Annotated in this window: 53 protein-coding genes (2 of these 53 cut by a window edge); 18 read left to right on the forward strand and 35 right to left on the reverse strand. The window is 50.2% G+C overall.

The genetic code is table 11. The annotated features are described in order from the left end of the window. From fabA to IVG45_RS08200, 13 genes are all read left to right on the forward strand, one after another. Window positions 1-6 carry the final stretch of a 3-hydroxyacyl-[acyl-carrier-protein] dehydratase FabA gene (gene fabA / locus IVG45_RS08140; protein ID WP_196437330.1) on the forward strand. The gene continues 510 nt to the left of window position 1, outside the view, so only the last 6 of its 516 coding nucleotides appear in the window; the start codon falls outside the window, past its left edge; the stop codon is at window positions 4-6. Window positions 7-16: 10 nt separating this feature from the next. After that, window positions 17-1237: a beta-ketoacyl-ACP synthase I gene (fabB, locus tag IVG45_RS08145; RefSeq protein ID WP_196437331.1), complete on the forward strand. Its 1221-nt coding sequence runs from the start codon at window positions 17-19 to the stop codon at window positions 1235-1237. Window positions 1238-1286: 49 nt separating this feature from the next. Continuing rightward, window positions 1287-2144, forward strand: a complete 858-nt coding sequence (gene ttcA, locus IVG45_RS08150; RefSeq protein ID WP_196437332.1) for a tRNA 2-thiocytidine(32) synthetase TtcA — start codon at window positions 1287-1289, stop codon at window positions 2142-2144. A 17-nt stretch (window positions 2145-2161) separates the two neighbouring features. Continuing rightward, window positions 2162-3208 (forward strand): UDP-glucose 4-epimerase GalE, encoded by a 1047-nt coding sequence (gene galE / locus IVG45_RS08155; RefSeq protein WP_196437333.1) that lies wholly within the window; start codon window positions 2162-2164, stop codon window positions 3206-3208. A gap of 137 nt (window positions 3209-3345) precedes the next feature. Continuing rightward, window positions 3346-4062, forward strand: coding sequence for a Crp/Fnr family transcriptional regulator (locus IVG45_RS08160; RefSeq protein ID WP_196437334.1), 717 nt, complete (start codon window positions 3346-3348; stop codon window positions 4060-4062). 286 nt (window positions 4063-4348) lie between these two features. Next, window positions 4349-5203: a hypothetical protein gene (locus IVG45_RS08165; protein ID WP_196437335.1), complete on the forward strand. Its 855-nt coding sequence runs from the start codon at window positions 4349-4351 to the stop codon at window positions 5201-5203. Window positions 5204-5539: 336 nt separating this feature from the next. Then, a complete protein-coding gene (locus IVG45_RS08170) occupies window positions 5540-6226 on the forward strand; it encodes a hypothetical protein (RefSeq protein ID WP_196437336.1) in 687 nt (228 codons plus the stop codon). A gap of 80 nt (window positions 6227-6306) precedes the next feature. Further along, a complete protein-coding gene (locus IVG45_RS08175; protein ID WP_196437337.1) occupies window positions 6307-6516 on the forward strand; it encodes a hypothetical protein in 210 nt (69 codons plus the stop codon). A gap of 232 nt (window positions 6517-6748) precedes the next feature. Then, complete coding sequence (locus IVG45_RS08180; protein ID WP_196437338.1) at window positions 6749-11710, forward strand: PAS domain S-box protein; 4962 nt, start codon at window positions 6749-6751, stop codon at window positions 11708-11710. Further along, window positions 11695-12333: a response regulator transcription factor gene (locus IVG45_RS08185; protein WP_196437339.1), complete on the forward strand. Its 639-nt coding sequence runs from the start codon at window positions 11695-11697 to the stop codon at window positions 12331-12333. Before IVG45_RS08180 ends, IVG45_RS08185 begins: the two co-directional genes overlap by 16 nt. A gap of 53 nt (window positions 12334-12386) precedes the next feature. After that, window positions 12387-13031 carry a response regulator gene (locus IVG45_RS08190; protein ID WP_196437340.1) on the forward strand — a complete coding sequence of 215 codons (645 nt, stop codon included), beginning with the start codon at window positions 12387-12389 and terminating at the stop codon, window positions 13029-13031. A 708-nt stretch (window positions 13032-13739) separates the two neighbouring features. Next, window positions 13740-16034, forward strand: coding sequence for a putative bifunctional diguanylate cyclase/phosphodiesterase (locus IVG45_RS08195; RefSeq protein WP_196437341.1), 2295 nt, complete (start codon window positions 13740-13742; stop codon window positions 16032-16034). 80 nt (window positions 16035-16114) lie between these two features. After that, on the forward strand, window positions 16115-18460 hold the full coding sequence (locus tag IVG45_RS08200) for an EAL domain-containing protein (RefSeq protein WP_196437342.1): 2346 nt from the start codon (window positions 16115-16117) through the stop codon (window positions 18458-18460). Between the two features lie 9 nt (window positions 18461-18469). Here IVG45_RS08200 and IVG45_RS08205 read toward each other — a convergent pair whose 3' ends face one another. After that, a complete protein-coding gene (locus IVG45_RS08205) occupies window positions 18470-20908 on the reverse strand; it encodes an SAM-dependent methyltransferase (RefSeq protein ID WP_196437343.1) in 2439 nt (812 codons plus the stop codon). A 3-nt stretch (window positions 20909-20911) separates the two neighbouring features. Then, window positions 20912-21658, reverse strand: a complete 747-nt coding sequence (locus IVG45_RS08210; RefSeq protein ID WP_196437344.1) for a protein-L-isoaspartate(D-aspartate) O-methyltransferase — start codon at window positions 21656-21658, stop codon at window positions 20912-20914. 182 nt (window positions 21659-21840) lie between these two features. On the opposite strand from IVG45_RS08210, the gene IVG45_RS08215 reads away from it, so the two are divergent. After that, on the forward strand, window positions 21841-22401 hold the full coding sequence (locus tag IVG45_RS08215; RefSeq protein WP_230874807.1) for a YbhB/YbcL family Raf kinase inhibitor-like protein: 561 nt from the start codon (window positions 21841-21843) through the stop codon (window positions 22399-22401). Between the two features lie 257 nt (window positions 22402-22658). Here the strand turns inward: IVG45_RS08215 and IVG45_RS08220 are convergent, their stop codons facing one another. The 5 genes from IVG45_RS08220 to IVG45_RS08240 form a co-directional block, all read right to left on the reverse strand. Next, window positions 22659-23783 carry a sensor domain-containing diguanylate cyclase gene (locus IVG45_RS08220; RefSeq protein WP_196437345.1) on the reverse strand — a complete coding sequence of 375 codons (1125 nt, stop codon included), beginning with the start codon at window positions 23781-23783 and terminating at the stop codon, window positions 22659-22661. A 98-nt stretch (window positions 23784-23881) separates the two neighbouring features. After that, the gene (gene acnB, locus IVG45_RS08225) at window positions 23882-26440 is read right to left on the reverse strand and encodes a bifunctional aconitate hydratase 2/2-methylisocitrate dehydratase (RefSeq protein WP_196437346.1); all 2559 of its coding nucleotides are present in this window, start codon (window positions 26438-26440) and stop codon (window positions 23882-23884) included. Window positions 26441-26452: 12 nt separating this feature from the next. Continuing rightward, a complete protein-coding gene (locus IVG45_RS08230; RefSeq protein ID WP_196437347.1) occupies window positions 26453-27085 on the reverse strand; it encodes a Uma2 family endonuclease in 633 nt (210 codons plus the stop codon). Between the two features lie 21 nt (window positions 27086-27106). Further along, complete coding sequence (locus IVG45_RS08235) at window positions 27107-28117, reverse strand: isocitrate/isopropylmalate dehydrogenase family protein (RefSeq protein ID WP_196437348.1); 1011 nt, start codon at window positions 28115-28117, stop codon at window positions 27107-27109. A gap of 375 nt (window positions 28118-28492) precedes the next feature. Then, complete coding sequence (locus IVG45_RS08240; protein ID WP_196437349.1) at window positions 28493-29026, reverse strand: SRPBCC family protein; 534 nt, start codon at window positions 29024-29026, stop codon at window positions 28493-28495. 255 nt (window positions 29027-29281) lie between these two features. Between IVG45_RS08240 and IVG45_RS08245 the strand changes: the two genes are divergently transcribed. Next, complete coding sequence (locus tag IVG45_RS08245) at window positions 29282-29545, forward strand: RNA recognition motif domain-containing protein (RefSeq protein ID WP_196437350.1); 264 nt, start codon at window positions 29282-29284, stop codon at window positions 29543-29545. A gap of 164 nt (window positions 29546-29709) precedes the next feature. Here the strand turns inward: IVG45_RS08245 and IVG45_RS08250 are convergent, their stop codons facing one another. From IVG45_RS08250 to rfbA, 21 genes are all read right to left on the reverse strand, one after another. Continuing rightward, complete coding sequence (locus IVG45_RS08250; RefSeq protein WP_196437351.1) at window positions 29710-30834, reverse strand: glycosyltransferase family 4 protein; 1125 nt, start codon at window positions 30832-30834, stop codon at window positions 29710-29712. Continuing rightward, window positions 30831-31721, reverse strand: coding sequence for a glycosyltransferase family 2 protein (locus IVG45_RS08255; protein WP_196437352.1), 891 nt, complete (start codon window positions 31719-31721; stop codon window positions 30831-30833). The genes IVG45_RS08250 and IVG45_RS08255 overlap by 4 nt, the downstream gene beginning before the upstream one ends. 188 nt (window positions 31722-31909) lie before the next feature. Next, complete coding sequence (locus IVG45_RS08260) at window positions 31910-32848, reverse strand: NAD-dependent epimerase/dehydratase family protein (protein ID WP_196437353.1); 939 nt, start codon at window positions 32846-32848, stop codon at window positions 31910-31912. Then, window positions 32845-34410: a glycosyltransferase family 4 protein gene (locus tag IVG45_RS08265; protein WP_196437354.1), complete on the reverse strand. Its 1566-nt coding sequence runs from the start codon at window positions 34408-34410 to the stop codon at window positions 32845-32847. Before IVG45_RS08265 ends, IVG45_RS08260 begins: the two co-directional genes overlap by 4 nt. Window positions 34411-34424: 14 nt before the next feature. After that, window positions 34425-35411, reverse strand: a complete 987-nt coding sequence (locus tag IVG45_RS08270; RefSeq protein WP_196437355.1) for a glycosyltransferase family 2 protein — start codon at window positions 35409-35411, stop codon at window positions 34425-34427. Then, complete coding sequence (locus tag IVG45_RS08275; RefSeq protein ID WP_196437356.1) at window positions 35408-36238, reverse strand: alpha-1,2-fucosyltransferase; 831 nt, start codon at window positions 36236-36238, stop codon at window positions 35408-35410. Before IVG45_RS08275 ends, IVG45_RS08270 begins: the two co-directional genes overlap by 4 nt. 35 nt (window positions 36239-36273) lie before the next feature. Further along, on the reverse strand, window positions 36274-37239 hold the full coding sequence (locus IVG45_RS08280) for a glycosyltransferase family 2 protein (protein WP_196437357.1): 966 nt from the start codon (window positions 37237-37239) through the stop codon (window positions 36274-36276). Then, window positions 37232-38200 (reverse strand): glycosyltransferase family 2 protein, encoded by a 969-nt coding sequence (locus IVG45_RS08285; RefSeq protein WP_196437358.1) that lies wholly within the window; start codon window positions 38198-38200, stop codon window positions 37232-37234. The genes IVG45_RS08280 and IVG45_RS08285 overlap by 8 nt, the downstream gene beginning before the upstream one ends. Before the next feature lie 244 nt (window positions 38201-38444). Next, the gene (locus IVG45_RS08290) at window positions 38445-39215 is read right to left on the reverse strand and encodes a cephalosporin hydroxylase family protein (RefSeq protein ID WP_196437359.1); all 771 of its coding nucleotides are present in this window, start codon (window positions 39213-39215) and stop codon (window positions 38445-38447) included. Then, the gene (locus IVG45_RS08295) at window positions 39208-40275 is read right to left on the reverse strand and encodes a class I SAM-dependent methyltransferase (RefSeq protein WP_196437360.1); all 1068 of its coding nucleotides are present in this window, start codon (window positions 40273-40275) and stop codon (window positions 39208-39210) included. Before IVG45_RS08295 ends, IVG45_RS08290 begins: the two co-directional genes overlap by 8 nt. 5 nt (window positions 40276-40280) lie before the next feature. Beyond that, entirely contained in the window at window positions 40281-41108 is an 828-nt protein-coding gene (locus tag IVG45_RS08300) for an NAD-dependent epimerase/dehydratase family protein (protein ID WP_196437361.1), read from the reverse strand. Window positions 41109-41565: 457 nt separating this feature from the next. Beyond that, window positions 41566-41847, reverse strand: a complete 282-nt coding sequence (locus IVG45_RS08310) for a DUF2442 domain-containing protein (protein ID WP_196437363.1) — start codon at window positions 41845-41847, stop codon at window positions 41566-41568. Beyond that, window positions 41844-42149, reverse strand: coding sequence for a DUF4160 domain-containing protein (locus IVG45_RS08315; protein WP_196437364.1), 306 nt, complete (start codon window positions 42147-42149; stop codon window positions 41844-41846). Before IVG45_RS08315 ends, IVG45_RS08310 begins: the two co-directional genes overlap by 4 nt. Window positions 42150-42156: 7 nt before the next feature. Continuing rightward, window positions 42157-43380 carry a class I SAM-dependent methyltransferase gene (locus tag IVG45_RS08320; protein ID WP_196437365.1) on the reverse strand — a complete coding sequence of 408 codons (1224 nt, stop codon included), beginning with the start codon at window positions 43378-43380 and terminating at the stop codon, window positions 42157-42159. Then, complete coding sequence (locus IVG45_RS08325; protein ID WP_196437366.1) at window positions 43377-43928, reverse strand: dTDP-4-dehydrorhamnose 3,5-epimerase family protein; 552 nt, start codon at window positions 43926-43928, stop codon at window positions 43377-43379. The genes IVG45_RS08320 and IVG45_RS08325 overlap by 4 nt, the downstream gene beginning before the upstream one ends. After that, on the reverse strand, window positions 43925-45040 hold the full coding sequence (gene rfbG, locus IVG45_RS08330) for a CDP-glucose 4,6-dehydratase (protein WP_196437367.1): 1116 nt from the start codon (window positions 45038-45040) through the stop codon (window positions 43925-43927). Before rfbG ends, IVG45_RS08325 begins: the two co-directional genes overlap by 4 nt. Continuing rightward, window positions 45007-45771 carry a glucose-1-phosphate cytidylyltransferase gene (gene rfbF / locus IVG45_RS08335; protein WP_196437368.1) on the reverse strand — a complete coding sequence of 255 codons (765 nt, stop codon included), beginning with the start codon at window positions 45769-45771 and terminating at the stop codon, window positions 45007-45009. The genes rfbG and rfbF overlap by 34 nt, the downstream gene beginning before the upstream one ends. Beyond that, entirely contained in the window at window positions 45768-47117 is a 1350-nt protein-coding gene (locus tag IVG45_RS08340) for an ABC transporter ATP-binding protein (RefSeq protein ID WP_196437369.1), read from the reverse strand. Before IVG45_RS08340 ends, rfbF begins: the two co-directional genes overlap by 4 nt. Before the next feature lie 2 nt (window positions 47118-47119). After that, entirely contained in the window at window positions 47120-47980 is an 861-nt protein-coding gene (locus IVG45_RS08345) for an ABC transporter permease (protein ID WP_196437370.1), read from the reverse strand. Window positions 47981-48069: 89 nt separating this feature from the next. Beyond that, on the reverse strand, window positions 48070-48618 hold the full coding sequence (gene rfbC, locus IVG45_RS08350) for a dTDP-4-dehydrorhamnose 3,5-epimerase (RefSeq protein ID WP_196437371.1): 549 nt from the start codon (window positions 48616-48618) through the stop codon (window positions 48070-48072). Further along, entirely contained in the window at window positions 48618-49514 is an 897-nt protein-coding gene (gene rfbA / locus IVG45_RS08355; protein WP_196437372.1) for a glucose-1-phosphate thymidylyltransferase RfbA, read from the reverse strand. The genes rfbC and rfbA overlap by 1 nt, the downstream gene beginning before the upstream one ends. Window positions 49515-49914: 400 nt before the next feature. Between rfbA and IVG45_RS08360 the strand changes: the two genes are divergently transcribed. From IVG45_RS08360 to IVG45_RS08370, 3 genes are all read left to right on the forward strand, one after another. After that, complete coding sequence (locus IVG45_RS08360) at window positions 49915-50562, forward strand: hypothetical protein (RefSeq protein WP_196437373.1); 648 nt, start codon at window positions 49915-49917, stop codon at window positions 50560-50562. A 265-nt stretch (window positions 50563-50827) separates the two neighbouring features. Next, window positions 50828-51433: a 5'-deoxynucleotidase gene (gene yfbR, locus IVG45_RS08365; RefSeq protein ID WP_196437374.1), complete on the forward strand. Its 606-nt coding sequence runs from the start codon at window positions 50828-50830 to the stop codon at window positions 51431-51433. Between the two features lie 134 nt (window positions 51434-51567). Continuing rightward, complete coding sequence (locus IVG45_RS08370; RefSeq protein WP_196437375.1) at window positions 51568-51915, forward strand: glycine zipper 2TM domain-containing protein; 348 nt, start codon at window positions 51568-51570, stop codon at window positions 51913-51915. A gap of 359 nt (window positions 51916-52274) precedes the next feature. On the opposite strand, the gene IVG45_RS08375 is transcribed toward IVG45_RS08370, so the two are convergent. The 7 genes from IVG45_RS08375 to nifD all read right to left on the reverse strand — a co-directional run. Beyond that, the gene (locus tag IVG45_RS08375) at window positions 52275-53237 is read right to left on the reverse strand and encodes a hypothetical protein (RefSeq protein ID WP_196437376.1); all 963 of its coding nucleotides are present in this window, start codon (window positions 53235-53237) and stop codon (window positions 52275-52277) included. Then, the gene (locus IVG45_RS08380) at window positions 53230-53994 is read right to left on the reverse strand and encodes a 4Fe4S-binding leucine-rich repeat protein (RefSeq protein ID WP_196437377.1); all 765 of its coding nucleotides are present in this window, start codon (window positions 53992-53994) and stop codon (window positions 53230-53232) included. The genes IVG45_RS08375 and IVG45_RS08380 overlap by 8 nt, the downstream gene beginning before the upstream one ends. A gap of 9 nt (window positions 53995-54003) precedes the next feature. After that, the gene (locus tag IVG45_RS08385; protein WP_196437378.1) at window positions 54004-54270 is read right to left on the reverse strand and encodes a DUF6129 family protein; all 267 of its coding nucleotides are present in this window, start codon (window positions 54268-54270) and stop codon (window positions 54004-54006) included. A gap of 119 nt (window positions 54271-54389) precedes the next feature. After that, window positions 54390-54590, reverse strand: a complete 201-nt coding sequence (locus IVG45_RS08390; RefSeq protein ID WP_196437379.1) for a 4Fe-4S binding protein — start codon at window positions 54588-54590, stop codon at window positions 54390-54392. Window positions 54591-54602: 12 nt separating this feature from the next. After that, window positions 54603-54815, reverse strand: a complete 213-nt coding sequence (gene nifT, locus IVG45_RS08395; RefSeq protein ID WP_196437380.1) for a putative nitrogen fixation protein NifT — start codon at window positions 54813-54815, stop codon at window positions 54603-54605. A gap of 58 nt (window positions 54816-54873) precedes the next feature. Next, the gene (gene nifK, locus IVG45_RS08400) at window positions 54874-56445 is read right to left on the reverse strand and encodes a nitrogenase molybdenum-iron protein subunit beta (protein ID WP_196437381.1); all 1572 of its coding nucleotides are present in this window, start codon (window positions 56443-56445) and stop codon (window positions 54874-54876) included. A 192-nt stretch (window positions 56446-56637) separates the two neighbouring features. Further along, window positions 56638-57671: the 3' portion of a nitrogenase molybdenum-iron protein alpha chain gene (gene nifD, locus IVG45_RS08405; RefSeq protein WP_196437382.1), read on the reverse strand. The gene runs 448 nt beyond the window's last position; 1034 of the gene's 1482 nt are visible here — the last part of the coding sequence; its start codon lies off the right edge, out of view; its stop codon occupies window positions 56638-56640.

Genomic DNA, 57671 nt, shown 5'->3' on the forward strand with positions numbered 1-57671 from the left:
TTCTAAGGAAGCCATCATGAGACGCGCGGTTGTAACAGGTTTAGGGATTGTTTCCAGCATCGGCAATAATCGAGACGAAGTGGTCGAATCGCTCAGAGCCGGCCGCTCCGGCATCGTGCATGCCGACGTTTATCAGGAAATGGGCTTTAGGAGCCATGTCCACGCTCCGGTCAACATCGATCTGGACGAAGCCATTGACCGTAAAATCAAACGCTTCATGGGCGATGGCGCCGCTTACAATTACCTAGCCATGCAACAAGCCATCGCCGACGCCGGACTGGAAGACGATCAAATCTCGAATTTCCGCACCGGCCTGGTGATGGGCTCCGGCGGCCCCTCGACTTCCAACGTGGTTGAAGCCGCGGACATTCTGCGTTCCAAAGGCGTCAAAAAAGTCGGCCCCTACATGGTGCCTCGGGCAATGTCCAGCACCAACACAGCCTGCCTGGCCACTCCGTTTAAAATCAAGGGCGTCAATTACAGTATCAGCTCGGCCTGCGCCACCAGCGCGCACTGCATCGGCCATGCGATGGAACTGATACAACTGAATAAGCAAGATATAGTATTCGCCGGCGGCGGCGAAGAACTGCACTGGACCATGTCGGTATTGTTCGACGCCATGGGCGCCTTGTCGTCCAAATATAACGACACCCCGGCAACCGCATCCAGGCCTTACGACGCTACTCGCGACGGCTTCGTGATTTCCGGCGGCGGCGGCGTATTGGTGATCGAAGAACTGGAACACGCCAAGGCCCGCGGCGCGAAAATCTACGCGGAACTGGTCGGTTACGGCGCCACCTCGGACGGTTACGACATGGTGCAACCTTCCGGCGAAGGCGCGGTGCGTTGCATGCAACAGGCCATGGCCACCGTCGACGGCCGGATAGACTACATCAATGCCCACGGCACCAGCACGCCGGTCGGCGATACCCGCGAACTGGAAGCACTGCGCAACGTGTTCGGCAATGATGGCGTACCGGCGGTCAGTTCCACCAAATCCCTGACCGGCCATGCGCTGGGCGCGGCCGGCGTCAACGAAGCGATTTATTCATTACTGATGATGCAGGAAAACTTCCTCAGCGCTTCGGCCAATATCAGCGAACTCGACCCCGAAGCCGCCGGCATCCCCATCGTGCGCGAATACCGGGACAACGTGACATTGAACACCATCATGTCCAACAGTTTCGGCTTTGGCGGCACCAATGCCACCTTGATTTTCCAACGCTATAACGGCTAACCGTTTGCGGTCAAAGCCTAACCCGCTTTGACCGCCCTCTCCCGAACTTATGTCCAACCTAGAACAAAAATCCAGAACCCAGTTCAATAAGCTGCAAAAGCGTTTGCGGCGTTGCGTCGGCGAAGCCATTGCCGATTACAACATGATAGAACACGGCGACAGGGTGATGGTCTGCCTGTCCGGCGGCAAGGATTCCTACACCATGCTGGATATTCTGCTGAATTTGCAGAAAACCGCGCCGGTCGATTTCGAAATCATTGCCGTCAATCTGGATCAAAAACAACCGGGTTTCCCCGAGCATGTGTTACCGGCCTACCTACAATCGATAGGCGTACCGTTCCACATCATCGAACACGACACCTACAGCATCGTCAAACGCATTATCCCGGAAGGCCAGACCACTTGCAGCCTGTGCTCCAGACTGCGGCGCGGCACTTTGTACGGCTTCGCCAAGGAACACAACATCACCAAGATCGCCCTGGGCCATCACCGCGACGACATTATCGAGACCTTCTTCCTGAACATGTTTTACGCCGGCAAACTGAAAGCCATGCCGCCGAAACTGCTCAGCGACGACAAACAAAATATCGTAATTCGTCCGTTGGCCTATTGCCGCGAAAAAGACATCAACCGCTTCGCCGCCTTCAAAAAGTTTCCCATCATCCCTTGCAACTTGTGCGGCTCGCAGGAAAATTTGCAGCGCCAAGCCATGAAACAAATGCTGACGGGCTGGGACAAACAATTTCCCGGACGGATCGAAACCATTTTCGCCAGCCTGCAAAACATCGCCCCCTCGCAAATGCTCGATCCCGGTTTATTCGACTTTGCCGGCTTGCAACGCGACCCAGACTCGGCAATACCACGCATCGCATCCGATGAGCCCGGATTGGACATCCTTGAACGCTAAACAAATGGAATATAACCATGAAAAACACTATTTTGGTGACGGGCGGTGCCGGCTACATCGGTAGCCATACCTGCGTTGAACTGTTAAACAACGGTTTCGAGGTCATCATCGTCGACAACCTCAGCAACAGCAAAATCGAATCCGTCCGCAGAATCGAACAAATCACAGGGCAATCCGTCAAGTTCTATCAAGCCGACATCAACGATCAAGCCGCCCTTACCCGCATTTTTCAAAATCATAACGTCGATGCGGTCATCCATTTCGCCGGACTCAAGGCCGTCGGCGAATCCTGCCAGAAACCGCTCAATTACTACCAAAACAATATCAGCGGCACCCTGGTGTTGCTGGAGGCCATGGCCGAACAGGGCGTCAAAAGCCTGGTGTTCAGTTCATCCGCCACCGTCTACGGCGATCCGCACACGGTACCTATCACCGAAAGTTTCCCGTTACAGGCCACCAATCCTTATGGCCGCACCAAACTGTTCATCGAGGAAATCCTGCGCGACGCCAACGCCGCCGATGCTTTAAACCGAGACCAACATCCCTGGAAAATCGCCATACTGCGCTATTTCAATCCGATAGGCGCCCACCATAGCGGCCTGATCGGCGAGGATCCCAACGGCATACCCAACAACCTGATGCCCTACCTGTCGCAAGTCGCTATCGGCAAGCTGCCGATTCTGTCGGTATTCGGCAACGACTACCCCACTCATGACGGAACCGGAGTGCGTGACTATATTCATGTGGTGGATTTGGCTCGCGGCCATATCAAGGCCTTGCAATACCTGATGAAACAAAGCAATGACGCGCCCATTTGTGACGCATTCAATCTCGGTACCGGTAACGGTTACAGTGTGTTGGATATGATTAACACCTTCAGCCATGTCACCGGCCAGCCGGTACCCTATCAAATTACCCCTCGACGCTCGGGAGATGTTGCGGCTTGTTACGCCGACCCTACCCTAGCGCTGGAAAAACTGGATTGGAAAGCCGAGAAAGATCTGCAACAAATGATGGTCGATGTCTGGCGCTGGCAGAACAATAATCCGGATGGTTATAACTAAGACATCATTTGGTTGGAAATAATTTTCCTGAATTCATACAAGGGGCGATTTTAATCGCCCTTACAGGATATTCGAATAGCGGAAACTTGTTTTTTGACCGCTCGATCATGTGTTTGCATAATGTTGCAGGAGGCAGCATGAATGATGCGGATTACCTATCCCCCATTCTTCGGCGGTGCCATGAATGCGGAAAAAAAAGCTTATGCCTTGCCGACGACCTGGTCGGCAATCGGATCGACATAAACGACCGCAATCTGATTCGAGATAGGATCCATGAAAAAGGCAATTGCATTTTTTACCAAGGAGATGGGGTAAAAAGCCTGTTTTTTGTCAAATCGGGGTCGGTGAAAAGCATTTATACCAGCGGGAATGGCGATCAGCAGATCATTAATTTCCATTTTCCCGGAGAAGTGATTGAACTGCTTCCGCTAAACCATTCTTGTCATTCATCATCCGCAATTACGCTGGAAAAATCGGTCATTTGCGCGTTTTCCTTACATTTTATATTGGCTTATTGCGAAAAACTCCCAAGCCTGCTGAATAATATTCAGACCCGCGTCAATGTCGAAATCGAGCATCAACACGAGGTGCTGCTGAGCAGTAACCACCGCATAGCCAACAAACGATTAGGTATTTTTTTATTGGATATGGTTTATCGACAACATCTTAAGCAAGCCAATTCCGCCCGATTACAGCTGACGATGTCTAGGGCGGACATGGCCAACTACTTGGGACTAGCGCCGGAAACAGTCAGCAGGGTTTTAGCGGATTACGAGAAACAAGGGCTTATCCTAGCGAACAAGAAAAAAATTCAGATCCCCGATCTAAACAGACTAATCAAATTCATCAGCTGACCTTCTTCAAACCAGTCTTGTCCTTAACGGCTAGCTCATTAGCCAAAATAAGCTAATACAATGAAATAACGGTGAAAAGTCGACTAATCCAGTCGAATATCGACTTTCGCGCGCCGCTGACAAAATTCTCACTCTCCAAGTCGACTGAGCTTTAGTGTTTTGAATTGACATTTATCACTGCCATAAAAATAGATTTTGATAATTTGACCACCGGAAGCAAAAGAGGCTCCCGCCAGTCTAACTTACTCAAAACGAGTGTTGCCAATTGATATATGGAGATCCCGACATGACACTAATCAATAACGCCCAACGAATCCTATCCGTAATCATCATTGCGGGCGGCTCAAATGCACAAGCGGCTGTCCAAACCATTAATTTTGACAGCGATCCCTTGGGAAACGCCATTTCCGCCCCCTCATTATTTTCAGCGGCCACGCCATTAACCGATCTTTACACCGGGCAAGGCGTAACATTCACCGCGCTTAACCGTACGACGCAAACAATAACCCGCCCCAAGGACGGTATCGATACCGTTCAGTCGGTTAATGTCATAAACGCTGCAAACACGGGCATGGGCGCGATATTAAACGAATCGGCCAATTTTGGTCATAATGCCAAAAGCGGCGATAACTTTCTGGCTTTTAACAATCAATCCAGCTCTTCGGCTAATTTCTGGCGTATCAGTTTTGCCGATCCTATCGGCTATTTCGGCATCAGTTACAGCAACGGCAGTTCATCCACTTATCAATACCTGAATTTTGAGGCCTATGACGTCAATGGCAATTTAATCGGTTCCAGAAACAACAACTATCTGGGTAATTACGACTATTATCAATCGAACTTCTTCACCAATGCCTTCAAAAGCGAAACTGAAATCAGTTACATAGACATCGGCCAGGGATTGGAATGCTGTGGCAATAACTTAACCTCCAACCTTAGAACAGGAACCTGGTCACTGAGTTTTGACGACCTGGATTATGGCGACTTCATCGATGCGCCCTACTATACCTACAGCCTCACCAACAACGGTGGCGGCCCTTATGTACCGCTGCCAAGCTCAGTTTGGCTAATGCTATCCGCCCTGCTGGGTTTCTTTCGCTTGAACCCCCGCCAGGCAAAACCAAGCGTTGTTCCCGCCTGACATTCAACTTATCTCGGATTTCCCTTTATCCCGGCATCAGTTGAGGTTTGAAAGCTACGAGGCATATACGATTCAAACCCGGTAAAACTTAAGCCGGGTTTGCTTCAACATAATTTCGTAGGCCGCTCACGTTTCACCCTATTCTCAAAATCGCGCGGCGGAATAGCTAATAATTTTCAGAAAACCGTTACAACCACGATTTTTGTAGTCATCCGCAGACAACAAGCCGTAATAGCATAAGAAAAGTCCCTTTGAAAAAAAGGTTAGTCTGATTGTGGTTTTATCATGATCCGCATAGCATGCTCTCTAAACAAACTACCGATTTTAGGGGGAATAATGAATCGAGATCATTTAGAAGGAAGAGTTGGTTTACTGGCTGGAATGGAGCTTATTACCCAAACGGCGTATCATGAAGCAGGTCATGCCGCCGCGATTTACCTTAGGAATCGCCATCATAATCTGCCCCAGATCGGTTTTCGGATTTTCTTGCAAGGTTTGAAACATTCAATACACCTGGATAATAGCCACATGCCGGCTGGTAATCGAGCCTATCTTGCAAAACTGGATGGGGGCTTGCTGGTGGAGAATCAGGCATTAAGCGCAAAACCCCATGCTTCATCACAAGCCATATTGGCTTACCAGCAAGCTTGCGAGGCCGATATGGTCAATTTACTGGCCGGCCCCCTGGCGGAAGCAAAATATGTCGCGCAGCGGGACGGTGAGAATTTCAATCAGTACTTAGTCGATTATGAGGCACTGAAAAATTACGGCGGTAAATCAGATCAGGAAAAAATCGAGGAATATATTGCCGGCCTTGGCATGCCGCCGCTGAAAAAAACCCAAACGCTGAAGGAATTGCACCGAGCCTCATTTGATTTTATCAATCAGGCCCATCATTGGCGGGCGATCTCACGTCTGGCGAATTATATTGTGGATAGTGGAAAGGAAATAATCGACTGCGAAGAAGCGATTGCCATTTTGGAAGGCGCTATCGAAACAAACTATTGCCTTAGCCGTTGCTAAACCGCACCCGATCTAGGCTAATCTCGTCCCAATTACCCGCTAACCCAGTTGGAATAATTTAGCGAAATAAGGAGTTTGACATGAGCAATGAAATGGAACGCCGTGCCCGCGCCGCCGCGCAAATAGCCAACTACGGCTTGCATCTCGGCCTACTGCCTTATCAAATCGATGAAGCCGTGCGTATTGGAGTAAGACAATTAGAGAACGGGAAAAGCGGTGCCAGAGCGTATCAGGCCGGTCGAAAAGTGGTCGATCAGTTCGCGTATCACCCATTCCGGCTTCAAGCCTGAAAGCATCCCAATAGCGGCTTGGAAATGGGTTCCAAACGATGAGGTTGAACCCAGCCATTTAGGTCGATAAGCATTATCAGGAACAATAAAAACGCCTCTCGGCTCGGTATTGGCAGCCATTAGTATAAAATTGCCCTAATTTTTTCATATCTTATGGTGCCGATTGATGTCTTGTTTCAAGGTAACCCTTTGTTCTCAGCCAATGTTGGCTTGTTATCCGGGCGGTTGAAGCATGACTGACATTCATCAGCCCCCTCCCCGCTCTCCCGAGATAATGCTAATCAGTGAAGATCCGTCCATCCACGGCATCCTACTCGGCAGTCTTAAACATCGGGGTATTGCGGTTAATTGGGTGCGAGATGTTGGCTTGTTGAGGCAAAACTTAACGGCCGTAAAGTCCGACTTGATTTTACTGGATTTCAATTTGCCGGCAACGGACGGCATAACGGTCTGCGAGCAACTGAAAGCTGGCGACCATCCACTGGACATCTCCGTCGTTTTGATGTTCGCACGGGATGATCTCGATAACCGCGCCCAGGGCTTTCAGGCCGGCGCGGTGGATTATCTGATCAAGCCCCTGGTGCTGGAAGAAGCCATGGCCAAAGTGGCTATTCATGCCAGACCACCAACGCTAGCCCCACAATCAACGTCGCAAAATACTTCGTCTTCAAGACAACGCCAAAAAAGCCGAAACTTTGAAGAACTCCCATACCAAGCGCCAAACTGCCAGGTCTGCACGGAACTGCCCTTGCAACAAAGGTACTTTCGCGACATTTTCCACAACCTTTCCGATAGCGTTTATCTGGTGGAAATCACCAAGGATAGCCGATTCCGCTACCTAGAAACCAACCGGGCCTTCGAGGCCAGCGCGGGCGTGCCGGAGGACGGTCTGCGCGGAAGCTATGTGGGCGACTTGCTCGGATCGGCGGAAGACGAGGCACCGGTCGAACATGCGACCGCTAAATTTCTCCGTTGCCTAGAGACAGGCAACGTCATCGACGAGGAAATTGTGCTGGATTTACAAACCGGCCGGCGTATCTGTCGTTCCACGTTGACGCCCCTATTCGACGACAGCGGGCGCCTGGATCGCATCCTCGGCATTTCCCGCGACATCACCGAGCGCAAGCGCATGGAGGCCGAGGTTCGGAACCATTTGCATTTCTTCGAAAACATGGACAGGGTCAACCGCGCTATCCAGGGTTCCAACGATCTCGAAACCGTGATGAACGACGTGCTGGATGAGGTACTCTCGATTTTCGACTGCGACCGGGCCTTTCTGAGCACGCCGAACGATCCTGATGTCGATTCGTGGCGAGTGCCAATGGAGCGTACCCGGCCGGAATATCCTGGCGCCCATGCCTTAGGACTTGTGATTGCCATGGATGAAAGTGCCTCGTTGGCGTTTCGTATCCTGCTCGACGCTGACGGTCCGGTGACATTTGGTCCTGGTAATGAATATCCGTTACCAGGGGCATTGTCGGAGACATTCGGCTTCAAGTCTTTCATGGCCATGGTCCTCTATCCCAAGGGCGGCAAACCTTGGCGATTCGGCATCCATCAATGTTCTCGAGCCAGAGTCTGGACAGTCGACGAAGTGAAGCTACTTCGGGAGATAGGCCGGCGTTTGGCCGATGGCCTGACCAGTTTACTAGCTTACGATACACTGCAAATCAGCGAGCGGGAGTACCGGACGCTGGCGGAAAATGCGCCATTCGGTATCGCCCGCTACGACTTGCGGGCCCGTATCACCTATTTCAATCCGCCGTTGGAAAAGATCCTGCATATCACAACGGCCGAAGCCCGTGGCAAGCGGCCAACCGAATGTTTTCCCAAGGATATTTACCAGGATTATGAACAGGCATTGTTGCGGGTGGCGGCGAACGGCGGGCAGATCGAGTTTGAGTTGAATTATCCGGGCGACGATGGCCTGGAAACAGCCATGATCACCATGCTGGCCGAACACGACCAAGCCGGGAGCATCAGCGGCATGCTGGCTATCGGTCGAAATGTTACCGCGCAAAGGCGAGCGGAAATTGCCTTGCAACGCAGCGAAGCGCTCTACCGGTCGATGGTTTCGGCGATGCTTGAAGGCGTGGTGGTCATGGGCCACGATGGCGAAATCGTTTCCATCAATCCCACCGCCGCAAAAATCCTGGGGATAGCGTTGGATCAAGCCCCCCCAAAGCGCCCGCTGGATTCGATTAAACAGGCGCTGACATTGGACGGTGAACCGTTTCCCGCCGATCAATTCCCGTCCAGGCTGTGTTTGAGAACCGGCCAGCCGCAGCACCGGGTCGAAATGGGCCTGTGCCGGACCGATGGCGAGGTGGTCTGGATTATAGTCAATTCCCAGCCCTTGTTCATGGAAGGGGAATCCAAGCCTTATGCGGTGGTTTCTACTTTCCACGATATTAGCGAACGCAAAAGGGCCGAAGCCGACAAACTGAAAGCTATCGCCATATTGAAGCAGAACGAAGCGCTACTGACCGAGCGTCTACTACTTGAGCGGCGTTTTTCAAGGATGGCGAACCATGTTCCCGGCTTCTTGTACACCCTTAAGATCGACGTTAACGGCCAAGCCAGTTTTCCCTATGTCAGTTCCGGCATCCACGATATTTATGGCTTACGGCCCGAGGACGTGGTGGCGGAAATAGCGCCGTTACACAACATGGCGCATCCGGACGACAAGCCGGGCCTGGATGCGGCGATCGCCGAAGCGATGCAAAACGTCGCGTTGTTTAATTATGAGTTTCGCATCCGTCACCCGGCCAAGGGCATCATCTGGCTCGAAGCCAAGGCGATGCCGACGCTCAAGGACGACGGCAGCATCGTGTTTCACGGCTTCATGCAGGATATTACCGAGCGCAAAAGGATAGAAAATACACTGAAATTTATTGCCCAGTCCGGCTGGCAGGAAAACCGCGAAACCTTTCTGGTTTCCTTGGCCGGTTTCATCGGACAAATTCTGGCAATCGATTATGTGTTGATCGGCAAATTGACCGCGGATCCGGATTATGCCGAAACGCTGGTAATTTATTACAGAGGCGAAATCCTAGCCAATATGCGTTTTCCCTTGGCCGGTACCCCTTGCGATAACGTCATGGAAGGTCGATTATGCTGTTATCCCGAGAAGGTACAACAACAATTTCCGCAAGATACACTGCTCAATGACTTCAGGGTGGAAAGTTATGCAGGCCTACCGCTCCGGGATTCGGCCGGTAATACCATGGGCCTTGTCTCGGTGATGGACGGCAAGCCAATGACAGGTAGCCAGCAGGTGGTATCCATTCTACAACTGGTAGCGATTCGCGTCGCGGCGGAATTGGAACGGGATAGGTTTGAGCGGGCATTGGCCGGCTCTAGGCAGTTTTTGAGCCGAGTGATCGATACCATCGCCGAGCCCGTATTCGTCAAGGATAGGCGGCACCGCTGGATTTTAGTCAATCAGGCGTTTAGCAAAATGCTCGGCCATTCCCAGCAGGACTTAATCGGGAAATCGGATTACCACTTTTTCCCCAGGGGCGAAGCCGATGAATTCTGGCGCAGAGACGAGGCGGTGTTCCGTGCTGGCGAGGAAGACGTCAACGAGGAGAATTTCACCGACCGTAACGGCATCACCCATAGCATTATCACCAAAAAAAACCGCTATATCGATGATAGCGGAAATGCGATGTTGGTGGGTATCATGCTGGATATTACCGAGCGCAAACGGATGGAAAAATCGTTGATCGCGCGCGAACAGGAGTTGCGTACTCTAGCCGAAACCGCGCCGGGCATGATGGGCAGCTTTTATCTAAAGCCGGACGGCTCGGTTTGCATGCCCTATACATCGCCGAATATTCGAGAATTTTGCGGCTTGAATCCGGAGGATGTGGTCGATGATGCCGGACCTCTGTTGGCATTAAATCATCCGGATGATGCACAGCGCGTACTCGACTCCATCATGGAGTCGGCGCGAACCCTGTCGGTATGGCATGCGGAGTATCGGATGTTGCATCCCACTCGCGGGGAGCGGTGGATGGAAGGCAATACCAAGCCGGTTCCTCATCCGGACGGCGGTATCATTTGGTATGGCTATGTTCACGACATCACCGAGCGCAAGCAGATGGAAGCGATGATACGCAAGCGCGAGGAGGAGTTTCGCACCTTGGCCGAAAATCTGCCGGATATCATCGTTCGTTACGACAAGTCCCTGCGACGGACTTATATCAACAAAGTCTATAGCAAAATGCTGGAGCCACTTGGCGTGGATCTTTTGGGTAAAACCCCGCGAGAGTATTGGAAGGTGATCGAGCCCGATGCCGATCAGTTTACCCGCATACTTCTACGGGTCATGGCGACCGGCAATCCAGAGACGACATTGATACGATCGGAAACCCGTGCCGGTAGGATGATTTATTGGACCATGAATTTGGTACCGGAACTCGATCAAGACGGAACAGTGACTGGTGTGTTGACTTGTGCCACCGATATTACCGAACTTAAGGAATACCAACGCGCGCTGGAAGCGTCCCGCGTGCAACTCAGGGCGCTGGCGGCTCGTAGCGAAAATTTACGCGAGGACGAGCGCAAGCATATCGCCCGTGAATTACACGATGATTTGGGGCAACGTTTAACCGCGTTAAAACTGGATCTTGCCCGTTTGATTTTACGATTCGGACAAAATAATCCGGAGTTGCTGCAACAGGTCGAGGAAATGGAGCTGGACATGGCCGCCACCATCGGATTAGTCCGGGACGTGGCCACCCAATTACGCCCATCGGCTTTGGAAATGGGCATCGTTTCCGCGTTGAAATGGCTGGCCCAGGAATTTCGTAAACGTAGCAATGTCCCATGCCGGCTGCGGATTCCCAAACAACAACTTGCGTTGAACGAATGCCAGGCCACCGCGTTATTCCGTATCGTACAGGAGTCGCTGACTAACATCATGCGTTATGCCATGGCATCCAATGTCGAGATCGTCTTGGTATGCGACGGCCAAAATTTTGTATTGGAAATTAGTGATGACGGCGTCGGCTTTGATGCCGGCAACATGCGCAAGGCGGGTACCTTTGGCTTAATCGGCATTGAGGAACGAGCCCTGAGTCTGGGAGGCGATATGCGAATCGAAACCGCGCCGAACCAAGGTTTGAAATTGACGGTGCGTATCCCGGTTTTACTACCCAATGAGGAGGAATTATGCTCAGAGTGCTGATAGCCGATGATCACGCCATTATGCGCAAGGGCATAAAACAGTTGCTGACCCTGACCGACGATATTCATGTCGCCGCGGAGGCCGCCAATGGGCAACAAGTATTGGATTGGCTCAAGCGGGAGCAATTCGATCTTCTGTTGTTGGATCTGACGATGCCCGATACCAATGGGGTCGAGCTAATTGAAAAAATTCATCATCAGAACAGCCGCTTACCCATATTGGTACTGAGCATGCATGAAGAAGCGCAAATCGCCATCATGGCCATGCAGGCAGGGGCATCGGGTTATTTGACCAAGGATAGCGATCCCACCCAATTGCCGGCGGCCATACGCAAAGTGGCCGATGGTGGGCGCTGCATAGATGCTAAACTGGCGATGAAGGTGACATTTGATGAGCCGGTATCCGAGCTTGACGCCGCTAAACCAGTCAGCAACAAGCCGCTTTCCGAAAGGGAACTGGAAATCATGAAGTTACTTGCCAAGGGTGATAGTCTGAAAGATATTGCCGATTTACTTGCCATCGAAAGAGGTACCGTGAGCACATACAAGACTCGGATCATGCGAAAAATGGGTTTTCGCAATAATGCCGAATTGATGCGCTACGCGGTTAAGCAAGGATGGTAGTAGAGTTCGGCGCCTAAACCCTATTTGAGCTATTTAGAAAACAAAAACAAGCAATGCACAAAGTAAAACGAATCTTGGTGGCGGATGATCATTTGCTGTTACGCGAAGGTTTAAGACAACTGTTCGAGTATGTTGACGATATTCAAATCGGCGCCGAGGCCGCCACGGGCGATGAGGTCTTAAAAGCATTGGCGCTTGACAGTTTCGATCTTTTATTACTCGACATTAGTCTGCCGGGTATCCACGGCGAGGAACTGATAGGAAAAATCCGGCGGAATTATTCGAACCTGCCGATTTTAATTCTGAGCATGCACAACGAACCGGCCATTGCCAAACGCATGATACAAGCCGGCGCCTCCGGCTTTATCACCAAGGGAACGTCATCCACTGAATTGTTGGAAGCGATGCGTAAAGTGGCTGCCGGCCGGCGCTTTATCAGCGCGGAAATGGCGGAAGAAATCTTCTTTTTAGACGCCTTAAGCCCGGTCGGGGTGGCGCCGCACGAAATTTTAACGGCGCGAGAAGATCTGGTTTTGCGCCTGTTGGCGCAAGGCCATACCGTCAATCAGATTGCCCGCAGGTTGCACCTTAGCAATAAAACAGTCAGCGCGCACAAATCCAATTTGATGGAAAAAATGCAAATAAACAACTTTGCCGAGTTGATGCAATATGCGATTACCCATGGCTTGAATGAATAAACGCTGTTGATGGCCAGTGCTTAAGGCAACTGCCAAGGATAAAGTCTGATGGCGCCGGATTTTTGTTCAGCCACAACAACCCTAAATTTCCCGCCTATATGCATTTGCAGACAAGGCGGCGGAAATTTCTCAGAGAAACCCCCTGCCTAAAATCAGGATACGCCGATTGTTGTTTGGCTTGGATTTTTCTATTCTAAACCCAACCTGATTAGCAAAATGCTTCGGTTAATTCGACAAGATGTCCTCGAAGTCTTCATTTCGGCACGGATTGCCGAGATCCAGTCAGCATGGCTTGCTGGAAACTTGCCATCGATGGCACTGGATGCCCGCGGCTCCGCGAGCATGATGTACTTGTGAGTTTAGCTGAAGTGTCTTGCTAATCGGGAATCCCAAGTTGATCAAATGTTCCGGCTCTAAATACAAGGTCTGAAGCGTCGGTGTTAATTTTAGCCTTTCAACGCCAGGCTTTCAGCTTAAGAGTTACCATGGCGGATGATTGGAAAAGCTGGAATCTCGGAGAAGGTGCGGGCGAATAATGGCCGACGAGCATCTCCAGCGTGCTGGCTCGCCGATGGATTGCGTGGATCACCCGTACGGCAAATACCATGGCTTCAATTGAATAAAGGACTATTCGAATAACGACGTTGGCGCGGTCAAACCCGGCTCGGGTTCGGCACCGAAGCAGCGAAATAACAGGAGTTTTTCAACATGAAAACCGTGCAACCCCGGTTCCCATACGACCAGCGAAAATTTTCGGCGACCCATAACCCAAAATCGTTCAAATCAGTTGCCGAAGCTGATTTCGAAAAAATACTGTTTTGGCATTTGTTGTACAAGCTCGATGCCTATACGGCTGTTTTCGTTCTGAATCCCGCGAATGGATTCCGGCTGGTGTTCGGCATTGAATCCTTATGCCGTACGATGAAAAAAACCAACCCGCTGGCATCGGCTATTTGTATTTCCGATTGCATGCCGGCCTTGACCCTAGTTAAGCTCGGCGAGCTATGGAGCCAGGTGGGTAGCATGGGCTCGGCGGCAATCAAAACCGATTTTATGCTGGCATCGGGGAAAGCCATGGCCGTTGATGTTTCCTTGCATGCACATGAATTTAGCGGCCAAAAAATGTTGGTCGGCTATCTGCGCGACGCGCGCGAACCTAAATTAGCCGACAATGGCTTGCGTCAACTACAAGGCTTATTGGAACAAATTGCACGCGGCGCGGAAATGCGCGGCATTTTCGAACAAATTGCCTTGTCCGTGGAGTCAACGAAGCCGGGAAGTTATTGTTCCATATTGATTCTGGATGAAAACCGTACACGATTTCAAATAGCCGCCGCTCCCTCGCTTTCCGAATCCTATCGGGCCGAGCTCGATGCGTTGGTAGCGTCGGATCGCAGCGGCTGCAACAAGGACTGTGTGGTATCGGCCCTGATGGGAAAAAGGCAGATTCGGGCCGATATCGGCGCGCAATCCTGCGGGAGCGTTTGCCAGCAATTGAAAATCGAAATCGGCGCGGCGGCCTGCTGGTCGGAGCCGATTTTTTCGTCGGCCAATCGATTACTGGGCATCATCCGCGTTTACTTGACTCAGGCTTCCGTACCGGATGATGCCGATTTGGCGCTGCTGCGCCAGGCTAGCCATTTGAGTAGCCTCGTCATCGAGCGGGAGGGGATAAAAAGAAAATCCGTTGATCATGCCGGCGGCAATTCCTTGGCCGGTTCACATAATCGGCACTTGATCGGTAGTCGCCTGCGAGAACAGGCCGAAAGATGTAACCGTCAAGGCTTGAGCATGGCTCTACTGTTCATCAATCTGGATCACTTTAAGGAGGTTAACGTAGCGTTGGGCTTCCAGCTGGGCGATCAGTTGTTGGCGCAGGCCGAGGAGCGGATCCGTGGCAGTGTTCGAGACTCGGATGCCGTCGTTCGTCTGGCGGGTGATGAGTTTGTGGTGATTATTCCACCCTACAAGGGGCATTTGAATGCCGGTTTGATAGGAGAGCATATTGTCGAAGCCTTGGCTAAGCCGTTTCAACTCGATAATTCCATTGCCCATATTTCCGCCAGCGTCGGTATCGCCTATTACCCCGAAGACGCCGACGACATCGATCAGTTACTGGATTGCGCCGATCAGTCGATGTATGCGGTTAAAAAAGCCGGACGGAACGGCGTCAATTTCTTCACCCGCTCCCTGCATAGCGAGGTACAGGATAATCTGCAATTGAGCAACGACTTGCGTGGCGCCTTGCAAGCCGGCCAGTTCAAGGTTTACTTCCAACCGATCGTCAATATCCTTAACCAACACATCGAAAAAGCCGAAGCCCTGATACGCTGGCAGCATCCCGAGCGTGGCATGGTGAGCCCCGATCAGTTTATTCCGATTGCCGAGGAGATCGGCGAGATACATGAAATCGGCGACTGGGTATTTCGGCAAGCGGCTGAAGTGGCGATCCAGTGGCAAAGATCATGCTTGAACTGCCCTTGCGGCCTAAGAGATCTCCAAGTTAGCGTCAATATGTCTCCGTTACAGTTTATGCATGGTACTCCGGACGTGCTGTGGATCGATCATTTACGCACTATCGGCTTGAATCCAAAGACCATGGTGATTGAGATTACCGAAGGTTCGCTGTTGAATGACCGGGCCGATGTGATGGAGAAACTGGGAAACTTCCGCGCGGCCGGCATGCAGATCGCGATGGACGATTTCGGTACCGGTTATTCGGCCATGGCTTATCTGAAAAAATTCGATATCCATTATTTGAAGATAGACCGCTCCTTCGTTCGGGATCTGGAAACCGATCCGGGCGATCTGGTCATCGCCGAAGCGATCATAGTGATGGCCCACCGGCTCGGTTTGAAGGTGATCGCCGAAGGCGTGGAAACCCAGGGCCAGCGAGATCGGTTGGCGGCGGTGGGCTGCGATTATCTGCAGGGTTATTTGTATGCGAAACCCATGTCGGCCGAGGATTTTTTGCTGTTTGTACAATCCGTTCGAACAACATAAGCCGTTGTCGATCGGAGTAACCCAGAGTGGAGAGAACTACCGAATATTGTCCGACATTAAATATTACCGCCGAGTAGATTATGCCAAATGGATTTATACACTTTGATAAGAGCTATCGACACCATGCCGACTTGTTATCGGAAGGCCGGCGCTTTCATCCTGAACAGACATCCAGGATGACGATGGGAAACCTACCGATAGCGACGGTACGTTATGACCGGAATTTCCGCAGGATTTACGCCAGTCCGATTTATTTACAAATTATCGTCAGTGAAAGGGCGGCGGAAATACTGGGCAAATCCGTCGACGAACTCTGGTGGCCCACCAATATCTCCGCCAAGGCTTATCGGTCGGTGCTGGAACAGGTGATGTTCAGCGGCAGGGAATCCGAAGTGACACTGGAATGGACAGACCCGGATGGCCGCCCAGTCAGCTACATAGAGAAACTGGTGCCGGAATACGACGACTCCGGCGAGATTGTCGGGGTGTCGGTTTTAGTGATCGATATCAGCTCTCTACGTCGGCAACAGCTAATCGAAAACAATCGTCAACGCGTGTTCGAGAGATTGGCTCACGGCGATGATTTAGCCGGTATTTTGGCGCTCGTGGCGACCTATGTCGAATCCGCGAAACCCGACAGCTATTGCGCAATTTTGGTGCTGGATGAAACCCGAACGCGGTTTCAAACGGTGGTGGCCCCTTCCATTCCCGATCCCTATAGAGCGATATTCGATTCACAATTTTTGCTCCAGGAACCTGGACACTGTCAGGGTTGGGCGGCGTCGGCCGCGCGAGCCGAAAGAATGATCGTGGAGGATTTCAGCCAACACGATTGTTTGAGTTCTTGCCAGACAATTGCGCGCAAAATGGGCTCAAACGCCTGTTGGTCCGAGCCTATTTTTTCCTCGTCGCGGCATTTGCAAGGCGTGCTGTGCGTTTACCTGAAGCAAACCGGCTTGCCTAACCAAGACGACTCGGCGTTACTGCTGCAAGCCGCCCAGTTGAGCTCGCTGTCGATAGAGCGCAAGCGCCTCGAGCAACAAATCTACAGCCAGGCTTGTTACGATCCCTTGACCAATCTGCCTAACCGACGCTTGTTCAGCGACCGTTTACACGAGGAAATCATCAAGGCCGAGCGTGGCAATTATGGCTTAGCCGTGTTATTTATCGATCTGGACCACTTTAAGGATGTCAACGATAGCTGGGGGCACGCGGCTGGTGACGGTTTATTGGTGGAAGCCGCGCAACGGATACAGGCTTGTGTTCGAGAAACCGATACCGTGGCTCGACTAGGCGGCGATGAATTTGTCATTATCCTGCCGGAAATCGCCAATGCCCGCCACTTTGAACGAGTAGCGCAGAATATCGTTTCCGTCATGCGGCGGCCTTTTTATCATGGCGAGCAAAATACCTCGGTATCGGCCAGCATCGGCATTGCGATCTATCCCAAGGATGCGACTAACCCCGAGTCCCTGATCCGTTGCGCCGATCAAGCGATGTATGCAGCCAAGGAAGCCGGTCGCAATACTTACAACGTCTCAGCCCGCCGATTATCGAAACCCGAGCGGCGGCGTTTGCAACTGAACAACGATTTACACGAGGCGCTGACCAAGGGCCAATTCGATGTCTATTACCAGCCTATCATGGATGTCCGCGACGGGCATGTAGTCAAGGCCGAAGCACTCCTGCGCTGGCATCATCCCGAGCTGGGTTCTGTCCCGCCGGATCAATTCATTCCCATCGCCGAGGAAACCGGCATGATTCTGGAGATCGGCGCCTGGGTATTGCGGGACGCGGCGGATACCGCCAAACGCTGGAATGCGCTACTCAATCAACAAGGTCCGAAACAAATATGCGTCAATATGTCCATCCGGCAATTCATCGCGGATCGCGCAGACCAGCATGCTATCGACTGTTTGCTAGTGGCCGGGCTCGATCCCGCTCATATCGCGATGGAAATCACCGAGGGATTGTTGCTCAACGATTGCCCCAAGCTGGCCCAAACACTTGAAAACCTGCATGCACGCGGTATTCAGCTTTCCCTGGATGATTTTGGTAGCGGCATTTCCGGAATATCCAATCTAAAGAGAGCCAACATTGACTATCTGAAAATTGATTGTTCCATTATTCGTGATCTGGAATCCGATCAGTCTCACAGGGCAATGGTGGAAGCTATCGTGGTGATGGCTCAAACCTTAGGCCTGAAAGTGATTGCGGAAGGGGTCGAAACCGCCGGCCAAGGCTCTTTGTTGGCGGCCATGGGCTGTGAGTTGCAGCAGGGTTATTTATACTCCCGTCCGTTGCCGGCCGAAGCATTTTTAGCATTCGTTCAACACCCCAAACAAGTCGAATCCAGTCAACAAAGCCCAACAATCGGCGGGAATGTTGAGGCTGCTTTTGGGGGAGAAAAATTTAAAATTTTCTGAACCGATGCTTCATCTTGCCAGCGTGGGAAAACACCAGAGCGCCAGACCGTAGAACCCAATCGCCAGCATGATTAGCGCCGTAAAACCGAACTGCATCGCAATCAAGGTCGCCAGGATTGCGCTGATCACCGACGCGCAGCCGTTGATGCCCCAAGCCCAAGGTATCAATGCCGGCGCCGTTTGACTCAGTCTAGCCAGCGCCATCGGAAACGGCATGCCCATGCAAAATCCCAAGGGTGCGATCAACAGCACCGACAATAGATAACGGCCGACCAAGCCTAGCCCCAACACAAAGCCACCGATAGCCTCGAAATTCAACACATATAACAGACTCAATCCGGCTATGGCCGCAATCGGCATCAGCACCGGCGGACGTTTGCCGATCGCCGGGTATTTTCGCGAGTAATGGCTGCCGGCGCCCGCGCTCAACAGAAAAGTACCGAGTACCACGGTAACCGCGTACAAGGGATGATGTAGAATCAAGACGAATTTCTGGATAAAAGCAATTTCGATAAATAGGAAGGCTAGCCCTAGACAGAAGAAATACAGCAAGATATTCAAATGATTGCTCGAGCCCGGCTGTATGCCTAACTTGTTTCCGCATAAGCACAACGGCAATCCGATCAAGATCAGACTGGCGAATATCGCCTGCGCCAAGGCGGCGACTAACAACAGATAGCCGCTCTCTAACAAAAAACCGCCACCACTACGCAATAACGGTAGTACCTCGGGCAGGGTTTCCCATTTAAAAAAGTGAAACAAATAGGGTTTATCGTCCGTCGCCACCTCGACATTGAATTTATAGGCCGCCATGAACGCGCGACTGTCATCACCCAATAACGCCGTGATGGACCGATACAGATAAGGCTGCTGTTGCATATTGAAGCGGTTGACTTCAGCTTCGGCGATGCCGGGGTAATAGACCGGATCGAAACCACGCGCTTGGCAAAACTGCTTCAAACTATCGATTTCATGTCGAGTGATGACGCCGTTTTTGATCAACAAGGTGCTGGTTTGCCAGCCGCGTATCATCAACATTTGTTGGCCTGGTTGTTGAATGCCGGCCTTTTTAAGCGCCGCTATCACCGTGGCCAATAATTTGACTTCATCGCGGGGCGGAACCTTGATCCAACGGGTAATGCTCAGAAACCCGTCCGGGCTTAGGTGGCGTAGATAGTCTCGTATGGCTTGTTCGGTATAAAGGTAATTTTCGGCCAAGGAATAAAGGCCCGCCGCAGAACCAAAACCGTCCAACAAGGAAATATTGACCAGCTTATGGGTTTTATTCGTAGTAGCCAAATAACCGCGTGCATCGTCGACATGGACCTTGATCCCAGGGCTAGCATAAATATGACCGGAAAAATCCGCGTATTTTTCCTTGACCAAGGCTACGATCCGCCCATTCAACTCGACCGCATCAATTTGATTAACGCCATGATAGCGGGCCTGCAAAATATCACTGCCGGTGCCGGCACCGAGAATCAGGATGTCGTCGATCCGGTTTAAATGATAAGGCAGCGCCGATGTGGTTTGATCCAAATAGCTAACGCTTGCCGGATTGCCGTTATAGCGGGTGATGGCGGATATGTTGTCGGCGTCGATAAACACCGCCAGTTGCTCGGGCGGCTCGGCGGTGGCATTCAGACTCAGGCCCGGCGCATGGCGCAAAGGGGTAATGCCGCTACTCACCACACTGAGCAGGCCCAGCGGGCTGGTATCGCGGGCTATGATTTTGGTACCCGGCACGCGCAGTAATTGGTTCAGCCCCTTGTACGGCGAGACATTCAGTGTCATAAACTCGGTTAACATGAAAATCACCGCCACGCCGAGGATCACCGGCGCACTAAACCAGGCCCCGAACATAGTCCCCTTCTCAGGCAAACCATAATTGGCCGCGATCAGCGCGGCGGCCATTGCCAGCACGATCGGTACGGTCAAAATCTTTTGCGGAAAAATTAAAAACAGCAGCAAGATGATGCCCAAGCTACCGGCACCGGCACCCAGTAAATCAGCCGCATACACTGAAGAGACCCTGTCCCGATACTGGTAAAACGCCGAGCCTATGACATTGGCCGCAAAAAAGAACGGTATCGCCAACAGCAAATAGATAGCGCACAAATACAACCATTGTACCGGCGCCCAGAGCATTTCAGCCGGATTGAAGGGAATCGCTTGCGCCAGCTGAAAACACAAGGGGGCGGCGGCAGCGAATAACAACATGTTCGCGACCAAGATCCGGGCAAAGTGTTGCATCAACCATTCGCGTTTCAATGCCAGCACCGCGCCGCTGACACCATAACCCAGGAGTGCCAGACTGATGACCATGAAGGCGAAATGATGCCATTGAATGATGGCAAACAGCCGCATCAACAACACTTCGTACGCCAGCGCGGCCGCCGAAATCATGCCGACGGAAAACAGCATGGCAAAAGGGGGCTTTGTGTTCATGGCTCAATGCTGGCCGGTCAACGGCACGAAACTGACCGGCAAAATTTGCCGGGTCGTGATTGCGCCGTCAATTGTTTTTGTTACCAAAACCAGATATTGGGTCATGAACGGTGCTCCAACCGGAATAATCATCCGTCCGCCAGGCTTCAATTGCTTAATCAGCGGCGGCGGAATATGGCTAGACACCGCCGTCACCACGATGGCGTCGAAAGGAGCCTCGCTCTCCCAGCCGTAATAGCCGTCGCCCATACGCGTACGAACCTTGTCATAACCACTTTGCATCAGGTTTTCGGCCGCCTGGTGAGCAAGCGGTTCCACGATCTCGATGCTGTAAACGCTATCGGCTAATTCGGCTAGAATCGCCGCCTGATAGCCCGAACCGGTACCGATTTCCAGCACCTTGTCGCTGGCCTTGAGCCGCAATAAATCGGTCATCACCGCGACGATATAGGGCTGGGAAATCGTCTGACCATGGCCGATCGGCAGCGGTCTGTTTTCATAGGCATGGGGACGTTGTTTATTCGGGACGAAGATATGCCGCGGCACCTTGCTTAGCGCATCGAGTACCCGCTGGTCGAGCACTTCCCGTTGCAGGAAATCGCGCGTCGACACCACATCGGCCTTGATCTGATCGACCATGGCTAGCCGTTGCTGCTCAAAATCGTCTTCGGCAACAACATGACTGGAAAACAACAGCAAAATCATGCCGATAACGATGAGCCAAAAAATCAGACGCATTGTTTTTTTCATAGCCACAACCTCCCGACGCGTATCGTCGTCAACGAAAGCTGGCATGGAACTGTACGCGCGGAAAGTGTTTAGCGGATTTTCCCGGATTGCCAGCCATGCGATTTGGGTTTATTGTTTGACAATATAACGCCTAAGCCCAGTTCAATGACATTATTAAATAGCTACACCGACGCAGGTTATCGATGAATTCAGTTTCATCCGCCACTCTTTTAGTGGCGTGCAGCCTTATTTATAGCGCAACCGGTCTGGCCGAGGGAGAATTCAACATGCCGCTAATCCTAAAATCGAATGATTTTGTTCATCAAGGTGAAATTCCGCCAACCTTAACCTGTGACAATGGTGATAGTTCGCCGGCGTTAAGTTGGTCCGGACTTCCGGCCAATACCAAAAGTCTAGTCTTGATCGTCGATGATCCCGACGCGCCGGACCCAGCCAAACCAAAAATGACCTGGGTACACTGGATACTTTATAACCTGCCGCCGACCGCGACCGAATTAGCGCAAGGCGTGGCCGCCGACGATTTACCCGCCGGCACGCTACAGGGTAAAAACGACTGGGGACAAAGCGGCTATGGTGGCCCTTGCCCCCCGATTGGGCGACATCGATATTTCCACAAACTCTATGCGTTGGACATCGAACTGCCCAACCTGCATCAGCCCAACAAAGCCCAACTGGAAGCAGCCATGGCTGGTCATATCATGGAAAAGGCCGAATTGATCGGAACCTATCAACGCCAACAATAAACGGTTGAGTGACACCCCAACAAGCCGGCGGCCAAGAGCCGAGAACGTTGGCGCACGCCGGTTTGGGGCTGTTGACAGAGTCATAGAGTGCGTTGTTGCCACCGAAGGACTCATGGCGCTGAAAAATCATTGCTGCCGATCGACTGTAAAAACGACCCTGGCAGCAAAAGGCCAAACAAGTCATTAGGATTGTCGAGATTGGTAATACTGTTAATCGTATAGAAGTATTGTCCGCTGTTTTCGACTCAGCAAAATTGCTAACAATCCTTGTCAATCCAAGCCACATCAATTGACCCGCCGCTTTCAACCCTATTCCTGCCGTTATGCTTGGCTTGGTACAAAGCGGCATCCGCCGTCTGAATCAACTGTCCGGCTATTTCGGCTACCTGTATTTTACCTGCCATCGGTAAAAAAGTGGCCGTGCCGATAGACAAAGTCACCGGAATATCGCGTTGGTTAAACTGAATCGACAAAGCGGAGATTGCCATCCGGATTCGCTCGGCAATTTCGCCCGCCCTGACCTGATCACTTTGCGACAGCAAAGCGACAAACTCCTCACCGCCATAACGCGATAACACGTCATTGCTGCGCAACTGCTTTTTAATCGCGCCCGCCACCGAAGCCAATACATGGTCCCCGGCTTGATGGCCATGACCATCGTTGATGCGTTTGAAGAAATCGATATCCAAAAACAGGCAAGACAAAGGATCGCGGCTGCGTTGACTACGATCCAGTTCTTCCTCGATCCGTTGTTCCAGAAAGCGCCGATTATTCACGCCGGTTAAAGGATCGACCAGACTGGTGCGGCGCATCGTCTCGAAAGTCAGGATATTTTCCAAGCAAACACTGAGTACCGAAGCCAAGTGTTCGATAAAGTCGGTGGCCATGTTGCAAATGAACCGATCCGGCCGGTAACTGCCGAGATTCAGCGAACCCAAATATTTGCCGCGCCGGATCAATGGCGCGAGTATCACCGATGAAGGACTAGGAGATTGCAAATCAAAGAATTTCCCATAATTTTCGGCATGGTATATACCGAGCAATGGCCGGTGCGCGAAATCGAAACGTTGCTTGAACAAAGCCTCCTCCTTGGCGAGTAACAATCCGGCGCGCGTTTGGAATTGATAATTGTCGTTGGCCAAACAAGTGGAGATGTCATCCTTGGAGTCCAGCAGACAGAGGCTGACAATATCCAGGTCGAACAAATCCTTGGTTTCGCCCAAAATGAATTCGATCATCTCGGCCAGGGAGTTCAGCCCCAACAAACGCATTTCGAAGGCTTGCAAGCGCTTCAGAGTCAGGCTGTTATGATATACGCGATCCAGAATGCCATCCAGATGGCTTTGCAACACACACAGTTCGGTTGTGATATCTTCTTCCAATGTTCAGTCTCAGCGAGAATTACTGGTCGGTTAAGATTAGCAGGATTCTTGAAAATTGCTCGACTCCCGAATCGACCGGGAATCGAGACTTGGACCTATCAAGCGGCCTGATCGGCCTTGGCTTGGTAACTGTCGATTTGGTTGAAATTCAGATAACGGTAAGTGTCGGCACTCGATGCATCTATCGTCGCCGCATACCGCATGTATTCCTCGACCGTCGGGATTTTGCCCAATAGCGAACAGACTGCCGCCAGCTCGGCCGACGACAAGTAAACATTGGCACCGTTGCCTAGGCGATTCGGAAAGTTACGGGTCGAGGTCGACACTACGGTCGAGCCTTCCGCCACCCTAGCCTGATTCCCCATGCACAACGAACAACCCGGCATTTCGGTGCGGGCACCGACCTTGCCGAAGGTGCCGTAATAACCTTCTTCCACCAGCTGGTTTTGATCCATCTTGGTCGGCGGCGCCACCCACAAGCGGGTCGGCAAGGCGCCGGCTTTTTCCAGCAATTTGCCGGCGGCGCGAAAATGGCCGATGTTGGTCATGCAGGAGCCGATGAACACCTCGTCTATCTTGGTGCCGGCCACTTCCGACAAGGGTTTGATGTCGTCCGGGTCGTTCGGGCAAGCCAGCAGCGGTTCGGTGATTTGATTCAGGTCGATCTCGATGATTTCCGCGTATTCGGCGTCTTTATCGGCTTCCAAAAGTACCGGATTTTCCAGCCAATCCTGCATCGCCTTGATGCGGCGCTGGATGGTTCTGGCATCGCCGTAACCTTCGGCTATCATCCATTTCAACAAGGTGATGTTGGAATTTAGATATTCGCGAATCGGTGCTTCGTTGAGCTTGATGGTGCAACCGCCGGCGGAACGCTCGGCTGAGGCGTCGGACAATTCGAAGGCCTGTTCGACTTTTAGATCCGGCAAACCTTCGATTTCCAGGATACGTCCGGAAAACACGTTTTTCTTGCCCTGCTTGGCGACGGTCAATAAGCCGCGCTGAATTGCCGCATAAGGAATCGCGTTGACCAAATCGCGCAGGGTAATGCCGGGTTGCATCTGGCCTTTGAAACGCACCAACACCGATTCAGGCATATCCAGCGGCATCACGCCGGTGGCGGCGGCAAAGGCCACCAGACCGGAACCGGCCGGGAAGGAAATGCCAATAGGGAAACGCGTATGCGAATCGCCGCCGGTACCGACGGTATCGGGCAACAGCATCCGATTCAGCCAGGAGTGAATCACGCCGTCGCCGGGACGCAGCGACACGCCGCCACGGGTCATGATGAAATCCGGCAAGGTATGCTGCATCTGCACATCAACCGGTTTCGGATAAGCGGCGGTATGACAAAAGGACTGCATTACCAAATCGGCCGAGAAACCCAGGCAAGCCAGGTCTTTTAATTCATCGCGAGTCATCGGCCCGGTGGTGTCCTGCGAGCCGACCGTGGTCATGCGCGGCTCGCAATAACTGCCCGGCCGCACGCCGTCCACGCCGCAAGCCTTGCCGACCATTTTTTGCGCCAGCGTATAGCCCTTGCCGGTCTCGGCTACCGTCGCCAAATGGCGGAACACGGTCGAGGCCGGTAAACCCAGAGCCTTGCGAGCCCTATCGGTCAAGCCGCGACCGATGATCAGCGGAATCCTGCCACCGGCGCGGACTTCATCCAGAATCACTTCGGTTTTCAGTTGAAACTCACAAACCACCTCGTCGCTGTCGTGACGTTTGACCAAACCGAGATAAGGATAAATATCGATTACATCGCCCATCGCCATCTTGGTGACATCGCACTCGATCGGCAGCGCGCCCGAGTCTTCCATGGTATTGAAAAAGATAGGCGCGATCTTCCCGCCGATGCAGACTCCGCCGGCGCGTTTGTTGGGGATGAACGGAATATCGTCGCCCATGAACCACAGCACCGAATTGGTGGCGGATTTACGCGAGGAACCGGTGCCGACCACGTCGCCGACATAAGCCACCGGAAAACCCTTGGCTTTCAGTTCGGTGATTTGCTGCTCGGCGTTGGTGATGCCGTCACGCGGCATTTTCAGCATCGCTTTGGCGTGCAACGGAATATCCGGCCGCGACCAGGCATCCGGCGCCGGCGACAGATCGTCGGTATTGGTTTCGCCGCTGACCTTGAACACCGTCACGGTGAGTTTTTGCGGCACTTCCGGCTTGGCGGTGAACCATTCGGCATCGGCCCAGGATTGCAATACCTGCTTAGGGTAAACATTGCCGGCTTCGGCCTTTTCCTGTACATCATGGAAGGCGTCGAAAATCAGCAAAATATGCGACAAGGCCTTGGCGGCGGTAGCCGCTAGAGCCGAGTTATCCAGCAATTCGATTAACGGCGCGATGTTGTAACCACCCAGCATGGTTCCCAATAATTCGGTGGCTTTTTCGGCTGTAAGGATGGGCGACACGGCGACACCTTTGGCCACATCGGCCAGAAACGCTGCCTTGACATAAGCCGCTTCATCGACCCCGGCCGGCACCCGGTTTGCCAGTAAATCCAGCAAGAAATCTTCTTCGGCAAGCGGTGGCTGTTTCAATAATTCCACCAACGCGGCAACCTGTTCGGCATCCAGCGGTTTGGGAACGATGCCTTCGGCAGCGCGTTCGGCGACATGTTTTCGGTAGTGCTCCAGCATGATGATTCCTGATTAAAAAGTATCGGCAGCGCGGCCCAAGTCCACGTTTGCTTGATTTGTTTGAGATTCTGCAATAAATGCCCGCATGTCTTCGTTATCGACCCGGGCATATATCTCGGCGACGCTTAGATTCACGTCTACCGAATCAAAGCGCGCTTCGTCGCCGAGAAAATAATGATTAGAAACCCAACCCTCGTTGCGGCGACAGACTTCGACATCGACGATGTCCTGCTCGATCAGCACATATTCCTGCAGGGTTGGAATGGTTTGGTATAGGCGGCGTTTGAGGGTTTCGTCGCGGCGACGGGTGGATTTTGACAACACTTCGACGATCAGCACCGGGGTTTCAGTGTAATACTCATGTTTTGTAGAATTGTCACAAACCACCATTGTGTCAGGGTAAAAGAAATGCATGCCAACCTTGACTTTGACATCGGAAGTAAATGGTTCGCAAGGTTTGTTACGCAAGTGATTACGCAATTCGCCAAATACATTGCCAGCAATCCGATCATGATTGAGGCTGGCGCCGGTCATGGCAAACACCTGCCCGTCGACATACTCATGCTTGATCTCGCTGAGCAATTCCGCCGCCAGATAATCTTCGACCGAAATCCAGGTTTGCCTGAACCGTGGTTGTGCGCTCATGACCGCCCTCCTCTAACTGGGTTATTTCATCGCATCGACGATGGCCCGCCCCATTTCCCGCGTGCCGTATTGGCTATTGGAGTTCAGGTCCGGCGTAACGTACACACCTTCGTTGACGACTTTTTCGATGGCGGTTTGCATGCGGGTAGCCGCTTCGTGTTCGCCCAAATGGTTCAACATCATCACCCCGGCCATCATGACGGCAGTCGGATTGGCGATATTTTTGCCGGCGATATCCGGCGCGCTGCCATGCACGGCTTCGAACAAGGCCGCATCCGCGCCGATATTGGCGCCGGGAATCAGGCCCAGGCCACCGACCAAGCCGGCGGTCAAATCGGACAAAATATCGCCGAACATATTGGTCGTCACCACCACATCGAATTGCTCCGGTTTCATTACCATGTGCATGCAGGCGGCATCGATGATTTTTTCGTCGAACTCGATTTGCGGATACTTTTTCGCCACTTCCCGAGCCGTGTTCAGGAACAACCCCTGGGTAAATTTCAGAATATTGGCTTTGTGGCAGACCGTGACTTTTTTCCGGTTATTGTCGATGGCGTATTTGAAGGCATATTCGACGATACGCTCGGAACTGTCCTTGGTGACCACCGCCAAGCTCTCGGCGATGTCTTTTTTCGGGGTCAGATAATGTTCCAATCCGACGTACAAGCCCTGGGTGTTTTCGCGAACCACCACGATATCGACATTGTCATAACGGGTTTTGACGCCCGGCCAGCTTTTGGCCGGACGCACATTGGCGTAGAGATCGTATTTTTTGCGCAATTCGACGTTGATACTTCTAAACCCCTCACCCACCATGGTGGTCAGCGGGCCCTTGAAAGCGACGCGGGTTTGGTCGATTAATTCCATGGTGGCATCCGGTAACGGGTTACCGGTTTTTTCATACGCCGACATGCCGGCTTCGGCTTCCAACCAGTTGATTTTCGCGCCGGATGCATTAATCACCGCAACCGCGGCATCCATAATCGAAGGACCTATACCATCACCTTTAATCAACGTGACGTTATGCATTCACTCTCTCCTGAGGGTTTAAAAAACTATTAATCATACACATTTTCAAGGTTGACGGACAGCGACCGAACCGCCTGACCACTAATAGCTTTTCGCCAAGACTAGAAGCAGAATAACTATTCAGCGCCATTTCAGGCGCGGGTGGTTTATCCCCATCTCCGGCTGGAGAGTGATTTTGTGAAAAAAGGAGCGAATCATCCTTCGAGTCGAAGAACCGGACTCCACGATAGAACAAGCAACCTTGTAGTATTGGCAACTAATAAGCAAAATACATACCGATCAAGCGTGCCCTTTAAATCCTGAAATAGGGGGCGTTTTTCCAATGTATCCCGCACCAATAAACAACAGATCATGCCCATATCGGTGCAAGTGGAGCTACCCGCCCGCTTCCACTATCGCTTTGATTGCCGACAAGCCCTGTTCGAACTGGGTTCCAACCATTTTGTCGCAATTCATGATTAAACCCATGGCTTTGCCGATGAAGTTATTGCTTCCGGACATGCTCCAAGTCACGACGGTTTGATTGCCCTCCGGCTTGAACGTGAACTCCGCGGTATTGCTTGCCTTGAAAGGCTTCAAAAACTCAAGTTTAAAGCGGATTAATTCATCCGGGCGACTTTCAATAATCGTCATACTGCCTTCGCCTACCTTGTGATTGCCGGACCAGCGCATAATGGCACCGACGCCCGCTTCCGCCCCTTCAAAAACACTTTTGGCCGCCGGATCGAGTTTCGCCCAGGGCGACCACGCATCCCATTTGTGTAAATCGTTAACCTGAGCAAAAACAACCGACGCGGGCGCGGACAGGGTGGCGAATCGGGTTACTTGAAAATCAGCCGGTTGCCTGGCTACGACTATCACAAACACTACAACAGCGATTAAAATTAGAACTAGAATCAAGTCCAACATGACACACCCCTATTTTAACCAACAAAAACAGTATTATAGATCAAAATAACCCACTCGCGCACCATAGTCTATTTGCTAACCCGCACAACGAATTCGCTGGACCAGGTTAATTCCGAATCAGCAGGAAGCGTGCAAAATATCAACCCGCAACCAACATAAACTCTAGCCACCCATCGGGTGCCATCGTTATTAGCCATGAATGATTTATGAATAAGCTGTATAGTTTCCGCACTTGATAAATAAGCAGCCGATTCCATGAAAATATTGATACGCAATCTTCCCCGCATCACAACTGAAGCAGAATTACGGAAAATGTTCGAGGAACACGGCACGGTGCAGTCTTGCTCGTTGGTCCTAGATAAAGAGACCGGTGTTTCCAAGGGGTTTGGTTTTGTTGAGATGCCCAAGCCCGGCGAAGCCAAGGCTGCAATCAAACTACTCAACAACCAGGAAGTCGACGGCAGCAAAATCCGCGTCAAAAAAGCCGAGGCGAAAACAAGCGGCGACACAAATGATTAAACCTCCTCTGTACCGCCTGACACTACTAACACCTGACAGAAAAGCAGCATGGGAAAAATTGGCCCGTTATCTCGACTCCAACCGCTACCCTTCATTTTTTTGACCCCGCCCGATACAGCCTTGCTTGGATCGATCCCGCCGCGCCCACTACATTAAATACAGCGTCATCCAAGCATTTCTTTATAAAGCGACAGGGTTTTCGCGACCACGTGTTCCGTTGAGAATTCTTGTTCGATGCGCTGCCGTCCACGCTGCCCCAATCGGTGCATGAGCCTTGGATCGGCTATTAACTGCTCAAGCGCAAGAGCAAGTGCTTCGGGATTGCGTACCGGCACCAGCAAGCCGTTCTCCCCATCCCTGACTGCCTCCCGGCAACCTGGCACATCGGTCGCCACACAAGGTAATCCAGCCGCCATTGCTTCCAGCAATGCTTTTGGCAAACCCTCCCGATATGAAGGTAAACATGCGATATCGGCCTGTTGCAACACTTCCGGAATATCCGACCTGTGCCCCCACCAGTCAACGACACCTTGTGCACTCCATTGCAACAAAACGGATTTATCGATAGCAGCATGATTATGTTGGTCGATATCTCCTACCAAGACAAAACGGGCGACTACCCCGCGTTGCTTCAATATCCTGGCGGCCTCAATAAATTCCATAATGCCTTTATCCTTAAGCATTCTTGCCACCAGCACGACGACAACCTCTCCGGTAGTCTTTGTGGATGGGTGAAACTCGCTCAGATCGACGCCAGCCCCCTTGATCAACACAGCATCCTCGGGCCTGACAGCTCCCTCTTGAACAAAAGACCCAAGATCATCCTGATTCTCGAAAATAACCTTGCTTCCCCGAGGATTGATTAATAAACGATAACCGAATTTTAGAAAAGGTCGAAGCAGGCGAGCCTTTAAATCGTTTGAGGAAAAGACATATCCCATCCCGACCGGAGCATTGACAATCCCACGGATCCCCGTAAGAAGAGCGGCAAGTGAACCGTAGAGTATCGGCTTTGAGGCAATATGGTGAACGAGAGTGGGCTTCTCCCGACGATAAATTTCGAGAATCGCTAAAAAGACTCTCAATTCGCTAAGCGGATTGAGGGATTTCCGGGAAAACTCTAACGCAATGAACTTCATATCTTGCGCTCGAACCAAGTCGGCCTTGTCCCGCTCTCTTGCAACAACTAAAACATCATAACCGGCGTCGCGAGCAGCCATTGCTCGAGCAAGGAAATGCGAACAAAAAAACCAATCCTCGGTAATCAAGAACAACAACCGTGGTCTCATGATGAAGCCACCTTGACTTTAGCTAAAGAGGCCTGAAGTTGCTCGACGGCATAATGAGACGGCTGCTCCCCCATACGCCGAAAATATAGGGATTCTCCTCCCGGAATCGATGCAATTGCATCAATAGCAGACTTAACCAGGAATGAACCCAACGCCATTAAAAAGCTAATCCAATCACCCTGCCCCCAAAAAAACTTCAATTGCGCCCAACATAAGGTTCTACGGGCCAGGAAAGTACGCCGAAACTGAAACTTTCCCTGTCGATAACCCAAGAGGATATCGTCAAGGCAAGCATACCGACTGGACGAATGAGCTCGAAGCAGCAATTCCTGATCCTCGGCCCGCAGCACTTCCGGGTATCGATAAGGATACCGCAAAAACCATTCCCGCCGCCCCATCCAGGTAGGATGAGGGAGCGGGATGTTTCGCCATGTTTGAGAACACAAAGCTTGATGAGTGGCGGCAAACGGGAGTAGTCCGACGACATTGGCCGGGTTACGGAACACTACAGCACGACATCCTAACAAATCAATCTCGGGGTGGATCTCGAGATACGCCACCTGTTTGGCTAGGCGATCAGGAAAGCAGACATCATCGGCATCCATGCGGGCAATGTATTTGCCGCTGGCTAGGCTAACCCCTTGATTCAGGCGAGCGGCCAAGCCCTTCGAAGTTCCGTCTGTAACAATCCTGATTCGTGGATCGCTAAAAGACTTTACTGTATCCAAGGAACCATCCGTTGATCCGTCGTCTAGAAAAATCAGCTCAAAATCAGAAAAAGTTTGGGATAAAACCGAGTTCAAGGCGGCAGAAAGCGCCGCCCCCCCATTTTTGCATGGGAGCAATATCGAAATCACTGGGGAAGGAGGTAAATATGGAAAATTCATTAACGGTACTCGGGGCAACTAAACACTAGAATTCATAATCTTGCTCATTTGATTAAATTAAAATTAATCTTTTTCAAGACCAGAAAACGCCAAACGATTGGCCTTTCAATATCACGCCCGAAAACAAAGGAAGCCCAGACTCATGTAATGGCAGGATGGAACCGTTGTTACATGAGCGCTATAGACATTTACGAATCAAGCATCTTTTTTAGAATGCCTGCCCACATTTCAGTGAGTCCTTCATCGAAAGACACCTTGGGCTGCCAGCCAGAACAATACAATAACTTGCCAAAGCTGAGCACATTCGCCGGAACATCAAAACCCCGCGCCGATTCGGAACTCACTTCAATTGAATATCCGTCACGGCTTACAATAGGCTCAATTGCATCCAACACATCACGATTCGAGCGGCCTACACCAGTGCCAATATTGTATATTTCCCCGGAATCTCCCTTTTCTAAAGCGCACAATATGCCAGAGGCAATATCCCTCACATGCACATAATCTCTAATCGTGCCGTGTTCCCCGAAAACAGTGACTTTATTTCCCTGAATAACCCGCCCCATGGCCGTGGCGATAAAGCCTTGCCCCGTGAACGGCTGCTGACCAAGACCATAAGCATTCGCAGGTCGGACAATCGTCGCCGGGACATCATGCAAGCGATGAAACATCAACGCATACTTTTCTATGGTCAGTTTTGTAATACCGTAAGGAGAGATGGGGGCTGTAATATCCTCTTCAATAATAGGCAATCGGCTCGCTTGACCGTAAACCGTTCCTCCCGAAGAAACGATGACCACCCGGTTTAAACGTCCATGATCCCTTGCCTCCTCCAGCAATGTTACGCTTGGCGGCAAATTCGATTGCAGGTCAAACACCGGGTTAGCGAAGCTTGTTTGTGGAACCGTCGCATAGGCCAAATCAATGACTTCCCCACAATCGGCAATGGCTCGGCGTAACAAGGCCCGATCGCCATAATCGCAGGTTAAATAGGTAGCCGCCCGCTCCAAAGACTCAGGGCGGGTTGTACTGCGACCCAAGACTAAAACATCTCTACCGGAATTTAATAGCTCTCGAACCAGGTGAGAGCCTATAAAACCACCACCGCCAATTACACAGGTTCTCATGGTTTATTGTTTTCCATGGAAGATTGTCCACCACTAAGAATACTCTCATAGCGCCTTGAAATAGCCTCCCAAGTGAATCTCTCTTCCCAAGCCAAACGTCCCGTTTGTCCAAGAGTTTCCAATTGCTGTCTTGACGACATTGCTTTGGCTATTTCTTTTGCAAGCCTTTCTGGCTTCACGCGAGTATATCCTCGCTCATCCTTAGGAGCAGGACAAATAATGCCGGCACCAGTCCATTGAGCAATTTCTTCCGCATTGCCAACCGGTACCGAAAGAAATGGGGTTCCAGCAGCAGCGGATTCGTATAGAACCAACGGAGAATATTCAATATTCGAAGCAAACACAAAAAGGTCCGCCGCCATGTATGCCTGAACCAATTCCGGTCTTGGAAAGTCCGTAACCAGCAGCATTTTATCGGGGCCTTGCCGCTTGGCTTCACCTATCCAAAATTCGAGCGGGTTGGCGGACAGACGAAGACTGGCCGGAAACCATGCTGCTTGACTAAAACGGGCCAATTTCGGCTCTAAATGGCTGTGCAGCCTAGATCGAACCCCCAAAAAACCCTCATTACAAAACACCTGAGCAGTCCGGGCGGCAAGCCCCAAAAAGCGGCGAATACGCACCTTCTTATTATCGGTAATTAATCGAATACGATAGCGAACCCCAGCCCAGCCTTCCTTTCGATAAACCCCCGGCAAGCGGCACAAAAGTCCGGAAACCCGCTTTATTCGTCTTGTAATATAAGATGATTCTCTAAATTCATCCTGAGGCCCATCATAGTCAGCACTGGGTTCTACAGATTCTGGCCCGAATCCTACAGACTCATGCTCCAATCCAAGTTCTACAGCCGGTTTTGGAGGAGGGTTGCCATTAAGAATAAGGGTGACATGTTGCTTTGAGGCTTTGAGGCGAACAAAGGCTTCAACCAGCTCACGATGGCCTTTAACTCCGGTCATACTACCGACAGTCAATAGCACAAAACTTGACTCGGGTATGCTATGTCTCAACCGGAAATCCGGGTCGGGAGCAACCGAAAACTCAATCTCACTCGCCCCATTCGGCAATATGCTCAAGTTAGTGATCCCGTGAGCACGTGCGAAATCCGTGTCCCGATAACGTTCCGCATAAAAAATCAAGTGATCAAACTTGCGAAGAATATCGGGCAAATCTTTGAAATAGCCGACATAGGTCGGTTCAAAAAGTCCGGAGAAACCACACGGAATAAAAACCTTGCGGATGTTGATAGAGTCTAGGACGGGCCAAAGCGCATCAAATGTCCATTGCTGTGCTGCCTTGATCATCAAGGCATCGCAAGGAAAGTTTTTGACGAAATTCCGATAATTTTCAATCTCTCCTTCCATTCCGCGCACCAGATTACCGGTAACGCCAAATTCGACGATCTTTACCCCGTTGTATTCCGAGAACTGCCGGTCTGCAAGACGTGTCGTCGCAACGGTGACTTCGTGTCCTCTCAACACCAACCGTTCGGCAATCTGCCGCATAACTTCCTGGACACCACCAACACTCGGAAAATAGAACTCACAACAAAACAACAAACGCATACAATCCTCTTGTATCAAGCGGCGGTCAATCCGAGCAGGCGACCTGCTCTTCGTAAATATCTCAAAATCGGCTTGGCCCAGTGCGCATTTGCGCGGTGAAGCGCCCATTGATAACGCAGAATTCGCGCTCTTTCCTCCGCCATGGCCATGACTGGTGGGCAATCTTTCGCGAGCTTATCGCCGGCACTAAGAACAGCTTTCGTTATCCGATCAATGTTAGGCCTTGATGACAAGCGGTGAAAGGCCGAATGAGTCAGAGCGGCCACATCCACCGAATCCGAATCCGGCTCGGATAAGCCATTGGCGAAAGCCAGATTCTCGGCACTGATGGTTACCAGACGATCCAAAAAAGGATTCGGCCCGCTGCGAGACATGCTTTGAGGCACCTCGCGATAGATCAATAGCCTTTCCGGAAGGTTGGCAACCTTGCAATGCCGAGCCATGCGGGACCACAATTCGTAATCTTCCGGGGGTTGGCGCAACGGGTCTGTCGTGTAACCGCCAATTGACTGCACAGTCTCCTTTCGTAACATGACAGAGCTATGCACAAAAGGATTATTGAAAAGCAGATCGAAACTAAGAATTCCGTGCTCCGTGGGATGGTCGTGGGCTCGTTCCGAGGGTTGATCCCCCACCCATATCTCCGCCCTCGAACCAAGCAACCCACACTCCGGATGTGCCTCCATATAGGAAAGCTGCTTCTCCAGACGATTGGGATGACTCAGATCATCTTGGTCCTGTCGGGCGATATAGCGCCCTCGAGCCAAGGAAATGCCACGATTCAATGTAGCCGCAAGCCCCATGTTTTCCTGGTGCACTACCTTGACGCGTGGATCATCAATGGCATCCAGCAACAAAGCGGACTCGTCCTTGGAACCGTCATTAATGATCAGAAATTCAAATTGGGTATAAGTCTGACTCAGAATCGAATCAATCGCTTTGCGTAGATCTGCAGCGCCGTTATAAACCGGCATCAAGACCGTAATCATCAGTTCACTCATAGTCTCACCCATGATTCAGGAATAAGATCGCGGGTATCCAATCCTCCCTCATTAAACCAGCGCCGGGGCGCCACCACCTGTTTTGCGCTAGACGGATTTAGCCAAGCCCCCCACCAGCTAAATGAACTGTTGGCAATAATGTGATGCTGGCAAGATTTCATCAGATTCATATCCCAAATTCCTTGATCGGGTCCATTGACGTTTACCAGTGTCATGGGATGGTCGATTTTCAAATTGTCCGCAACCCAACCCGTATCGTCCGAGAACACGTAAAAATGGGGATTCCGCGTATGGCTAGCGATATATTCAACCGCGTCACGGTAATAGTCTAGCGAGCATACGCCATGGTATTTCGCGGTGTGGGGATTGGTGACGTAATCACCTCGACGCACATGCAGCGATATGGATTCACTCGCCATTATTCGTTCAAGCATGGTGTGATTCTCGTCATTCATTGCCGCGGAAGGAGTGAAATCGTTTCGAAGCACATCCGCGATACCCGAAAAATATTTTTCACTCTGCCAATAACCATCAAGATAAACAGAGGATTTGATATTAAGCACATCGGGATCGAAGGTAAAAGCCCGCTCTCTGAATATTCCAGCTTGCTGCCAACGGATGGCTTTTTTTAGGCGGTCGATAATAGGATGAGGCGGTGGCACCTCACGAAAACGTGTAATTTCATCAACCGAGGCTATATCCGCCCTGATCCGGAGCTCGCCCAATTCATATCGACGCAACGAATAGTCTTCGAACCCCGAAACATCAAGTTTCAATGGACGTCCGCATCTTTCTGCCAAAGCACGGCCGACAGCATATTGAAACATCTGGTTTCCGAGGCCACCAATTAGTTTAACGACTATCACCGAGTTATACCTCTCAATATCGTGAAGGCGTCCAATCCACTACGATAAACATCTGTGATCCAACCCTTCCATTGGACCCAACCAGATTGCACTGGAAAATCTTCTTCGGTCGCGCGTTTCATGCGCATAAGCCTTTGACGACGGTATTTCATCAGAAATGCCGTCAAAAATTCAAAACGACTACCCGCCACTGCTGAGATCATTGCCTCCTCATATTCCTGATAATGCTCCAACGGGCATGATTGATTTAACACACTTGTTTCAATTTCCACTTGCAGGGGTATTACTGCCGAATCATCTTCTCGGACCCAACGTTTGTAAAACAGAATCTCAGAGGAAATAACCACTCCGGCTTGAACAATTGCCGCCAGCACAAAACTCATGTCGCCACCCCAGGAAAGCGGAAGGCCGTAATGGGCAAGGGCGTTCGTAACAACAGGGGTACGGTATACGCTATAGATAAGATTTGCCTTGCCGAAAACTTCTGGGGATAGCAAGTATCTTGAAATCGTTCGCCAAGTGGGCATACCTGAAAAATCAATTAAATTAGGATATTCCCTTATACTTCGGCCTAAACTATCGATGTTACGAATGCCAGTAAACGCCATCCCAACATTCGGATTCGTTTCAAGGGCGTTAATACAAGTTTCAAGAAAATCAGGCGCCATTACGTCGTCGCAGGCAAACCACATAAAATAAGGCGTACGGATATCCCGAGCCACAAATAGAAAATTTTCCACCGCCCCTAGATTCCTATCCTGCCGAATGTATTTGATACGACAATCACGCAGTTCAAACTCTTTTGCTATCTCATGAGTGTTATCAGTCGAAGCATTGTCTGAAACAAGAATAATAAAGTCTTTAAATCTCTGACCGAGAATGGAATCAAGAGCTGCTCGCAGAAAAACATCACCGTTATGAACAGGCAGACCAATGGTCAGCAAGGCTGTCGCGTTAACCATGAAACTCCTTTGGAACACTTTTCCGTGCTCGTTTTCTACCGACAAGCATCTGGAAGTAGTGAAAATAAAGCGCCCGTTTTGCTAGCCATTTAACGCTACGGCGTCTAGCTTCAGCTATCGGAATCAGATCAATGCTTCGACATATCTCTTTCAACGCAATCTGGTGATACCTCCACGCACCCTTTATTGAAGAAAGGCTTGATAATCGAGCATGTGCAGGAATCTTTCCACCGCAGAACTCCCAGTATATGTAGTTATATGTATCATTGCTTACCGATTTAAAAAAACCTGGAGTAGGAAGAACAACAAAGCCACCATGGTAAGCTGCATATAGGATTGCCGGAATCTCATTGGTACTTCTCATGCCAGCTCGTTGCCAGAAAAATTGGCCATCTATCAGCAAAGCGCTTCTCCTAAACAACGAATAAACGAGATTATCTACATTATTTTCAAGCACAAAGGACAAAGAGTCCTCTCCTTCTCGAAACTTATATTGATAAAATGCAGCACTCTGAGGAAATAACGGCATGGGATGACCATCACAAATGTAGCGCACCTCGGCACTCGCGGCAGCTGCGCGAGGATAGCTTTGTAATGCGGACAAGCAACGTTCAATGAACCAACATTCCCGCTCATCATCATCCGCAGCCCACATGAAGTAGTCACCACTAGAAACCCCTAAAACGTATGCAAAGTTCGCCGAAGCACCTATATTTTCATTCTGCCGTATCCAACGAATCCGATCATCAGCTCTTGAACACTCATTCAAGACACAAGCAACCTCAGGATCGGTTGATGCATTGTCGGAAACAATAATTTCGAGATTACGATATGTCTGCCGGCTAATAGACTCCAATGCCAATTTTAATTGGTTTGGCCTATTATAAGTTGGAATACCGACACTAACCAATGGGCTCATGTCGTCTTTACCCTTTACTAATTCTTGTAGCTCAAAACGCATTATTCGTACCCAAAAGTCCCCACTTTAACCTATTAACTTTAAGTAAGTTTTAGGGGGTAAACTAAATCCATAAATTAACCCTCAGCTTCTAGGAACCACATACCTAAAATATGATACAGCCTGTGCCAAGCGCTATTGCTGTTTTTGATGGTTAAATACCTTGAAGCCCAGGCCATGTAAAAAACATAACGAAAGCCGCAGATTACAAAACTATTTCCACAACCAGTATCATTCATGTACAAAACTACCGAACACGCCTTAAATACCCATCTGGAGCCACTGTAATTAACAGCTTATGCTGAATACTTTTGTCAATCTCAAATTCATGATGTGATTTTAGATATTCCCAAACCGCAGTCTTCGGATTGTCTCCCGGCCCCCATGGTCGATCGGGAAACATCTCGGCGGGCATGTCTTCAACTACGGTATCAAAGACCACGCAGTAACTATCTTTGCTAGTCAGTGGAGCATAAGCTTGCAGCTCGGCCAGCACATGCTCATGAGTATGATTACTGTCGAGACAGACCAATATTCGGGAATAATTGGCAGCAATGGCGTAGACCTGTTCAACAATCTCTGGCGCGATACTAGAGCCCTGAATCATTTGAATTCTCGAGGCCATGGGATGTGTCTCGATTGCAGTTCGATTATGGGCGCGTATGTCGATGTCGATACCCAGTACTTTGCGCTTGGAGAATTTCGGATCAAACGATTTGCCCTCTTCAATTGCCTCGCAAATATCAAGTTGAGCAAGCATGGAGGCACTAAAAATCAACGAACCGCCATGAGCGATCCCGGTTTCAATAATTAGGTCTGGTTTTATTTGCCAGATTAACTCCTGCATGGCAGTCATATCTTGCGGGTACTGAATAATAGGCCTGCCCTGCCATGAAAAGTTATATGAATATTTTGGAATCAGAGTGGCGCGCATAAATTCTAATGCCAAGTCGCTTAGTTGTTTGTTAGCTGCAATGGCAGAGACGCGCTCTGCTACTTCTTTTTGAAAATCACTCATGATCAATTCCGACATACCGATATGCGTTACCAGACATTTCTTTAATTTCCTCTAAATAATTTGAATTCATAACATAAATTGTCGAACCTTTTGGCAAATTTGACAATGCATCGGCTGGCGATTGCACCAATAAGCCAGTGGACGGCAAATATTTACCCTGCTTTGCCGGATTGATGTCAATTACAGTTCTGACGGGTTGGGCGACTCTATCTTTGAGTAGCGCGAATATCACACCTTTTGAGGCTCCACCCCAAATGGCGGATTGGACTGGCTCAGCCAAATCAGGCTCGATTAGGCTGCCTGCAAAGTTTTGTGGAAACATCACAGTATCATCGATATCGAGTTCTGGCTCTCTTAGCGTAGCAAGCTCGGCGACTGCGTATAGATATTGGTCACCAAATAACCGACCGCTTTCTACAACCTTGCCGAACATACGGTAAAAGTCGGAAATCCTGAAATAATTGACATGTTCGTAAAAAACGTCAAACCACGCTTTTCTCTCGCAAATCCAGTCAAAACAAGGCACTTCAATATAAATCCGACCGCTGCCACCATTCGCAAGCTTCAATTGCAATAAAAAATCATAGGGATTCTGAACATGCTCCAAAACGTGCCGCAATACCAACCCATTTGCTTTTATGCCAACTCCAGGCTCAAAGTAATGCCTCATTACTCTCGAATTATTCCCTTCATAAGTCGGGTCGAAACCAGTAATGTCGAATCCTTTACCCTGCAATAGTTCGAGAAAAAAACCTTTTCCGCAGCCCACCTCAACCAGAGTACTCCGTCCCATACAACGATCTACGATACCCGACACGGATTCGAGATGCTGGCGGAATAATGGGCTTAACGCTTGTTCGTTTTGGTAATGAGCGTCGTAAGCCATTAGCTCTGGCCGGAAAGCAGCGTTATACACCAAACCTGTAATTTGGTTTTCAACCAATTCTATATCACCTTTCGGACAGCTTTTTGCTTCTCTTTCAGTATCGTACATACGGTTCTGAAAAATCGGTAATTGCTCTTGTTTATAGAGCAATTTGTTTTTGACTTTTTGATTCATGGCAGTTATTTGACACCAACCACACAGGGTGGATCGACAAGATTGTCCGGACGAACGCCAAATTTTAATAAGTCCCGGCGTCCATATTCATCGGCGATTTGTTCGGCGAGTTGCCGTACCGTAATGGGGTAGCCGGAACAAATATTGATAGGGCCTTGCCGATAGCCTAATGCAGTTTCGACAATCATTCGTCCGGCCTCGTTAACATCAAGAAAATCCCGAATCTGGTTGCCGCTGGTTAGTTCGGCGGGCTGTTTTACAGCCAGTCTGGTCCGTAAATAAGGCACCAGTCGCCGCGCATCCTCGCCTTCTCCATAAAGATAGAACAAGCGGCACCAGGCAAATTCCAAACCTTGCTCGGGCAACCATTGCGAAAGCGCCATACAGGCTGCGGCCTTGGCTGCAGCATAGGGCGTTAACGGCCGTAACGGTGTATCGACGGATAACATTCCAGTGCTTAGATCGTATTCGAAACAGGTTCCGATACCGACAAAACGCCTCACTCCCGCTTGGGCCGCACCTTTTGCCATTTGCAACGTTCCCAATAAGCAATCGAGGTTTTTCTCCGATTGCAAATATTTTCCAGGTTCGGCATACCAAGCAACATGAATAACAGTATCGATTCCTTGGCAGGCACTCGCCCACCAATCTACATTTTCGGCAAAAATATCAGGCGACAAAACCAACGATTCTAGGTTATCCAGAGCCTTTATTTGATTTTGTTTTCCATCCCGAACCACAGCTCTTACTCTAGCACCCTGCTCAATTAACGCTTTTAATACCTGACGCCCGACAAAGCCTGTAGCGCCGGTCAGTAGAACTATTGCGCTCATGGGATGTATAGCTTAGGGAAGCGCTGAACAAATCGATTCCGTTTATGGCTCGACAAGCTCACCACGAACGGAATCGACCACTTATCATTCCTCCTGAGCTTGTCGAAGGATTTAATCAGAGCTTCCTTAGGTGTTGCTGTCAAAAACGCCATTCCTTGATCAACCAACCGAGCATTATGAGCCTTAGCCTTGGAGAAAATATTCCACAATAGAACCACCCGATTGTCAGAACGCTCGTCAGATATTACTGTGTACGGAGGAATGGGAGTATAACTATTCGGCATGCATTTGTTAATTTTCAAGAGGGTAGTTTTGGGTTTTGTATGTTCGCTACCGTACTTTTACTATTAACCTAGTCTTACCGAAGGATATTTCCACGCTGGCATCGACAGGCTCACCACGAACGGGTTAGCAGTGATAATTAGGGCAGGGTTAATAAAAACGCTATCGCAGCTGATCATGCAACTACGTTCATCGGAGAACGGTGGGTAATCATGTTGTGATACAAATCGATTATTGGGAAACAAAGTTGGTAATCGTCCCATACCAAATCTCCATATTCTACCCTGAATCCAGCGAAACGGCCCGGTTCCAGATAGGCACGTATGTCTGGATGTATGGCATGCAGCAAAAACTCCTTGAAATCGACTTCCTGCGTAGTCTCGTCGCTAAAGACCAGTCGAATGCGGTATTCACCGGATTGGGTTGCTGAAACGATGTTGATAATTGCGTCATTCATTTGAGCCTCCGATCGATACGCTCGGACGTGACTGTTTTATGTAATACAAAAAAATCTATCCACTTTGCAATAATTTCATCGGCTTTGGCGCTAACAATTTCTTGAAAAAAACGCATTTCGTTGCATTCAAGAGGCGCCCGCCCCTCGCTACGAGTATATCTAATCTCTTGGATTTCGCCGTTTATTAAAATGATTTCGGCTCGCGATTCACGACCTTGGCATTTGCCATGAACATGCACCGGCTCGTGTTCGTTAGCGTAAAACATGACAATTAACCCGAAATATTCGTACAGTTTCGGCATGATTTTTTCAGATGATGGCTAATTTTGGAATTGCTGTGACTAACTTCGTTCCCAGTTCTGTTAGTCTGACATTCTGCTCTGTAACCTCGGACACGATGTTCCAAGGCAAAATTACCAAGTAATCCGGATGCTGATCGATCAGAACATCGGGGGACAGAATCGGGATATGACTACCCGGCATAAATTTACCCTGCTTGGAAGCAGCGGCATCACAAACATATGGCAACAAATCAGGCTTTATGCCGGCGTAATTGAGCAAAGTATTGCCTTTAGCGGCTGCACCATAGGCGGCTACTTTTTTACCGGAGCGCTTTTGTTCGATCAAAAAGCCCACAAAATCATCCTTGACCCGATCCGCCTTGACCTGAAAGGCTTGATAGGCCTCCAGATCGCGTAGACCCCGTCGTGCTTCCTCGGCAAGTAACGCATCGACGGCGGAAGTCACTGAAATTGATTTTTCCGCATGGCAACCGTAAATGCGCAGACTACCGCCGTGAGTCGGCAATTCTTCCACATCCCAAATCCGTAAACCGGCTTGCTGAAAAATCCGGCAAACAGTATGCAATGAAAGATAGGAAAAATGTTCGTGATACACGGTGTCGAACTGAGTGTGCTCAATGAGACGCATCAGATGCGGAAATTCCAGAGTAACGGTACCGTTCGCATTTAGCGCGGTTTTCAATCCGTCTGTAAAATCGTTAATATCCGGTACGTGCGCATAAACATTATTGCCAATAATCAGATCAGCCTGCTTGCCTGCGTCCGCCAGACGTTCTGCTAAGGCTACTCCAAAGAATTCTTGCACAACTGGGATGCCGAGCTTTTCGGCAGCGGCGGCTGTGCTGGTGGTGGGCTCGATGCCGAGGCAGGGAATCCCTGCCTCGACGAAATTTTTCAGTAAGTAGCCGTCATTGGCGGCGATTTCAATGACATGAGTATCGCCATTCAAGCCAAGACGCTCAGTGATCATTTGTGTGTAACGCGCCGCGTGGTCCAGCCAGCTTTTTGAAACCGACGAAAAATAGGCGTAATCGTGGCTAAACAGCTGATCCGCCTGGGCATAGTCTTCGGTCTGCACCAACCAACAATGCTCGCAAACATAAAGCTTTAACGGAAAATATTGTTCGGGACCATTCAGGTCGGCTTTCGTCAAATAGGCGTTGGAAGGCGGCGCGAAGCCGAGATCGAGAAACACGTGTTCGAGCGGATTTCGACAATGTCGACAATTCATAAAACGATTCCAAGAAAATCAGCCGGGATGGCGGCATGCCGCAGGTCGCGCTCGGACAAATCGGTAACCGGTAACGGCCATCGAATCGCCAAGCGTGGATCATCATGCAGCACCCCGCTTTCGGCGGCAGGGGTATAAAATTCGGTATGTAGGTATAACAGTTCGCTATCGGCTTCCAGAACTTGGAAGCCATGGGCGCAACCCTCGGGGATCACCAACATCCGCCGGTTATTAGAGCTCAACTCCTCGGCGTGCCATCTCAGGAACGTCGGAGAACCGGCACGCAGGTCCAACGCCACGTCCCATACCCGTCCCCTGAGACAGCGCACCAATTTCATTTCCGCATGGGGAGGATGCTGAAAATGCAAGCCCCGCACGGCACCGACAGCCGAAGTACGAGAATAATTGATCTGAGCGATGTGCCGCCCCCCTAAAATAGGTGCCAGTTCCCACTCACAGAACAACCGCGCAAAAGCGCCCCTGTGATCGGTAACAGGAGTGGTTTCCACCACGAATAGACCGCTAAGAGATGTAGGTAGAATATTCATGGGCCGGCCCATTTTGCCCCAGCATCGGCAGCGTTTTTCACATAGCTGTCGAGCTGTTGCCGGCTGGTAACTCGGTCTTCATCCAGAAAACAGCGGTACCAGAATGTGGTAGCTTCAAGGGCATCAGGCAACGACCAGATGGATTGCCAACCTAGCAGGGTACGGGCTTTAGCGCTATCCAGATACAACAAATTCGCTTCATGAACCGTGGGTGAGGAACTGGTGTGCCATGCCAGTTCGGGCCAGTGTTCCTGCATGCGTGCCAACACTTCCACCACGCTTCGGTTTCCGTCCGGCTCGGGACCAAAATTCCAGGAACTGGCAAATTCCTGCTTCCCTTCAAGCAATTGCTGACCCAACAGCAGATAGCCGGAGAGAGATTCGAGTACGTGCTGCCAGGGTCGAGTGGCATTGGGGGAACGGATTTCCAAGGATCGTCCCGCGCTTACTGCCCGCATCAGATCCGGAATGAGCCGATCTTCCGACCAATCACCGCCACCAATCACATTACCGGCTCGAGCTGTAGCCAATAGTGGCAAACTCTCACCGTGAAAAAAAGCGCGGCGGTAGCTTGCCACCGCAATTTCAGCCGCCGCCTTGGAAGCACTATACGGATCATGCCCACCCAGTGCATCATCCTCACGATAACCCCAAGGCCACTCACGGTTTTCATAACACTTGTCAGTAGTTACTATGACAATGGCGAGAACCCCTTCAACCTGGCGCGCGGCTTCCAGCAGATTCAAAGTCCCCATCACATTGGTAGACCAAGTCTCCAACGGTTCCAGATAGGAGCGGCGAACCAACGGCTGGGCGGCCAAGTGAAAAATAATCTCGGGTTTAAAAGAGGTTAACTGTTGCGCAATAGCTGCCGCATCACGAATGTCGTAACGGTGATCGGGCATGTCGAGATTAAGTAGGCCCCAATGATTGGGTTCGGTATTCGGCGCCAGCGCCAGACCAGAGGTTTGAGCCCCCATAGCTTGCAACCACAAGGACAACCAACTACCCTTAAAACCGGTATGTCCGGTTACCAGAACCCGCCGTCCTGAGTAAATTCCGCCAAAACACGCTTCCACTACCAGACTTTCCAGAGTGGATTGGTATTCCAAAGGTCTTCCAAGTGAGTCTTGTCACGAAGTGTGTCCATGGCCTGCCAGAAGCCGGCATGCTGAAACGCCTTCAACTCGCCTTCCCGAGCAAGGCGCTGTAGAGGCTGTGATTCCCAACTGGTTCTATCATCATTTATATATTCAAGCACGGAAGGCTTGAGCACAAAAAAGCCGCCATTAATCCAAGCCCCGTCTCCCGCCGGCTTTTCCTGAAAACTTTTTACCGAGTTTCCATCCATGTCCAACGCCCCATAACGGCCCGGTGGCTGTATGGCCGTAACGGTAGCCTTCTTACCATGAGCACGATGGAATTGCAGCAAGGCACCAATATCGAGATCCGTCACTCCGTCGCCATAAGTAAAACAGAAATCCTCATTATCCAGATAATCACGAACCCGAAGCAGCCTGCCTCCGGTCAAGGTATCCGGCCCCGTGTCGACCAAAGTCACTCGCCAAGGCTCGGCATACTGCTCATGTACGATCATCTCGTTACGTGTCATATCGAACGTCACATTCGACATATGCAAAAAATAATTGGCGAAGTATTCCTTGATAATGTAGCCCATATATCCGACACAAATCACAAAATCGTTGATCCCATAATGGGAATAGATTTTCATGATGTGCCAGAGAATCGGACGGCCACCGATCTCGATCATGGGTTTGGGTTTAAGGTGAGACTCCTCGCTGATACGCGTGCCGAGACCTCCGGCCAAGATAACGCATTTCATCGAATTTTTCCTACATTCCAGGAAAATTGAGGCCTAAACATACCAGGAATAACATGCATATAACCGTTACGATAGGATACATCGGTAAAATCATCTACTACTTTGAAAGTCATAGCATGAGGAACGAGAAAATGAATATTTACGAGTTCCCCTTTCCACGAACTGAGTGCTAAAGTAACCCGAAATACACCTTCATTCAGCAAACATCGAGGAATTTCACACACAACCTTATAAATCCCTTTCTCGTAGTTAGGGACTAAGCAATCTGGTGGAGTAGCAATAAATACCAAAACATTTTCCACATTATAAACATGAAAATTAGGAATATAGGAGGCACCATCCGCAAAATATACCTCATATTCCATTTCCAGGAACATCCTTTGGTGATAAAGAAGAGTAGAAGAAACATCGCCATCCTCATTGCACACAGCCGCACTGCGTAGCCTTGCATAACGGTCCCCTGCATCAGATGAGATAGCTGCATTAGAGCCAATCTCGACTTCTTCGGCTCGATATTCCGCAATATTTCCCACTCTATTTTCTTCGTTATCAACGAACGAAGCCCCAATATATTCCTGGACAACATCAGCAGTTGGACCAATGGCTTTAACAATACCGTGTTCAAGTAATACAGTTCGAGGGCATATCTGATTAACCGATTGCACGTTATGACTGACGAACAATATCGTTCGTCCCTCATTACTGGCATATTGCATACGATCCAAACACTTCTGTTGAAAACGCAAATCTCCAACCGCCAGAACCTCGTCCAGAATCAGCACCTCCGGATCCAGATGGGCCGCGACTGAAAATGCCAAACGTACATACATACCACTGGAGTAATATTTGACAGGTGTATCCAAAAATTTTTCGATCTCGGAAAAATCGACAATTTCGTCAAATTTCTTTTTAATCTCGGACTTGGGCATACCGAGCACGGCACCGTTCATATAAATATTTTCACGTCCGGTTAACTCCGGATGAAATCCGGTCCCGACTTCCAGTAGGGCGGCAACACGTCCACGAATCTGTATGCGGCCTGATGTAGGCTCGGTTATCCGGCTCAATATTTTAAGAAGCGTTGACTTGCCTGCACCGTTCTGACCAATAATCGCAAGCCGTTCACCTTGAGCCACTTCGAACGAAACATCGTCAAGAGCCTTAAATTTTTCAGCACTATCAGGTACCTCTTCGATGAGATACCTTCTACTAGGACGCCTGAACACTTTACCAACAGCGTTGCGCATGCCTAACTCAATAGTTTCACGCATCGTGGCGCGACCATTTCCCTTATGAGAAATGTTGTAAATTTTACTGAGATTTTCTACCTTGATATCAAACGACATAACTACAGAAAGTCCACAAATGTTTTTTCGCAACGGCGAAAATAAAATATACCTGTTATGATCATAACCAACGTCATTAACGCGGATATTCCAACACCGGGTAGGTATGCCACAAAGTCATTTCCTAAAAGTGACCATCGATAACCATCGATAATACCAACCATTGGATTGAGGGAATACTCGAAACGCCAGCGCTCGGGGACTATGGTGGCACTATATCCAACCGGAGAAACGTAAATACCCAATTGGAGCAAAAACGGAACTAGATGCCGCAAATCTCGATAACGCACCGTCAGGGCGGCACACCAAATTCCAATACCAAAAGACAATCCGCAAATCCACAGAGTAAGTAATGGTAATGCCAACAACCGCAGGGTAGGCGTTGTTCCGGTCCAGACCATTACACCAACAATCAATAAACACGAAACCAGATAATCCACTAAACAAACCAGCACTGAATTCATCGGAATAATCAGTCGTGGAAAATATATCTTGCCAACTAGGGCTCCATTACTACTTAGGCTACTGGTACAATCCGATACAGCCGTGGCGAAAAAGAACCAGGGCAACATTCCGGCAAAAACCAGCAAAGTATAGGGCGCTCCGTTAGAAGGCAGCCCGGCAAGACGGCCAAACACCACCGAGAAAATCATCAGTGTCAGCAGAGGTCTAATTAATACCCAAGCTGTACCAACAACAGTTTGCTTATATCGGACTAGCAGGTCACGCCATATTAAAAAATAAAGCAGTTCGCGCTGCCGCCAAATGTTTTTCCAATAGTCTTGTGCAGCCCTACCAGCCTCTATGACCGTGAGGACGTCACGCCGGGATGAATCATTTTGTGTGCTTTCTATACTATTCATTAATTATTTATGATGCTTGCAATCATTGAAATCAGCATTTTTTACCAACTCATCGCGCTTAGCCGACGCGTAAACTAGATGTCGATGCACTAAACAAACACCTCGGAAACATTAAATGACAGACCTTGCAGATCTTTTTCAGATAGACGGGGGGCTTGCTGGAATGGCCAAACTACGCCAATTTCGCCATCATCCCAAGCAATACAACGCTCAAACTCGGGTGCATAGTAATCGGTAGTCTTATATAAAAACTCGGCCGTATCAGACATCGTGACAAATCCATGCGCAAAACCTTCCGGTATCCAAAGCTGTTGTTTGTTTTCGGCGGATAGGGTCGCGCCCACCCATTGCCCAAATGTCGGCGAGCTTTTACGGATATCGACTGCCACGTCGAACACTTCGCCCTGCACCACCCGCACCAATTTACCTTGCGCCTTGGGTGGCAATTGATAATGTAGTCCGCGCAACACACCTTGTTGCGATTTTGAGTGGTTGTCTTGCACGAATTCACGCTTCAGACCAGTCAGCTCTTCAAATCTTTGCTGATTGAAACTTTCGAAGAAAAACCCGCGCTCGTCGCCGAAGACTTTGGGGGTAAACAGAATAACGTCCGGAATGGAAAGACGGGTTGCCTGCACTAGAACACCTGTTGCTTTAACAGCGCGGTAAGATACTGTCCATAACCGTTTTTGGCAAGCGGTTTTGCCAGTTTTTGGATTTGCTCATCGTCAATCCAGCCGCTACGCCAGGCAATTTCTTCCGGACAGGCAATCTTCAAGCCTTGGCGGCGCTCTATGGTTTCAATGAAGTTACTGGCCTCAATCAAGCTGGCATGGGTACCGGTATCAAGCCAGGCATAACCGCGACCCATGATTTCGACCCTGAGCTGTTTCTGGGCCAAGTAAACTTTGTTGACATCGGTAATTTCCAGCTCTCCACGTGGCGAGGGTTTTAAATTAGCGGCTATATCCACGACCTGATTATCGTAAAAATACAGTCCGGTCACGGCGTAATTACTTTTGGGTTGTGCCGGCTTTTCCTCCAGTGACGTAGCCCTACCCTGCTGATCGAAACTCACTACGCCATAACGTTCCGGATCGAGAACATGATAGGCAAATACCGTTGCCCCCGCCGCCTGCTGGGTTGCGTTCCTGAGTTGCACATGCAGATCGTGGCCATAAAAGATGTTATCCCCTAAAACTAGCGCACTGGGATGATTGCCGATGAAGTCCTTGCCGATAATGAAGGCTTGAGCCAGGCCATCCGGGCTAGGCTGCACGGCATAGCGCAGATTGATACCCCAATCACTGCCGTCTCCGAGTAATTGCTGAAACAGCGGGGTATCTTGCGGGGTCGAAATAATCAAAATATCCTGAATACCGGCCAGCATCAAGGTGCTGAGCGGATAGTAAATCATTGGCTTGTCGTAAATCGGCAGCAACTGCTTGGAAACGGCTTTTGTGACCGGATACAGCCGAGTGCCGGAGCCGCCCGCCAAAATAATGCCTTTTCGGGAAAGTTGGGAGTCTGTCATGAGGTACGCCTGTCGTTATATTGGGTTACAAATTTACTGATTTGCCCAATACAATAACCGATGCTTCGCTTTTGCAAAACCGAAAGCTACTAAAAAATGCATCCGCAAATTGAGAACCGGCAACTTTGACGGCGCATTTCTGTTATAGAATGAACTGACAACAATAACAATCGAGGAACCAGAGATGATCACTGCCGCTATTTACGTTTTAACCATGTTGTTCGCCGCCTATGCCATTTATAGCGTGCGAAGCAAATAATTCTCCCTGCCCAGCCTAAGCGTTACCTAGAAAGCTCAGCGATAGCCGGAATTTCTTGAACTTCTTGGCCGACCATCCTCTCGATGCTTACCTGGTCCGTTTGAAATACGAAAAGACAGCGAATTATCAAGATTTTCGTCTATGACTGCGGATAACTACACACTCTCAACAAGGAATATCCCGGTTTTATTCAAAAAAACCGGCTTATTGATCTTGTTCCTTTTAACGCCGCTACTATCGAGGGCTGATGAGGTATTTGCGGTCGCTTTAACCGAATGCGGAGCCCGGCTTGAGCACCGTAGTGTCGAACCGGAGATATTGTTGGTCAGGAGCGATTGCCCCTTATCGCTGCAATCCTTGGCGGAGCTTCTGGATTCTGGCTTGCAAGGCATGTTTCCCGCAAAAACACCAGGCATTCGTTCCATTTACCTCGGCAGACTGATGAATTACCCGCAATGGTCGACAGCATTGGCCCAGGCGGCGGCAAAATCCCCCGCCTGGAATTCGCGGAAAGGACGACCGATGAAAACCAGTGAAAACGATAACCGGCGAGTCACGCTACTCCTCAACGGCCCCGCCTATCCGCAAGAATTGAAACCGGTGTTTTCGCGTTACCAGCTCCTGCCTTGCATTGCCGAAGTGGAAAAGGTGCTGGTCTATAAAGCAAAAGACATTTTTACCGATGACTCCGCCTCATCCAAATCAATTCCCGCCAATGCCCGCTTACCGGTTGATGCCCAGGTTTGGCTGAGACTGCAGCCCATTTCGACCGATTGCTCGCGTCGCTAGGAATGGCTTCGTGGCTTGCGAGCTATACCCTGATACTTCTATCTCCCGCAGAAATGAACAATGAGCAATCATGGCCTGCATATATTTCGACTTAGGAGATTTATGAAAATCAATAGACCCTCCCTGAGAAATTTGCCGTTGACTGAGCGGAGTCGAAGTCAACTATTCGCTTCGACTCCGCTCATCAGCGAACAAAATATTCAGCATTAGCGATAGGCTCAATATTTCCGATAAATCTCCTTAACTGACTCCCTGTTGATAACTCATGCCCCATACCACCATAAAAAGCAGCTTTTACGCTTACCTCTCCAGACTCAGATGGATTAAACGCTGGGGATTAAAGCGTAATGCCCACGCCGAAAACGTCATGGAGCACAGTTGGGAAGTGGCGGTGATCGCGCATACCTTGGCATTGATCAAAAATCGCTATTTTTCCGGCGAGATCGATGCCAACGCGATTGCTACCGCCGCTTTATATCATGACATCACCGAGGTGATTACCGGCGATTTGCCGACCCCGATCAAATACCATTCACCCGCCATTCTCGACGCCTACAAACATATCGAACAACAGGCCGAAACCGAATTGCTTAAGTTACTGCCCGATGCCTTGCAGGATGATTTTCGACCGTTGATTAAACACGAACAATTGCCGGAACAGCATCAGCAAATCATCAAGGCCGCCGACAAGATTTCGGCTTATCTAAAATGCCAAGCGGAGCTTAAGGCCGGTAATACCGAATTTGAAATAGCCGCCGAACAACTGGCCAAAAACATCCATGATTTAAAACAACCCGAAGTGATTTTCTTTATGCGGGCCTTCGTCCCCAGTTGCGGCCTGACATTGGATGGCCTGATGCAGACCAATTGATACCTCCGAGCATTTTTGTAACCGTTCAACAAAGCCCCGGTTTAATCCATTCTTAATCTGTTGCTAATTAAGGCTTAAGCAAGCCCCTATAGAATTATCCACAACTTAAATCACATCCCCTAGAAGGAGTTTGTATGTTCAGAGTGGAAAAATTAGCGGTACTGAGTCTACTGTTTTCATCGGTAGCCGTTGCCGACGGACATGGACATGGTCATCACGGCCACCATGGACATGGTCACGGCCATCATCACGATCATTACGTGGAAGTTGAGCGGGTATATTACCCGGAACGGGTGGTGCAGTACGTCCCCGCTCCACCACCACCCGCGCGTTACCAAAGTTACGACCAGCGTTCGACCCAAGGTTTGGTCGGGGGCGCGCTGGGTAGTGTGGTAGGTTATGAGATGAGCCGCGGCGATCCATTGGGCGCCGGAATCGGTGCCGCCGCGGGCGCCTGGATGGGTAACGGCATGAGCAGATAAGACCAAAACCATCCCTGCCACTTTAAAATCTACTTTTGATCACAAATAGCCTGAACTTCATTGAGTAGGCATTGATCCGTGGGAGGGGCTTTAGCCGCGACTGAAAGCCTCTTATCGCGGCTAAAGCCCCTTCCACACTAGCCAATGAAACCTGACAATCGAAAAGTAAATCCAGGCCGAATACCTTAGAAAACTATTATTTCCCGTCCAGTCCCCTACCCTACAACTAAGGATTTCGTCAAAATTAACTGCCGGAAGTTTTGGAGAACAATAATGTGGGGGGCAAATTCATTCGTCCATTGAAATGCTATTTGGCGAATAAATTCACCCCTACCTGGGAAGTGAATTTTTGCTGAATCCTAAACATTATAAGGTCCGGCAATCCAGTCTCTTAACACGGCCTCGTCGCGCTCGGGCAAATAGGCAAAGTCCCCGGATATATCGCGATACACCGCGTCGGCGCTGTGAGTCGATACCAACTTACCCTTGACCATGTAAAAAAACCAGGCGAACGGATAACCGGCCTGTCTATCGAATCGATTCAACACGTTGCTTAAAGCACTACCCTTCTTACCGGCAAAATCTTCCAGATGCGGCAGGTGGTTTTTGTGGATATTAACAATTTCCACGTTGACGATTTGTTCGCCGAAACGGCCGGTGTGTTGATAAGGCCGGATGATCCAATCCGCCGACATCCGATGTTTCAACCCGGCACTGCAGCGGTTCCAGTCGTCCATGAAGCGTTGCACCGGATGTTCGCCCGGATGGCGTTCGTTGATCACTTCCATGAACAGTTTGACATCTGTCTTACGGCGATAGGTATAACGCGAATGGCCGAAACCAAAACTTTCGATGCAGAAAGGTTGCAAGGGATCGATAAATTCTTCCAGATCTTCCGGCGGATTGTTTTGATCGACCAGCATCCTGTCGGACATTTCGCTGGTTTTATCGATCTCGATCAGAGTAAAGTCTTCGGCGCGGCCGCCGGTTTGCACTACAAAATATAGGGTTCTGCCTGTCTGCTTGGTCGCAATCAGTTTCTGATCCAAGGCATGGTCTATCAAGGTTTGTAAATTTTGTCCGCATTCCAGATAGGTCCGCTCGACCCATTCGATCAAATCGCTGGCGATGCGGTTACCGTCCATGTCCACCACCCCGCCCAATCGATACCATTCATCACCCGTCATCGCCAGATGAATCGGATAATCGGGGATCAGGCTTTGCAATTTGTTTAATAACAATTCGTCGGTCTGGCCGGGGATGATTTTCTTACAACAATCGGTAATATCCTGTCCGGCGAGGGCTAAACGCGATTCAGTCATGGTCGGAATCCAAGGCATGGGTTGAATTAAGGCGTCTTTGTGCGACTTCGCGCACATCAGGTTCGGGGTCGTTGACTAATGCAGCCAGGTATTTAGGATCAACTTTCAAAGCCACCGTGTAGCGTACCACCCAATCGCTATCATTCAGCAGGGCCACGGCATCTTCGGCCGGCAGGCGTTCGGCGACGATACGCCGCACATCCGCCATAGGATCGTTGGCCATCAATCCCAAGCTGACTTCCGGTAGACGTTCGGCGACAATTTTACGGACTTGCTCATCCTCGTCCTTGATGAAGCGAAACAAGCGGCCAGGTGCCAAGCGTTTGGCAACCATTAATCGCACGATGTAATCCTGGTCACCCGCAAGTAGTTCGAGATGTTCGGGATCGATGCGGTCGGCCACCGTCATCCTCACTTCGCGATCGGGATCGTTAATCCAGGCCAATAATTGCTGGGCCGGCAGACGGTACGCCACCGCGCGCCTGACCACCTCGTCCTCATCGTTTATTAAAACTTGCAGGGCTTTTTGCGGGGCATAGCGAACCGCAATGGCACGACGCTCCCAAAACTTATCTTGCAGGTAATGTACGGCATAGGCGGGATTGACCCGAAAGAAGCGATCAATCTGCCGGCCGCTTTCGACAAAGACACAAGTATCGCCAGGCATGCAGCGCCCCATCAGCAGGGTTTTGCCACGGAATGGGCACAGACTGCAATCGGCAATGCGCGGAGACACGGGATCGGCGGACTCGACCATCGGGAACCCCTAATCTTCCAGAACTTCGGCGATCACGATGCCCGTGGCATTTTCGTAGCTATTGGTCAGGCATAGACAATGTTCACGCCCATCGATCAAATAGAGATTGAACCCTTCACCTTCCAAGACCGGCTGGTTGTTTGGAAGATCATCTTCCATGCAATAGGTGAAATGTACCCCCGGATTTTCGCCTCTCAACTTCGCCACTAACGATTCATTCAATGATTCGCTTCCGATGATAGAAGCTATATGTTGCAGTTGTTCAGGGCTGATCATGGCAATTCCTGTTTATATGCTGGGTAGGGTCAAATCATTCGACGCTCGGCCTACGACATGATGAACAACAGGCCGAATAAATTCGACCCTACCTCGCTTTACATCATTTGACGAGCCGCTTAAGCCACCAAGGGCAAAATGCAGTTATCGATCGGACAAACCTTCACACATTGCGGCACATCGTAATCGCCGTTGCATTCCGTACAGGTTTTTTTATTGATCTCAAACACGACCGCACCCTCTTTAATCGAGTCGGTGGGGCATACGGGTTTGCAATCTCCGCAGGAAATACATTCTTCAGCAACAATATATAAAGACATAATAAGCTCCTTTTATAAACGTTTCGCTTGTAGAGTAATTGGAATATTGGGGGGCGTATCCAGTACGTCGAAATAATACTTGGACCCGTCGCCCAATACAACTTCACCACCCCATTTGTCAGGGCTATCAAATTCCAAGGACTCTACGGTCTCTTCCAAATCTTTCTTTGCAACGTAAAACAACAATTTGCCGTCTTCACGTTTTCTAAGCATGACGCTGGGCATGGTTTTCTCCAAACAAAAAGTAGGGTGGGCATCGCCCACCCCACGGGTGACAACAGGATTAACGAATCAAATCGTAGTTGTAGTCGGTGGTTCCCATGCCTTTGGTTTCTTTATCCAACTGTTCCAGTACCGCATTGACCAGGGTCGTCAGCATATACATCGCGCCTTCGTAACCCAGAGTCGTCATCCGGTGTAGATGATGGCGATCGAAGATTGGGAAACCGATACGAATCAAAGGTACTTCAAATTCCTCACCTTTGTAGACAGTATCGCGTTGGATGAATTTACCGTAGGAGTTGCCGATCATGAAGTCCGGTTTGTTGGTAAACATCAATGAGCGGAAGTGCCACAAATCCTTGCCGATATGCACGGTAGCGCTTTGGCCGTAAGGCGAGGCTTTCAACACTTCTTCAACCGCTTTTTTGAAACGTTTATTGGCATGATTGACCAGTACATCGGTGACTTCCGCACCCATTTCCAGCAGGAATTTGGTCATGCCCAAGGCAAAGTCCGCATCGCCGTACAGCGCGAATTTTTTGCCGTGCAACCAGGCGTGTGAGTCGGTCATCATGTCGACCAGACGGCCACGTTCGGTCTCCAGCGATTTTGGAATCGGTTTACCGGTCAGTTCGGAGATTTTCATCAACAATTGGTCGGTCCATTCCAGGCCCATCGGGATGTTCAATTTAGGCACATCCTGTTTCCAGGTGCCTTCGACGAACTTCTTGGTTTTTTCCAATTGCCAAGGTTGCAACAGAACGGTCGTGATCGCGTTCGGTGCGTCCTTGACTTCGTCGATGGTAGTGCCGCCGGCATACATGTTGAATTGGCCATCGGCTGGAGTATCCAACACTTCGGTAGGATCGCTCAACAGGGTGTAATCGACGCCCATTTCCTTCATCATCCGGTGGATCACGCGGAAGTTGCCCAAATAGGTTTCAAAGCCAGGTACAAAGTTAATTTTGCCGTTGGAGCCAACTTCCTTGCCTTCCATAAAGTTCAGCGTGAAGTAGCGGGCAATGCCTTCGAACATATTGTCCCAACCGGTAGTATGACTACCGACGAAGCTAGGAGTATGCGCGAACGGAACAGGATAATCCTGATCGATATGGCCTTCTTTTTTGGCGTTGTTGATGAACGCGTTCAAGTCGTCGCCGATAACTTCCGCCATACAGGTGGTCGATACCGCGATCATGGTAGGCTTGTACAAGGCTTTGGCGTTTTCCAGACCGGCAAACATGTTTTTCTGACCGCCGAATACCGCCGCGTCTTCAGTCATTGAGTCGGAAACGCAAGAGATTGGCTCTTTGAAATGACGGTTGAAGTAAGTACGGAAATAAGCCACGCAACCTTGCGAACCGTGCACATAAGGCATGGTTTTCTCAAAGCCCAATGAGCACAATACGGCACCCAGGGGTTGGCAGGCTTTAGCTGGGTTGACGGTAATCGCTTCGCGGTTGAAGTTCAATTCTTGGTATTCCTTAGTGGTCGTCCACTGGAATACTTCGTCAATTTGATCTTGTGGATGGCGTTCTTCGTAGTTCGCCCGTTTGTTGGCCAGACTTTCCTTGTATTCATCATTTCTGAATAAAGGATAACTAGGTTCAATTTTATCGACTTGTTGGCTCATGATAATCTCCTAACGCGCCACTAATCCGTGGACTACGTAACAGGCTAAAGGCTAAAGGCTAAGGGCAAAACGGATGACCGGCGGCCATGGTGGCGGTATATCTCACCTTTCAACCGCTGCCTTGCGCCTTATCTAAATTAAGCTGGATGCGCTGGATGAGCGAAAAGCTCGCTCCAGCGCGGGTACCGCCGTTTACGCGACGGCTTTGACCGGTTCGCTGGCGGCCTCGGTTTTCCAAGGCGCTTTAAAGCTTTTCCAGCAGGGATTGTTGATGGTCATGTCCATATCGCGAGCGAAGATGGCGAAGCCGTCATAGCCGTGATAAGGGCCTGAATAATCCCAGGAGTGCATTTGGCGGAACGGCACGCCCATTTTTTGGAAAATGTATTTTTCCTTGACACCGGAACCGACCAAGTCGGGTTGGACTTTTTTGACGAACTCTTCGAATTCGTAACCGGTCACGTCATCGTACAGCAGGGTGGCGTTACCCATTTCCTTGATGGTACGGTCGTAGTCGTCGTTGTGACCGAATTCATAACCGGTACCGACCACTTCCATGCCCAAATCTTCATAGGCACCGATCACGTGGCGTGGACGCAAGCCGCCGATGTACAACATCACGCGTTTGCCTTCCAGGCGTGGTTTGTATTTGGCGATCACAGCTTCGTATTCGGCTGAGTAACGAGCGATTACGCGTTCCGCGCCTTCTTTGATGCTGTCATCGAAGTGGCTGGCGATTCTACGTAGGGATTCGGCAATTTTGGTTGGGCCGAAGAAGTTATACTCGATCCAAGGAATATTGTACTTTTCTTCCATATGCCGAGCGATGTAGTTCATCGAACGGTAGCAATGGATCAAGTTCAATTTAACTTTTGGGGTATTTTCGATCTCGGCGATGGTACCGTCACCGGACCATTGTGCGACAACCTTCAAACCCATCTCTTCCAACAAGGTACGTGACGCCCAAGCATCGCCGCCGATGTTGTAGTCGCCGATCACGGCAACGTCGTAAGGGCCGACAGTGTAGCTTGGTTCCTTGCCGTCGTTTTTATCCAGCACCCAGTCGCGAATCGCGTCGTTGGCGATATGGTGACCCAGGGATTGCGATACGCCGCGGAAACCTTCGCAACGTACGGGCACGATGGTTTTGCCGTGTTCTTTGGCTTTGACTTTGGAAACGGCTTCGATGTCGTCGCCGATCAAACCGATTGGGCATTCTGATTGAA

It is taken from the genome of Methylomonas sp. LL1 (genome assembly GCF_015711015.1).
Lineage (GTDB): Bacteria > Pseudomonadota > Gammaproteobacteria > Methylococcales > Methylomonadaceae > Methylomonas.

Bases quoted from the DNA above. Each gene is read 5' to 3' on its own strand.
- IVG45_RS08275 (WP_196437356.1), bottom strand. From the start codon at position 36,238: ATGTTTCAATATGCTGTCGGCCGTGCTTTGGCAGAAAGATGCGGACGT.
- acnB (WP_196437346.1), bottom strand. From the start codon at position 26,440: ATGCTGGAGCACTACCGAAAACATGTCGCCGAACGCGCTGCCGAAGGC.
- IVG45_RS08205 (WP_196437343.1), bottom strand. From the start codon at position 20,908: ATGAACACAAAGCCCCCTTTTGCCATGCTGTTTTCCGTCGGCATGATT.
- IVG45_RS08195 (WP_196437341.1), top strand. From the start codon at position 13,740: ATGAAAACCGTGCAACCCCGGTTCCCATACGACCAGCGAAAATTTTCG.
- IVG45_RS08375 (WP_196437376.1), bottom strand. From the start codon at position 53,237: ATGACTGAATCGCGTTTAGCCCTCGCCGGACAGGATATTACCGATTGT.
- IVG45_RS08340 (WP_196437369.1), bottom strand. From the start codon at position 47,117: ATGTCGTTTGATATCAAGGTAGAAAATCTCAGTAAAATTTACAACATT.
- IVG45_RS08265 (WP_196437354.1), bottom strand. From the start codon at position 34,410: ATGCGTTTGTTGTTTTGTTGTGAGTTCTATTTTCCGAGTGTTGGTGGT.
- ttcA (WP_196437332.1), top strand. From the start codon at position 1,287: ATGTCCAACCTAGAACAAAAATCCAGAACCCAGTTCAATAAGCTGCAA.
- IVG45_RS08390 (WP_196437379.1), bottom strand. From the start codon at position 54,590: ATGTCTTTATATATTGTTGCTGAAGAATGTATTTCCTGCGGAGATTGC.
- IVG45_RS08180 (WP_196437338.1), top strand. From the start codon at position 6,749: ATGACTGACATTCATCAGCCCCCTCCCCGCTCTCCCGAGATAATGCTA.
- IVG45_RS08345 (WP_196437370.1), bottom strand. From the start codon at position 47,980: ATGAATAGTATAGAAAGCACACAAAATGATTCATCCCGGCGTGACGTC.
- IVG45_RS08285 (WP_196437358.1), bottom strand. From the start codon at position 38,200: ATGCGTTTTGAGCTACAAGAATTAGTAAAGGGTAAAGACGACATGAGC.
- IVG45_RS08190 (WP_196437340.1), top strand. From the start codon at position 12,387: ATGCACAAAGTAAAACGAATCTTGGTGGCGGATGATCATTTGCTGTTA.
- IVG45_RS08380 (WP_196437377.1), bottom strand. From the start codon at position 53,994: ATGGTCGAGTCCGCCGATCCCGTGTCTCCGCGCATTGCCGATTGCAGT.
- IVG45_RS08385 (WP_196437378.1), bottom strand. From the start codon at position 54,270: ATGATCAGCCCTGAACAACTGCAACATATAGCTTCTATCATCGGAAGC.
- IVG45_RS08240 (WP_196437349.1), bottom strand. From the start codon at position 29,026: ATGTTGGACTTGATTCTAGTTCTAATTTTAATCGCTGTTGTAGTGTTT.
- IVG45_RS08165 (WP_196437335.1), top strand. From the start codon at position 4,349: ATGACACTAATCAATAACGCCCAACGAATCCTATCCGTAATCATCATT.
- fabB (WP_196437331.1), top strand. From the start codon at position 17: ATGAGACGCGCGGTTGTAACAGGTTTAGGGATTGTTTCCAGCATCGGC.
- IVG45_RS08200 (WP_196437342.1), top strand. From the start codon at position 16,115: ATGCCAAATGGATTTATACACTTTGATAAGAGCTATCGACACCATGCC.
- IVG45_RS08230 (WP_196437347.1), bottom strand. From the start codon at position 27,085: ATGAGCGCACAACCACGGTTCAGGCAAACCTGGATTTCGGTCGAAGAT.
- IVG45_RS08300 (WP_196437361.1), bottom strand. From the start codon at position 41,108: ATGAGCGCAATAGTTCTACTGACCGGCGCTACAGGCTTTGTCGGGCGT.
- IVG45_RS08170 (WP_196437336.1), top strand. From the start codon at position 5,540: ATGAATCGAGATCATTTAGAAGGAAGAGTTGGTTTACTGGCTGGAATG.
- nifK (WP_196437381.1), bottom strand. From the start codon at position 56,445: ATGAGCCAACAAGTCGATAAAATTGAACCTAGTTATCCTTTATTCAGA.
- IVG45_RS08280 (WP_196437357.1), bottom strand. From the start codon at position 37,239: ATGGTTAACGCGACAGCCTTGCTGACCATTGGTCTGCCTGTTCATAAC.
- IVG45_RS08315 (WP_196437364.1), bottom strand. From the start codon at position 42,149: ATGCCGAAACTGTACGAATATTTCGGGTTAATTGTCATGTTTTACGCT.
- IVG45_RS08160 (WP_196437334.1), top strand. From the start codon at position 3,346: ATGAATGATGCGGATTACCTATCCCCCATTCTTCGGCGGTGCCATGAA.
- galE (WP_196437333.1), top strand. From the start codon at position 2,162: ATGAAAAACACTATTTTGGTGACGGGCGGTGCCGGCTACATCGGTAGC.
- IVG45_RS08255 (WP_196437352.1), bottom strand. From the start codon at position 31,721: ATGAATTTTCCATATTTACCTCCTTCCCCAGTGATTTCGATATTGCTC.
- IVG45_RS08295 (WP_196437360.1), bottom strand. From the start codon at position 40,275: ATGAATCAAAAAGTCAAAAACAAATTGCTCTATAAACAAGAGCAATTA.
- IVG45_RS08215 (WP_230874807.1), top strand. From the start codon at position 21,841: ATGAATTCAGTTTCATCCGCCACTCTTTTAGTGGCGTGCAGCCTTATT.
- IVG45_RS08270 (WP_196437355.1), bottom strand. From the start codon at position 35,411: ATGAGTGAACTGATGATTACGGTCTTGATGCCGGTTTATAACGGCGCT.
- IVG45_RS08250 (WP_196437351.1), bottom strand. From the start codon at position 30,834: ATGAGACCACGGTTGTTGTTCTTGATTACCGAGGATTGGTTTTTTTGT.
- IVG45_RS08325 (WP_196437366.1), bottom strand. From the start codon at position 43,928: ATGAATATTCTACCTACATCTCTTAGCGGTCTATTCGTGGTGGAAACC.
- IVG45_RS08310 (WP_196437363.1), bottom strand. From the start codon at position 41,847: ATGAATGACGCAATTATCAACATCGTTTCAGCAACCCAATCCGGTGAA.
- IVG45_RS08185 (WP_196437339.1), top strand. From the start codon at position 11,695: ATGCTCAGAGTGCTGATAGCCGATGATCACGCCATTATGCGCAAGGGC.
- IVG45_RS08245 (WP_196437350.1), top strand. From the start codon at position 29,282: ATGAAAATATTGATACGCAATCTTCCCCGCATCACAACTGAAGCAGAA.
- nifT (WP_196437380.1), bottom strand. From the start codon at position 54,815: ATGCCCAGCGTCATGCTTAGAAAACGTGAAGACGGCAAATTGTTGTTT.
- IVG45_RS08370 (WP_196437375.1), top strand. From the start codon at position 51,568: ATGTTCAGAGTGGAAAAATTAGCGGTACTGAGTCTACTGTTTTCATCG.
- IVG45_RS08290 (WP_196437359.1), bottom strand. From the start codon at position 39,215: ATGAGTGATTTTCAAAAAGAAGTAGCAGAGCGCGTCTCTGCCATTGCA.
- IVG45_RS08320 (WP_196437365.1), bottom strand. From the start codon at position 43,380: ATGAATTGTCGACATTGTCGAAATCCGCTCGAACACGTGTTTCTCGAT.
- IVG45_RS08210 (WP_196437344.1), bottom strand. From the start codon at position 21,658: ATGAAAAAAACAATGCGTCTGATTTTTTGGCTCATCGTTATCGGCATG.
- rfbF (WP_196437368.1), bottom strand. From the start codon at position 45,771: ATGAAATGCGTTATCTTGGCCGGAGGTCTCGGCACGCGTATCAGCGAG.
- IVG45_RS08235 (WP_196437348.1), bottom strand. From the start codon at position 28,117: ATGCATAACGTCACGTTGATTAAAGGTGATGGTATAGGTCCTTCGATT.
- IVG45_RS08360 (WP_196437373.1), top strand. From the start codon at position 49,915: ATGACTGCGGATAACTACACACTCTCAACAAGGAATATCCCGGTTTTA.
- IVG45_RS08260 (WP_196437353.1), bottom strand. From the start codon at position 32,848: ATGAGAACCTGTGTAATTGGCGGTGGTGGTTTTATAGGCTCTCACCTG.
- yfbR (WP_196437374.1), top strand. From the start codon at position 50,828: ATGCCCCATACCACCATAAAAAGCAGCTTTTACGCTTACCTCTCCAGA.
- rfbA (WP_196437372.1), bottom strand. From the start codon at position 49,514: ATGACAGACTCCCAACTTTCCCGAAAAGGCATTATTTTGGCGGGCGGC.
- IVG45_RS08175 (WP_196437337.1), top strand. From the start codon at position 6,307: ATGAGCAATGAAATGGAACGCCGTGCCCGCGCCGCCGCGCAAATAGCC.